This is a genomic window from Rhodococcus sp. YH1 (assembly GCF_009939605.1).
GTDB classification, from domain to species: domain Bacteria; phylum Actinomycetota; class Actinomycetes; order Mycobacteriales; family Mycobacteriaceae; genus Rhodococcus; species Rhodococcus aetherivorans.
Genome location: NZ_WVTE01000235.1, coordinates 1 through 41,068 on the forward strand (window position 1 = coordinate 1; position 41,068 = coordinate 41,068).

Below are 41,068 nucleotides of genomic sequence, written 5' to 3' on the forward strand. Positions count from 1 at the left end.
GTGCTCTTTCGTCGAGTCGAGTTGGTAGCTCTCTCGAAGAATCACGCGGTGACCGTCTTTCGTCCGGTTACGACACGCCGGTCATCGGATCCGATCCGGCTCGTACACCATCCTGATGGACGCAACCCGTGTCGACGACCTTCTCCAGTCCGATCAGCCTGCCAGTGCCTCGCGCCGCCGCCACAGCCGGGCAACCGTCCATGGCCCGAACACGAGCGAGATGATGTTGATCCCGGTCTCGACCGCCATGTCCGCAGTCATGTGCCGGTAGCTGCCGTGCTCGAGGTTCCACAGCGTGTCCATGGCCCCGAGGAATGTCATCGCGCCGCCGGCCGCGATCCCAAGCGGGATGGCGACCGCTCGTCCCCTTGTCAGGTGCCAGGCACTCGTTGCGAAGCTCGCGGCCATCAGTCCATCGGCGGCCGGAAAGGCGTTCTCGAACGCGATATAGGCGGCATCGTCGGACGACCTGACATGTCCGGCAGTGAAGTAGTCGAGCCAGTACACCGCGACGCCGCCGGCGACGCTGCCCATCGCAACCGCGTGCAGCCGATCGCCCCACGTCGGCGGTGGATTCATCACGCTCCCTCCAGTGCATCCGAGTATGGCGGCTGCTCTTCGTAGTTGAGGGTGTAGGGCTGGTCGGCGCGTCGGTGGCCGGGTCGGCCGGCGAGGTGCCGCCGGTCGGGGTCACCCGCCCTGTGCGCTGCTGCACGCCCTTCATTATGGGCGCGCGACGCACGACCGGCTCCGGCTGGGGTTGCCCTCGTCAGCGGGCCGGGTCGTCCTGGAACTGCCGGACCTCTTGCGAGCAGCGGCAGGCGACGGCGATCTTCGCGGCCCACTCGAGTGCCGCCTCCCGCGAGGGCAGCTCGAGAACGGTGTAACCGCCGTTGGGCACCTTGTGGCCGGGGTACGTGCCCTCGGTGACGGTGCCGTCACCGGCCACGAGCACCGGGTCTACGTCCTCATCGATCCCTCCGGCGAAGACGTACACGCCCGCCGCCTTGGCCTCGTCGATGACGGCATGGGAGGCTTCGACCACCGCCTCGAAGTCCTCCTCGGGGAAGACCATGGCCTCGCCAGGGAACGAGATCAGGTACTTCGCCATTCGAGGACTCCTCTGCTCCTGCCGCGTCATCCGCCGGCTCTTCTCTACGGCACCGCTCGAATGCCCAGCCCGATTGCGGCTCCGGCGCCCGACATGTGCTCGAGGTAGGGCGTCGCGACGGACCCGTAGAACCTCCTCGACGCTCTCCCCACGACCGCTTTCTCCTGTTGCGATGGACGGGTTCACCGGATTCGAGGCCGCCGCCGCGAAGAGCTCCCCGAGGCGGTCGCGGTCATGGCTCCCTTCCACCTTGCCCTCCCGGGCAAGCCGGCAGGGCCGCGTGGTGCCCTGCCGTCGGCCTACGGTATAAATACATCTTGTGTCTATGTCGTATTCAGCCGCCGAGGCGGCCTACCGCGAGGTCAAGGAGCAGATCCTCTCGGGTGAGCTGCCCGGCGGGGATCTGATCAGCGAAGGGGAGATCGCCGCACGGATGTCGTGCAGCCGCACCCCGGTGCGCGAGGCCTTCCTCCGGCTCGAGGCGGAGGGCTGGATGCGCCTGTACCCCAAGCGGGGCGCGCTCGTCGTCCCGGTGGCGGACGGGGAGGCCGAGCACGTCGTCGATGCGCGACGGCTGCTGGAAACGCACGCCGTGCGCGCCGTCGCGTCGGCTCCGCAGGCGCGGGAACGGCTCGAGCGCACGTTGCGCGAATGCCTGGACACCCAGCGGGAGCTGGCCGAGCGCGGGGACGTCGGCGCCTTCAGCGGCGCCGACGCGGACTTCCACCGCAGCATCGTCGCGGCGGGCGGCAATCCGCTCCTCGACAACTTCTACGCAAGCCTGCGTGAACGCCAGCGACGGATGACGGCGCGTTCGGTCGCTCGTGATCCGGCGCAGCTGCAGAAGATCATCGCCGACCACACGCACCTGGCGGATCTCGTCGCCGCCGGGGATGCCGACGCGTTCGACGAGGCGCTTCAGGTGCACATGCGTGAGGTGCACGGACTCGGAGGGGGACGACTGTGACCGCTACTACCACCGACCCCGGTCGGCTGCCGACACTTACGGAAACGGTCCCGCGCGGGACGTGGCTGCTCGTGGCCGCCGCGATGTTCACCGTCGCCTGGGGCGGCAACGAGTTCACGCCGCTGCTCGTGATGTACCGGCTCGAACACGGTTTCGCGCCGGTCGTCGTCGACCTGTTCCTCTTCGCGTACGTCCTGGGCATCGTGCCGGCCCTGCTCGTCGGCGGCCCGCTCTCCGACCGGCTCGGGCGGCGACCGGTCATGGTGCCCGCGCCGTTCGTCGGCCTGGCCGGTTCCGCGGTGCTCGCCCTCGGGGCGGACTCCGCGCCGCTGCTCATCCTCGGTCGCATCCTCTGCGGGATCGCCCTCGGTCTCGGCATGGCCGTCGGCGGCAGCTGGCTGAAGGAACTGTCCGATCCGCGCTGGGATCCGCGCGCGACTCCCGGTGCCGGTGCGCGACGGGCCGCGATGAGCCTGACCGCCGGCTTCGGGGTCGGGGCCGGGGTCGCGGGGGCCCTCGCGCAGTGGGCGCCGATGCCGAGCGCCCTGACCTACCTCGTGCACATCGGGCTGAGCGTCGGCGCCGGTGCGGCGCTGCTCCGGACGCCGGAGACCCGCCCGGCGCAGCCGGAGGTGGAACGGACTCCGCTGCGGGAGGATCTGAAGATCCCGGCGGCCGGGCACGCCCGCTTCCTGTTCGTGATCGCCCCCGTCGCCCCCTGGGTGTTCGGTGCCGCGAGTTCGGCCTACGCGATCATTCCGGCGCTGATGACCGGACACAGCGGCGACGCGCCGGTCGCGTTCTCGGCACTGCTGTGCGTCGTGGCCCTCGGTGCCGGTTTCGCGATCCAGTCGCTGGGCCGCCGGATCGACACCCCGCGCAATGCCCGGGCCGTGGTGGTGGCGCTGACGCTGCTCGTGGTGGGGATGGTCACGGCGGCGGTCGCGGCCGCGGCACTGACCGTGCCGCTGGCGCTGCTGGCCGCGGTCGTCCTGGGGTGCGGCTACGGCATGGCGCTGGTGTCGGGTCTGCAGGAGGTGCAGCGCATCGCCGGCCCCGACGACCTCGCCGGGCTCACCGCGGTGTTCTATTCGCTGAGCTATCTCGGTTTCGCGGTGCCCGCCGCCATGGTGTACCTGTCGCAGACGTACCCGGTCCTGACCTACCCGGCGATGTTCGTCGTGGGCGCCGTCGCGGCGGCCGCGTGCCTGGTGCTCGTCCTGGTCAAGTGGCGGGCGCACCTGCCGGAGCGAGCACAGGCCTGACGCCTCACGGCTCGGGCATCGGCGGCAGTGCCTTCTCGGCGAGCCACGCGTCCCACAGCGGACGCAGCGGTGCATCCGCGAACCGCGCCGCCAGATCGGTGAACTGCTCGGTGGTGACGGTCCCGTGCCGGTGCTCGGCGGTCCACTGCCGCAGCAACGCGAAGAACTTCTCGTCGCCGAGGCGCAGGCGCAGCGCGTGTAGGGTCAGGGCGCCGCGCTTGTAGACGCGGTCGTCGAACATCAGCTCCGGGCCCGGGTCGCCGAGGAGGAGGTCCTGGGGTTTGCGGCCGAGCCCCCGGTGCGCGTCGGCCGCGATCGCGTGCGCCGACAGGCCGTCGGAATTCTCCGACCACAGCCACTCCGCGTAGCAGGCGAAGCCCTCGTTCAGCCAGATGTCGCGCCACCGCGACAGGGTGAGGCTGTTGCCGAACCACTGGTGGGCGAGCTCGTGCGCGACGAGCCGCTCCTCGCTGCGGCTGCCGTCGCAGTGGTTCGCGCCGAAGATCGACAGGGTCTGCGCCTCGATCGGGATCTCGAGCTCGTCCGCGGTGACGACGACGCTGTAGTGCGTGAACGGGTAGGGCCCGAAGAGCCGGGAGAAGACGTCCATCATCTGTGGTTGCCGGCCGAAGTCCCGGTCGAAGTTCGCCTTCAGGCGCGGGGGATGCACCGCGTAGAGGGGCACCGGCCCGTCGGACACCCTACGGGTCTCGTAGTTCCCGATCTGCACGGTGGCCAGGTAGGTCGCCATCGGTTCCGGCTGTTCGTACTCCCAGGTGGTCTGGCTGGCCCTCGTCGTCCTGCGCACCAGCGTGCCGTTCGCGATCACCTGGAAGGGCGAGTCGGCGGTGACCGTGATCCGGTAGCTGGCCTTGGCGCCGGGATGGTCGTCGCAGGGGAACCACGATGCGGCGCCGTTGGGCTGACTCGCGACGAGCGACCCCTCCTCGAGTTCCTCCCAGCCGACCTCGCCCCAGGGGCTGCGGATCGGTTTCGGTGTTCCGTGATAGTGAACGACGATCGTCAGGACCCCGCCCACGGGAATCTTCCGGGCCGGGGTGACGACGAGCTTGCCGTCGCGCTGGGCGTACTTGGCGGGCCGGGAGCCGTTGACCGACAGTTTCGTCACCCGCATCGTCGGTGCGAGGTCGAGCGCGAACTTGCCGCGTGCGTCGGTGGTGGTGGCGATGACGGTGGCCGTGCCGGTGAGCCGGTTGGCCACCACCCGGTAGGTCAGGTCGAGCTCGTACCGCGACACGCGGTACCCGCGGTTGCCGCTCCGCGGCAGGTACGGATCGATCGGGGCGTCCGGCTTCGCGGTCCTGCCGTTGTCGCGCGACTTCTTCGGGTCGTTTCCCGGCTTCACTGCGGGGACCAATCGCTCGGGTGTGACCACGGTGCGATCGGATTGCCTTGCCATCTGCTCGAATCCGGAACGACGTCGCCGCGCATCACCAGCGAGGCGGGACCGACGGTGGCGCCGGCTCCGATTCCGGCCGCGGGCAGTGCGACGCACTGGGGGCCGAGGGTGGCGCCGGCGCCGAGCGTGACGGTGTCCATGGACATGATCCGATCATGGAACAGGTGCGTTTGCACAACACATCCGCGTTCCACCGTCGCGCCGTCGCCGAGGGTCACCAGGTCGGCCTCCGGCAGCCAGTAGCTCTCGCACCACACCCCGCGGCCGATCTTCGCGCCCAGGCCCCGCAGCCACAGGTTCATCACGGCCGTTCCGGTGGCGGGCCGGGCGAACCACGGCGCCGCGACGGTTTCGACGAACGTGTCGGCCACCTCGTTGCGCCACACGAACCAACTCCACAGCGGGTGCTCCTCGCGGCCGATGCGCCCGACGGCCACCCACTTGGCGGTCACGGACACGATGCCGGCCACGGCGCCGGCAAGGATGAGCACGAGGCCGCTCAGCGCCGCGGCCGGGCCGTATCCCGCCGCGCCGGCCAGCGCCTGCAGGGCGAACAGGACGCCGAGGCCGATGCCGAACGTGACGATCATGGGGAGCAGGCGGAAGGTCTCGACGAAGCCGCGTGCCACCCGGAGCCGCAGCGGGGGCGCGAACGTGCGGCTCGAGTCGCCGTCGTTCGCGGCGCGGCGCAGCCGCACCGGTGGGCTGCCCAGCCACGAGGAACCCGACTTGGCCTTCGACGGGGCAGCGGAGAGCACGGCGACGAGCCCGTACTTGGGCACCCGGCGCCCGGGGGCGGCCATGCCCGAGTTGCCGAGGAACGCGCGCTTGCCGACCTTGGCCCGGGAGATGTACAGCCAGCCGCCACCGAGTTCGTAGCTGGCGACCATGGTGTCGTCGGCGAGGAAGGCGCCGTCGGCGACGCGGGTGAACTTGGGCACCATCAGCACGGTGGAGGCTTCGACGTCCTTGCCGATGTCGGCGCCGAGCAGCCGCAGCCAGCCGGGGGTGAGCATCGAGGCGTAGAGCGGGAACAGGAACGTGCGCGAGCTGTCCATCAGGCGCTCGGTCGCCCACACCTGCCAGCCGACGCGGCTGCGGACGGGGTGGTGGCCCTCGATCATGCCGAGGGACAGGGCGCGCACCGACAGCACCGTGAGCGCGGCGAACACGAACAGGGTCAACAGTGCGGCCACCGGCAGGATCGCTGCGCTGCGGAGCAACGCGTCGGTCAGGTCGGCGGTGCCGCGGATCCACCATCCGACCAGCGTGAGGCCGGCGGCGATCGAGACGATCGGCAGCGAGGCCAGCGCCACCGACGTGAGGCCGAAGACCGGCACCCACCACGCGGCGCGGCGCGGCGGCTCGTCGGGCCACGGATGTACGGCTTTGCCGACCTTCCGCGCAGGGGAGCCCGCCCAGTGCTGGCCGGCCTTGACCCGGCCGAAGACGGCGGAGCCGGCCTCGACCTCGGCGTTCTTGCCGATCTTGGCGCCCGGGGCGAGCGTCGAGCGGGCACCGACGGTGGCGCCGGCGCCGATCCGGATGGTGCCGATGTGGACCTCGTCGCCGTCGACCCAGTGGCCGGACAGGTCGACCTCGGGTTCGACGGAACAGCCGTCGCCGAGTTCGAGCATGCCGGTCACCGGCGGCAGGCTGTGCAGGTCGACGCCCTGACCGACCTTCGCGCCGAGGGCGCGGGCGTAGTACAGCATCCACGGCGCCCCGGACAGGTTCACCGCGCCGCTGGCCTCCGACAGCCGCAGCGCCGTCCACAGCCGCAGGTGTTCGCTGCCGCCCCTCGGATAGGTGCCGGGTTCCAGGTTGCGCAGCAGCAGCCGCGTCCCGGCGACGGCGACGGACATCCGGCCGAGCGGGGTCAGGAACAGCAGGATGCCGAGCGCCACCCACCACCACGACACCGGCGCGAGCCACGGCAGGTCGACGAACAGCGCGAAGACGTTGTTCGCCGTCGCCAGCCATGTCACCCATTGCAGTCCGGTCAGGGTGGTGAGCGGCACCGTGATGGCCAGCTGCAGCAGCTGCGTCCGGCGTGGGACGGGGGCCACCTGCCGCGGCGCGACCATCGCGGACGGTGCGAGGTCGTCGAGATACCCGGCCAGCGAGCCGAGCCGCGGATGGTCGTACAGTTCGGCGACGGTCATCGCGGGGTAGCGCTCGCGCAGGGCGGTCACCAGCTGGGCCGCGGAGAGGGAGCCGCCGCCCAGTTCGAAGAAGTCGTCGTCGATGCTCTCGATCGGGGTGCCGAGGATCGACACCCACAGTCCGGCGACCCACTCGGCGGTCGGGTCGAGACCCAGGGCCTCGGCGGAGTCGGCCTCGGCGCCGGGCAGCGGCCACGGCAGCGCGTTGCGGTCCACCTTGCCGGAGGTGCGGGTGGGCAGCTCGTCCACCAGCGCCAGCCGCGGCACCAGGGCCGCGGGCAACTGCTCGCCGAGCAGGTCGCGCGCGGAGGCGAGGTCGAACTCCGGGTCGGTGCTGGCGATGTACCCGACGAGGATCGAGTGCCCGGCCGTGGTCTTGCGCACGGCGGCCGCGCCGCCGGCGACGCCGGGCAGGTTCTGCAGAGCGTTGTCGACCTCGCCGAGCTCGATGCGCCGACCGCCGATCTTGACCTGATCGTCGGCGCGTCCCTGGAACAGCAGGCCCCTGCGGTCGAGGGTGACCAGGTCGCCGCTGCGGTACGCGCGGTCCCAGCCGAGGGTGGGCATGGGGGCGTATTTCTCGGCGTCCTTGGCCGGGTCGAGGTAGCGAGCCAGTCCGACGCCGCCGATGACGAGTTCGCCGGTACCGCCCTCGGGCACGGGCCGGCCGTCGGCGTCCACCACGGCGAGGTCCCAGCCGTCGAGCGGCAGGCCGATGCGGATCGGGCCCTTGCCGTCCATGGTTGCCGCGCATGCGACGACGGTGGCCTCGGTCGGCCCGTAGGTGTTCCACACCTCGCGACCGGGCACGGCCAGTCGCTCGGCGAGGTCCGGCGGGCAGGCCTCGCCACCGAAGATCAACAGCCGCACCGCTTCGAGCGCCTCGGCGGGCCACATCGCCGCGAGGGTGGGGACGGTGGAGACGACGCTGATGTCGCGGGAGACCAGCCACGGCCCGAGGTCCATCCCGGACCGCACGAGCGAGCGGGGCGCCGGCACGAGGCACGCGCCGTGCCGCCACGCCAGCCACATCTCCTCGCAGGAGGCGTCGAAGGCGACCGACAGTCCGGCCAGTACGCGGTCGCCGGGCCCGATCGGGTTCTCGCGCAGGAACAGCCGGGCCTCGGCGTCGACGAAGGCGGCGGCGCTGCGATGGCTGACCGCGACGCCCTTGGGGGTGCCGGTGGAGCCGGAGGTGAAGATGATCCAGGCGGCGTCGTCGAGGCGCGGGCCGCGCAGCTGTGGCGCGGGCGACGGCGGCGCGGTGCCCGGGCCGATGCCGTCGGCGGTGACGACGGCGGTGACCATCGCCTCCCCGAACACGAGTTCGGCGCGTTCGTCGGGGTCGTCCGCGTCCACCGGCACGTAGGCCGCGCCGGCCGCGAGGATGCCCAGGATCATCACGTACAGGTCCTTGGAGCCGGACGGCATGCGCACGCCGACGCGGTCACCGGCGCCGACTCCCGCGTCGGCGAGCCGGTACGAGCAGGCGATGACCTCCTCGACGAGTTCGGTGTAGCTGAGAGTGACGGTGCCGTCGTCGACGGCCGGGGCGTCCGGGTGGGTGTCGGCGGTGGCCCGCAGGATGTCGACGAGGGTGCGGGGGGCCGGGGCGTGGGAGGAGCGAACGAACTCCTCGGGGATGCGATACGACCGATCCGGATCCGTCGTGGGCTGGGCAGGCAATCGCATGTCCTTCTCTCGGCCTGGTGATGCGTTCGTCCGGTTATCTCACGGTCAGATGGACGGAGGGTGAACATCGGGTGTGTCGGTGCCCACTCCATCGGTGGAATCTCCCGCTCGACCCGGCGTCGCGCTCCGCGGCGCGGCGTCCGACTCTGCTCGAAAAACCTTATCTCCCTGAAACTTCCGTTTGCGGGACGACGGCCGCCGCGATTCCGGTTTGACATCCGTGCGCGCTCCTGCAATCCTCTTCGGCAGGTCACGAGAACCAGCGACAAGCCCCGGCTAGCTGGTCGGCAACCCTCCTCCGCGGTGGGGTGCTCCGGGTGACGACCAGGCCGTGTTTCCACACCGGGACACGGCAAGCGCGGATTCGGACCGTGATCGCACTCGGGCGACGAGGCGACCACCGGCGAATCCCTGAACGACGAGGGAACGTCATGACTGCTGCCGTACTGACCGCCGACACCTGCATCGCCCCGTTCGCCCGGGTCACCGGATGTGACCTGCAGGTACCCCTGGTCCAGGGTGGTACCTGCACCTACGCCAACTTCGACTACGCGGCGAGCGCGCCCGCCCTCGAAGCGGTCACCGAGCGGATCGCCGAGCTCCTGCCGTACTACGCCAGTGTGCACCGCGGTGCCGGTTACGCCTCCCGGATCTCCACCTCGAGCTACGAGCAGGCTCGTGAGTCGGTGGCCCGATTCGTGTGCGCCGCAGACGATCAGGTGGTGGTGTTCACCCGCAACACCACCGACTCCCTCAACCTCCTGGCCGGAGCCGTACCCGGCGACGTCGTGGTGCTCGACGTCGAGCACCACGCAAACCTGTTGCCCTGGAAGAACGCCCGCGTCGTCGAGGCCGCGGACACCGTCGCCGAGACGGTCCGCCGGCTCGTCGCCGAGCTGTGCAGCAAGCCCGCCGCGCTGCTCGCCGTCACCGGCGCCTCCAACGTGACCGGCGAGGTCCTCCCGATCGCCGAACTCGCCGACGTGGCGCACGCCTGCGGCGCCCGGATCCTCGTCGACGGAGCGCAATTGGTGCCGCACCGGCGGATCGACCTCACCGCTCTCGGCGTCGACTACCTCGCGTTCTCGGGTCACAAGCTCTACGCCCCGTTCGGTGCCGGCGCTCTGGTCGGACGCCGGGACTGGCTCGACGTCGCGGAACCGTATCTCGCAGGGGGCGGTGCGGTCCGCGAAGTGCGTCTCGGTCACACCGAATGGGCGTGCGCCCCGGCGCGGCACGAGGCCGGCACGCCGAACGTGCTCGGCGTCGCGGCCCTCGCCGCGGCGTGCGACGCGCTCGCCGGTTTCGACGCCGACGCCGTCGCCGAGCACGAGGAGGCGCTGTGCCGGCGCCTCCTCGGCGGGCTGCGCGACCTCGACGGCGTGGAGATCCTGCGGCTGTGGAGCGACTCGCCGGACTCGGTCGGCATCGTCACCTTCACGGTCTCCGGATTCGAACCCGGCGAGGTGGCGTCGTACCTGTCCGCCGAGCACGGAATCGGTGTGCGCGACGGCCGGTTCTGCGCACACCCGCTGCTCGCGCGGGTCGGCCTGCCCGGCGGTGCGGTGCGCGCCTCCCTGGGGCTCGGCAGCTCGTCCGCCGACGTGGACCGCCTGCTCGACGCGCTGCGCGGGCTCGTCGACGCCGGTCCCGGCTGGACCTACGCCAAGACCGACGGCCTGTGGGGACCGTCGCCCGAGACCCGTCCGGGCCTGGTGGAGTCCACCGCCGGCGCCGCGCAGTGCAGCTGACCGATTCCCGGGCGGACCGCCGGACAGGCACTGCCCGCCGGTCGAGCCGGCAGGTCTAGTCGACGTCGACGTCGACGGCCGCCGTGATGCGCATCAGCTCGCGGAACGTCGTGCGGAACAGCGTGCGCGGATGCCCGCCGGAGGCCCACAGCTCGGGGAAAGCGGCCAGGGCGGTGTCGACGTACGTGGTCAGGTTCGTCGGATGCCCGAGCGGTGCCACCCCGCCGACGGGCTGCCCGGTGACCTCGGTGACCACGTCCGGGGGCGCCGCAACGAGCGCACCACCGAGGCGTTTGCCCGTCCGTTCCAGGTTCACCCGATGCGCACCCGAGACCAGCAGCAGCACCGGTTCGTCGTCGAGCAGGAACACCAGCGACTTGACGATCGCACCCACGTCGACCCCGAGTGCGGCCGCCGCCTGCTCCGCGGTGTGCACCGACTCCGGCTGGGTTGTGATCAGCCCGTGATGACCGCGCGCGATGAGCGTGTCGGCCACCCGAGCGGCATTCGGATGCAGTGTCCCGGACATGGTTCCAGCCTAGGAGCCCACCGCCGTCCGTGGCCCCGATCGACAGGGCTGCCCGCAGTCGGCGGTCAATACAGGGGAAAGCCGTCCTCCGGTCCGAGCATGCGCTCGAGCCGGGTACGGGTGATCTTGGCCAGTTCCTCCGTGCACGCTTTGCGCTCCGCCTCGGGTTCGTGCGCGAGGCGGTGGTGAAGATCCGTCAGCAGTTCCCCCGGCCCGCGTCCCTGGGGGCACCACAGGTAGCGGTAGCCGAAGCGCTCCTCGTAGGCGGCCGCCGCGGCCGTGATCGCGGTCATCAACGCCTCGTCCTCGTCCCACAGCGAGCACTGCTCGAGCCGCGAGGCGGTGCTGCCGCGCCGGCGTCCCACCACCGGGTGGCAGTCGAGGGCCTCCGCGATCTCCGCGTCGCCCAGCGAGAACAGGGCGGCGTCGGCTCGGGCGAACAGTTCCGAGTAGCTCGCGTAGGGCCGCCCGGCCGCCACCGACTGGGCCCAGGTCAGCGACGCGCAACACTCGTACAGCGCATGGGTGGCGCCCCGCCGGGACAGGGCATTGAAGGCGCCCAGACCGATGCCCTGATGCATCAACATGGCAGTCGCTCCTTTGCGAGTCGGACCGTTCGTGTCCTCAGGATCCGTCCGGTTCGCGGCGGTCACCAGTGGGGTAGCAGGGAATTTTCGAGGCTGTAACGAGCGGCCCTCGTCGGCCGTCCGAAGCGCAGACATTACTGTTGAGTAATGACTGCAGTTTCCCACTGGAAAGCGTTCACCGTCGACGTCGCCGACCACGTCGCCCGCGTCACGCTGGTCGGGCCCGGCAAGGGCAACGCGATGGGTCCCGACTTCTGGACCGAGCTGCCCGTGCTGTTCGGCGAGCTCGACGCCGATCCGGACGTGCGCGCCGTCGTGCTCGCCGGCGCCGGCAAGCACTTCTCCTTCGGCCTCGACCTGCCCGCCATGAGCGGCGACCTGGGCAAGGTCCTCGCCGACAAGGCGCTGGCCGCCCCGCGCACCGAGTTCCACGAGATGGTCAAGCGGATGCAGGCGGCGATCACCGCGGTCGCGGACTGCCGCAAGCCGGTCGTCGCGGCCGTGCAGGGCTGGTGCATCGGCGGCGGCGTGGACCTGATCTCGGCGGCCGACATCCGCTACGCCAGTGCCGACGCGAAGTTCAGCGTCCGCGAGGTCAAGGTCGGGATGGTCGCCGACGTGGGTAGCCTCGCCCGCCTGCCGCTGATCATCGGCGACGGGCACCTGCGCGAACTCGCCCTCACCGGCAAGGACATCGACGCGGCACGTGCGGAGAAGATCGGTCTGGTCAACGACGTCTTCGCCGACGCCGACGCCGTTCTGGCGGCCGCGCAGGCCACCGCCGCCGAGATCGCGGCGAACCCGCCGCTGGTCGTGCACGGCATCAAGGACGTCCTCGACCACAGCCGCTCGGCGCGCGTCGACGACAGCCTGCGCTACGTGGCGGCCTGGAACGCGGCGTTCCTGCCGTCGGAGGACCTGACCGAGGCCATTACGGCAGTCTTCGAGAAGCGGCCCCCGGAGTTCCGGGGGCGGTAGAGGATGGACGGGTGCGACGGCATCCGGCCCTGACGTGGGGCGGCCGGCTGGTGCCGGTCGTCCCACTGTTGTATCCGGCGGTCTATCGGCCGTGGCAGCTGCGCTGGGGTGCGACCAGGACCGAAGTGGCTCAGCGGGTTCCGGGTGATGAGATCGTGCCCGGTCCGCACTGGTCGGCGACCCGTGCGGTGTCGATCGCGGCCGACCCCGAGGACGTGTGGCCCTGGCTGGTCCAGATGGGGGCGGGGGACCGTGCCGGCTGGTACAGCTACGACCTCGTCGACAACGGCGGGAAGCCGAGCGCCGGCGAGATCCGGCCCGAACTGCAGCGGCTCGAGGTCGGCGACCCCGTCCGGCTCGTCGCGGGTTCTCCGGCCGCCTTCCGGGTGGAGTCGATCGACCCCGGACGTTCGCTCGTGTATGCCCACTCGCACGACGGTGGCACGGTCACCGCCGTGCTGGTGCTGCGCCCGGACGGTCCCGGCCGTAGCCGGCTGGTGCATCGCGTGCGATTCCGCATCCCTCCGTCGCCGTTCGCTGTCGGCTGGGCCGCCCTCATGGACGCGGGGGACTTCGTGATGTCCCGGCGGATGCTGCTCGGCATCCGGGACCGGGCCGAGCGGCATGCCCGACGGCGCCGGGGCGGGCCGCCGCCTGTCGACGAAAGTCATGGGGCCACAATGGATTTCCGGCTCATGATCCCGGTGCGCCGACCGCCCGGTGCGGCGTTCGCGCTGCTCGCCGACGTTCAGGAACACGTGGGTGCACCGGCGCGCACGGGCGTCCGGATGAGCAAATCTCCACTCGGTCCGACCGCCGAGGGCACCCGGTGGCACGAGCGGGTGCGGCTCGCGCCGGGCTGGTGGATGTCCGTCGACAGCGTCGTGACCGCGATCGAGGAGCCGGAGCTGCTCGGGATGGACTTCCGGAGCGCCTGGTTCACCGGTCACCTCGACTACCGGATCGAGCCCACCCCGGGGGGATGTCTCCTGCGGCAGCACTTCGTCATGCGGTTGCCGCGCCCGCTGCAGTCGTGGTCGGCGCGGGTGGACGCCCGGCTCCGCCCGCGCCTGCTCGATCGGCTCGCCGAGGTCCGGGACGCGATCGAGCAGGGCGTGTGAGAACGCGTTCGGGCTCCGCAGCCGGCGGCCGCGGAGCCCGAACGATGCGTGGTGTCAGTGCCCGCCGTCGGCCTTCAGGCGCTCGATCGACGCGGAGACCTCGGCCTCGGCCTCGGCGCGGCCGACCCAGTCCGCGGCCTCGACGTGCTTGCCCGGCTCGAGGTCCTTGTAGTGCACGAAGAAGTGCTTGATGGCGTCCAGTTCGAACTGCGAGACGTCGCTGATGTCCTTGACGTGGTCCCAGCGCGGATCGCCCGCGGGCACGGCGAGGACCTTGTCGTCGCCCCCGGCCTCGTCGACCATCTTGAACATGCCCACCGGGCGGGCCTCGACGATGACGCCGGGGAACACCGACTCGGGCAGCAGCACCATGCAGTCCAGCGGGTCGCCGTCCTCGCCGAGGGTGTTCTCGATGTAGCCGTAGTCGGCGGGGTAGCCGAACGAGGTGTAGAGGTAGCGGTCCAGCTTCACACGGCCGGTTTCGTGATCGACCTCGTACTTGTTGCGCTGTCCCTTGGGGATCTCGATGGTGACCTCGAACTCCACGCCGTGTCCTCACTTGTAAGTCGATACGACTGCCGTATCTGCGGTGATGGTCCGCACAGAGGATAACGGGTCGGCGCTAGGCTGGTGGCGCAGGTGCCGGACCAGCGGGGCGGCCACCAGGGCGCGCGTTTCGCCGGAGCGGACGCCGCGGGATTCGACACAGCGGAGGCGTGTTGGCGGGGCAGGGCAAGAAGAAGCTGGGCACACTGGCGGGACGGCGCCGCCGGAACCTCCGGATCCTGTTCACCATCTGGGGAGCGGGAACCGTCGCGCTGCTCGTGGGGGGAGCCTTCGCGCTCTCCGACGTCCGCAGCGGGGAGGCCGCCGCCGCGATAGCGCCCGCGCCGGCGCCCGTCACCGCAACCCCGCAGGTGGCGCCGGTACCCGCCGACGCGCTCGCCCCCACCGCTCCCGCGCTGGCGGCCGCGCTCGCACCGGCGCTGGGGAACGCGGGACTCGGCAACTTCACCGGCTCGATCACCGACGCCGCCACGGGCACCGTGCTGTGGTCGAAGGATCCCGCCCGGCCGATGATCCCGGCGTCGACGACGAAGGTCCTCACCGCCGCTGCGGCGCTGCTCGCCCTGCCCGCCGAACACCGCGTCACCACCAAGGTCGTCGAGGGTGGCCGGCCGGGGGAGATCGTGCTCGTCGCCGGCGGCGATCCCACCCTCACCGCCCGGCCCGTCGGCGAATCCGGCTTCTACGCCGGCGCCCCGCGCATCGCCGACCTGGTGCAGCAGATTCAGCGGAGCGGCACCGTCGTCGACACGGTGCTCGTCGACGCCGGTGCCTACGCCGGCGACCCTCTTGCCCCCGGCTGGTTCCCGGCCGACATCGCCGGCGGTTCCGTGGCCCCGATCGAACCGGTGATGCTCGACGGCGGCCGCCTGAACCCGCTCGAGGACGAGTCGCCGCGCACGCCCACCCCCGCCCTCGACGCCGGTCGGGCCCTCGCCGCAGCACTCGGCGCCGACCCCGCCCGGGTCGCCGCCGGCACCGCCCGGCCCGGAGCAGCCCCGCTGGCCGCGGTCCAGTCGGCGCCGCTGCGCGACCGGCTCGGGCAGATGATGGGCTACTCCGACAATGTCCTCGCCGAGGCCGTCGGCCGCGAGATCGCCGCGGCCGAGGGCGCCGAGCCGTCGTTCCGCGGCGCGGTCGACAGCGTCTCCGCGGTCCTGCGCGAGGCCGGATTCGACCTGACCGGGCTCACCCTCCACGACGTGAGCGGGCTGTCCGTCGACAACCGGATTCCCGCGCAACTGCTCGACGGGGTGATGGCCGCCGCCGCCGGAACCGAACAGGCGTCGCTGCGCCCGATGCTGGACTACCTGCCCGTCGCCGGCGCCACCGGCACCCTCTCCGAGCGCTACGCCTCGACCAATCGCGACGGGGCGGGTTGGGTCCGCGCGAAGACGGGCACTCTGTCACAGGCGAGCGGCCTGACCGGATTCGTCGTCGACACCGACGGACGGGTGCTGACGTTCGCCCTGTTGTCCAACGACCGTCCGCCGGGCGAGAGCCGGCCGGCCCTCGACGCGGTGGCGGCGACCCTCCGAGGATGCGGATGCCGATGACCGACCAGGACCGGACGCTGGGTGACGCGATCGACTGGAAGCTCGCGGCCGGGATCGGGGCGCGCCTGACCCGACCGGGCCCGGCGATGTCGCGCTACACCGCCGAGACCGTCTCCGCCGAGCTGGCGTCGGCCGCCGACCGCGCCGAGCCGCCGGTGCGGGAGCTGACCGGACTCGGTGACGGGCGGGACGTGCCGCCCGCCGCGGTCGTCGACCGGTCCGGCTGGGTGCACGCCGCCGCCAGGTCGATGGCAGACCTCACCGGTTCCGGGCCCGCCGACGGCCGCTGGGTCGGCAAGCCCGCCGGCGTGCAGGCCGGTGCGATGCTCGCGTACCTTTCCTCCGCCGTGCTCGGTCAGTACGACCCGTTCTCACGGTCTCTGCTGCTCGTCGCGCCGAACGTCGTCGCGGTCGAGCGGGCGCTGCGGGTGCCCACCGCCGACTTCCGGCTGTGGGTGTGCCTGCACGAGGTCACCCACCGCGTGCAGTTCGCCGAGGCGCCGTGGATGGCAGATCTGATGCGCGAGGCCGCGGCGGAGCTGGGCCGGACCGCGGAAGAGTCGTTCACCGACCTGGCCGGCCGGATCACCGGGGTCCTGCGCGATCGCCGGCCGGGCGAGGAGAAACCCATGGCCGAGCGCGGCGTGCTCGGTCTCGTCCGAGCGGTGCAGTCCGAACCCCAGCGCGCCGCACTCGACCGCATGCTGGCCCTCGGCACCGTGCTCGAAGGCCACGCCGACCATGTGATGGACGCGGTCGGGCCCACCGTGGTGCCCGCCGTCGCGCAGATCCGCCGGGCGTTCGACAACCGCCGGCGCCGGGCCGTGAACCCCGTCCACCGCATCATCCGCGCACTGCTCGGGATGGACGCCAAGATGGCCCAGTACGTGCAGGGCAAGAAGTTCGTCGACACCGTCGTCGAGCGGGCGGGCATGGCCCGGTTCAACGTCGTCTGGAGCGGTCCGGACGCGATGCCGACCCTCGCCGAGATCGACGACCCCCACGCGTGGATCGCGCGGGTGCTGGGCTGACGGTGTCGTCCGAGCGGCCGCTCCTGCCCGAGACCCCTGCCCTCCACGAGGTGCGCCTGGCCGTGCGGCGGTGGGTCGCGGCCCACGGCCGGTCCGTCGCGGTCGGCCTGTCCGGCGGCGCCGACTCGTCGGCCCTGACCGCCGCCGCCGTCGCCGAGGCGGATTCGGTGCGGGCCGTCGTCGTCGACCACGGCCTGCAGCCCGGCTCCGGCGACGTGGCCGCCCTGGCCGCGGAGTTCGCGCGATCCGCCGGGTGCGGATCGGTGCAGGTCGTCCGCGTCGCGGTGACCGGCTCCGGCGGACTCGAGGCGGCAGCGCGCGCGGCCCGCTACCGGGCGCTCGGCGAGGCCCGGGCGGGGTTGCCCGTGCTGCTCGGGCACACGCTCGACGATCAGGCCGAGACGGTGCTGCTCGGGCTGGGCCGCGGTTCCGGTGCCCGGTCCCTCCGCGGCATGTGCGAGTTCGACGATCCGTGGGGCCGCCCCCTGCTCGGGGTGCGCCGCGAGGTCACCCGCCGGGCATGCGCGGAACTGGGGTACGCGCCCTACGAGGACGCGCACAACAGCGACCGGCGCTTCACCCGGGTGCGGCTGCGTGAGGAGGTGCTGCCGCTGCTCGAGGAGGTGCTCGGGGGTGGGGTCGCGTCGGCCCTGGCGCGCACGGCCCGGCAGTTGCGCGAGGACGAGGACGCATTGGAGGAACTGGCCCTGCAACTGCTCGCGGAGGCCCGGGCCGGGACCGGCCTGGCCGTGGACGCCCTCGCCGGCACTCCCGTGGCGGTGCGACGGCGGGTCCTGCGGCGATGGCTGCTCGACTCGGGGGCGTCGGCGCCGACGGACCGCACCCTGCGGGCCGCCGACGAGCTGATCGGCCGGTGGCGCGGGCAGGGCGCGGTGGCCGTGGGCGGCGGGCCGGAGCCCGGCGTCAGGTTGGTGGTCACGCGTCGGCGTGGCAGGCTGATCGTCGAGTTCGTCGGCCGGCGACAGGGCGCGGACGACTGAGGGAAGGCAGGAAGAACCCGGTGTACGAGAACGACATCGCGTCGGTACTGATCTCCGAGGACCAGATCAAGCAGCGCACGAAGGAGCTGGCCGAGACCATCGCCACGCGCTACCCGGTGGGCGCACCCGAGGGTGACCTGCTGCTCATCGGCGTGCTCAAGGGCGCGATCTTCTTCATGACCGACTTCGCGCGGGCACTGCCGATCCCCACCCAGATGGAGTTCATGGCGGTCAGCTCGTACGGGTCGTCCACGTCCTCGTCCGGTGTGGTGCGCATCCTCAAGGACCTCGACAAGGACATCGCCGGCCGGAACGTGCTGATCGTCGAGGACATCATCGACTCCGGCCTGACGCTGTCCTGGCTCATGCGCAACCTCTCCTCGCGCAACCCGGCGTCCCTCGAGGTGGTGACGTTGCTGCGCAAGCCGGAGGCCGTGAAGGTCGACGTCCACGTCGCCGACGTGGGATTCGACATCCCGGACGAGTTCGTCGTCGGCTACGGCCTCGACTACGACGAGCGCTACCGCGATCTGCCGTACATCGGCACCCTCGACCCGAAGGTCTACACCGGCTGATCCGAGGTCGGCCCCACCGGATCGCGCGTCGACCGCGTCGGGGCCATGCCGCGCTGCAGTGCCCGCAGGTCGTCCTCCATGATGCGGAACAACCAGTACACGAGCACGAACGCGGCGATGCTGCCCACCGCCAGCACCCGGACCGCGACGAGAACCTGCTGGATCTCCTCGGGCGAGAGATACGTCACGCCGGCGACCCCGACGAGCGGCACGGCCGCCGCGAGCGCCAGGTAACGCACACTGCGCCGGTGCAGCCCCTCGAGTTCGCGGGCGTCCGTGGCGTCGGTCGCCCCGTGCGGCAGGAACGCCGGATACAACGATCGCACCATGTAGAAGGCGACCAGGAAGAACGGGTAGGCGACGGCGATCGCGCCGCACACCAGGATCGACGTGAGGAAGTGCGCGGCCGAGGGGCCGTCGATGTTGCCGCCGACGAAGTGCAGCGCGACGGGGAACGCGATGCCCGCGACCGTCCACAGGGTCATCACCACCGCGGCGACGCGGTCGCTGATCAGCAGCGCGTCGTGCCGGGCCCGGGCGAGTTCCACCGCGTTGTAGCTGCGGCCGCGGTGGAGGCCGCGCGGCACGGTGATCAGCCGTCGGCACAGGTACACGATGATCACCGTGCCGAGGGGGAAGGTGATCCCGTTGATGATCAGCGCGAGCTGTTCGAACTCGCGCTGGGTGTCCGGTGGGAGCCGGTCGACGATCAGGTTCGCATTGTGCTGGTAGTTGTACAGGGCGGCCAGCACGTTCGGGATCGCGATCGCGGCCGTGAGGATCGGCACCACGGGGCGGCGCAGCCGGGCCCGCCAGCTGTGCGGCGGCGGGTCGACGAGGTCCCGGGCCCGCGGATCGAGGCACAGGTCGAACTGCTGGGCCAGCTCCGCGCCCGACGCCCACCGGTCCGCCGGATCCGGCTCGAGGCACTTCGCGAGCACCCGGAGCAGGGTCTGGGGGCAGTCGGCCGGTACCCGCTCGCGTGCAGCCGCGGTCAGTCCCGCGCGGCGCCGCGCGAGCATGGTCTCGAGCGCGGGCAGGGTCTCGGCGCCCAGATCGTCCTCGCTGTTGGGCCGGCCGCCGGTGAGCAGTTCCCACAGCATCACCCCGAGCGCGTAGATGTCGCTGCGGGTGTCCATGTCCGCGGCGGTGCCGGGCAGCCCGGGATGGCACGCCTCGAGTTGTTCGGGCGACATGTAGGCCAGGGACCCGCCGAGGTACGCCACGGCGGACGTGCCGCCGACGGACTCGGCGAAGCTGATGTTGAAGTCGGCGAGCTTGGGCACGCCCTCCGCGGTGAGCAGGACGTTGGCCGGCTTGACGTCGCGGTGCAGCACGCCGCGCCGGTCGGCGTAGTCCAGCGCGGAGGCGAGCCGGCGGCCGAGCCACGCGACGGTCTCGGGCCAGGTCAGGCTCTCGAGCCGGCTGCGCACGGTCGACTCGGCGGGCCGGATCTCACCCTTCTCGGCGAGGGTCTCGTCGACGACGTCGAGCAGGAGCCGGCCGCTGCGCTGCTCCGGCGGGGTGGTGCGCACCCGGTGCAGCACCCGCAGCAGCGTCCCGCCCGGCAGATACTGCATGTACAGCAGCCGCAGGCCGTGTTCCGGCAGGATCCGCTGGTCGAAGACGCGGACGATGTAGTCGTGGTCGAGCTGGGCGAGGGTCTGCGCCTCGGTGCCGCGGTCGGGGGAGATCTTCACCGCGACGAGCCGCTGCATCGAGTGCTGCCGGGCGAGGAACACGCGGCCGAAGGCGCCGCGGCCGAGGTTGGTGAGCAGGTCGAAGTCGTCGATCCGGTTCCCGGCCTCGACGTCGTCGATGCCGGCGGGGACGCGGACCGGGAAGGGCTCGGTCGTCGCCTCGCCAGGAAGGACGGCCGCAGCCGTGCGGGTCGGCTCGGTGGTCGCATCGGCCGTGCGCGTGAGGTCAACAGGTGCGGTACGGGTGGGATCGGCCTCAACCGTGCGGGTCGGCTCGGCCGCAGCCGTGCGGGTCGGGTCGGCCGCAACCGTGCGGGTCGGGTCGGCCGCAGCCGTGCGGGTCGGCTCGGCCGCAGCCGTTCGGGTCGGCTCGGCCTCGGTGATCCGGGTCGGGTCGGCCTCGGTTGCAGCGTCCGGCTCCTGCATGGCCATGCGAAATGATAACCACGTCGTGGCCCGTGACCGCAGGCACCTGACGCGACCGGGAACCCCCGGGTGGTCCCGGACGTTGATCCTTCGGACCGTGCGGCCGCGCGAGGGCAACGCTGCGCGTCCACGCGGTAACCTTGCGGTGTCCGGTTCGTCGCCGGACTCCTCGGGACGACCACGATGATGACCGCACTATCGAAAGGACCGGCCGGCCGGGCCGAACCTGTATGAACCGCAAGACAGTGTTCCGTAATCTGGCGATCGTCGCCGGCATCCTGTTGGTCATCTACGCCTTCAGCTACTTCGGCGACGACACCCGCGGTTTCGCCAAGGTGGACACGTCTGTCGCGATCGCCCAGCTCGACGCGAACAACGTCAGCCGGGCGCAGATCGACGACCGCGAGCAGCAGGTCCGCCTGTGGCTGAAGAGCGGCAACGAGGCGACCGGGGACAACACCGAGATCCTCGCGAAGTACCCGGAGTCGGCGTCCGAGCAGATCTTCGACAAGGTCGCCGGCGCGGGCCTCGAGAAGTTCGACACCACCGTCACCCAGGAGAGCTGGCTGACGTCGATCCTGCTGTTCGTGCTCCCGATGATCATCCTGCTCGGGGTGTTCTTCTTCGTGATGAGCCGCATGCAGGGCGGTGGCCGCGGCGGCATGATGGGCTTCGGCAAGTCCAAGGCCAAGCAGCTGTCCAAGGACATGCCCAAGACCACGTTCGCCGACGTCGCCGGTGCGGACGAGGCGGTCGAAGAGCTGTACGAGATCAAGGACTTCCTCCAGAACCCGGCGCGCTACCAGGCCCTCGGCGCGAAGATCCCGAAGGGCGTGCTGCTGTACGGACCTCCCGGTACGGGCAAGACGCTGCTCGCCCGCGCGGTCGCCGGCGAGGCCGGTGTTCCGTTCTTCACCATCTCCGGTTCGGACTTCGTGGAGATGTTCGTCGGTGTCGGCGCGTCCCGCGTGCGCGACCTGTTCGAGCAGGCCAAGCAGAACAGCCCGTGCATCATCTTCGTCGACGAGATCGACGCGGTCGGCCGCCAGCGTGGCGCCGGCCTCGGCGGTGGCCACGACGAACGTGAGCAGACGCTCAACCAGCTGCTCGTCGAGATGGACGGCTTCGGGGACCGGCAGGGCATCATCCTCATCGCCGCCACCAACCGTCCCGACATCCTGGATCCGGCCCTGCTGCGTCCGGGCCGGTTCGACCGGCAGATCCCGGTCAGCAATCCCGATCTCGCCGGGCGCCGGGCGATCCTGCAGGTGCATTCCAAGGGCAAGCCGCTCGACCAGAACGCCGACCTCGAGGGGCTGGCCAAGCGCACGGTCGGCATGTCCGGTGCCGACCTGGCCAACGTCGTGAACGAGGCCGCGCTGCTCACTGCGCGCGAGAACGGCACCGTCATCACCGAGGCCTCGCTCGAGGAGTCGGTGGACCGCGTGATCGGCGGCCCGCGGCGCAAGAGCCGCATCATCAGCGAGCACGAGAAGAAGATCACCGCCTACCACGAGGGCGGGCACACGCTCGCCGCCTGGGCGATGCCGGACATCGAGCCGGTCTACAAGGTGACGATCCTCGCCCGTGGCCGCACCGGTGGTCACGCGATGACCGTCCCCGAGGACGACAAGGGCCTGATGACCCGCTCGGAGATGATCGCCCGCCTGGTGATGGCCATGGGTGGCCGCGCCGCCGAGGAACTCGTGTTCCACGAGCCGACGACGGGTGCCTCCTCCGACATCGACCAGGCCACCAAGATCGCCCGGGCGATGGTCACCGAGTACGGCATGAGCGCCCGCCTCGGCGCCGTCCGCTACGGGCAGGAACACGGCGATCCGTTCCTCGGCCGCTCGATGGGCGTGCAGTCCGACTACTCGCACGAGGTGGCCCGCGAGATCGACGAGGAGGTACGCAACCTCATCGAGGCCGCGCACACCGAGGCGTGGGCGATCCTCAACGACTACCGCGACGCGCTGGACCTGCTCGCCGGTGAGCTGCTCGAGCACGAGACCCTCACCCGCAAGGACCTCGAGCGGATCCTCGCCTCCGTCGAGAAGCGGCCACGGATCACCGAATTCAACGACTTCGGTGGACGCACGCCGTCGGACAAGCCCCCGATCAAGACGCCGGCCGAGCTGGCGAAGGAACGCGGCGAGCCGTGGCCGCCGGAAGCGGTGCGCCCGTCCTTCACCAAGCCCGCCCAGCCGCAGCCGCAGCCCGCGGCGCCGACGAACGGGCATCCGGCGCCGGTGCCGGCGCCCGCCTCGGAGCCCCTGCCGGGCTTCGGGCAGCCGCCGCACCCGGGTGGGCCGCGTCATGCGACCCGGCCCGACTACGGCGCGCCGGCCGGCTGGTCGGCACCCGGTTGGCCGCCGGCCGAGTCCGAGCAGCCGCCGCAGAGCACCTATCCTGGGTATCCGCAATGGACCCAGCCCGCGCGCCCGGCCGACGACGACGAGCGGCAGACCGGTAGGAACGTGGCTCCCGATCCACCGCCGACACAGCCGTGGGAGGGGCCGACCGGTCCGCGCTGAGCCCGAGTCAACGAGAGTGGAGGTACGGTCTGGTGTCGGTGAATCACCTGGATTCCGAGACGGATTCCGCGTCGATCGGCGGTGACGGCGAGGTCCTGCGCAGCCTGGAATCGGGCCGGGTCTTCGATCAGGCCCGCGCGGAGGCGGCCGTCCGGGAACTGTTGATCGCGGTGGGGGAGGACCCCGAGCGCGAAGGTCTGCTCGACACCCCGGCCCGCGTCGCGCGGGCGTACCGGGAGATGTTCGCCGGCCTGTACACCGATCCGGACTCGGTCCTCGACAAGACCTTCGACGAGGGCCATCAGGAACTCGTCCTGGTGCGTGACATCCCGATGTACTCCACGTGCGAGCACCACCTGGTCTCGTTCCACGGGGTCGCGCACGTGGGCTACATTCCCGGCCGCACCGGCCGGGTGACCGGGTTGTCGAAGCTGGCGCGGGTGGTGGACCTGTACGCCAAGCGCCCGCAGGTGCAGGAGCGGCTGACCAGTCAGATCGCGGATGCGCTCGTGCGCAAGCTCGATCCGGTCGGGGTGATCGTCGTCGTCGAGGCCGAGCATCTGTGCATGGCCATGCGGGGCATCCGCAAGCCCGGGGCGAGCACCACCACCTCGGCGGTGCGGGGGCTGCTGCAGTCCAACTCGGCGTCGCGCGCCGAGGCTCTGGATCTGATCCTCCGCCGGTGAGCGCGCTCCCGAACCCCGGGCGCCCGGTGGTGATGGGCGTGCTGAACGTGACCCGGGATTCGTTCTCGGACGGCGGCCGGTACCTCGACCGCGACGCGGCGATCGCGCACGGTCTGGAACTGCGCGACCTCGGCGTGGATATCGTCGACGTCGGCGGCGAATCCACCCGTCCCGGAGCGGCCCGGGTCGACCCGGAGGTCGAGGCCGGGCGCGTCGCGCCGGTCATCGCCGCCCTGAGCGCCGCCGGCATCCCCACGAGCGTCGACACCATGCGCGCGTCTGTGGCCGAGGCCGCGATCGAGGCCGGCGTCACCATCGTCAACGACGTCTCGGGTGGGCGCGCCGACTCCCGCATGGCCGCGGTCGTGGCGTCGGCAGGCGTGCCGTGGATCCTCATGCACTGGCGGCCCGCGGGCGGCTTCGTGCACGCCGGCGGGTCCACCCACTACGACGACGTGGTCCGTGAGGTCCGCGATGAGCTGATGGTGCAGGTGGATGCCGCGCTCACGGCAGGCGTGGAGCCGGCGAACATCATCCTCGATCCCGGACTCGGATTCGTGAAGGACGCCGACCACAACTGGGAACTGCTGCACCGGCTGCCCGAGCTGACCGAGCTCGGCTACCCGGTGCTGATCGGCGCGTCGCGCAAGCGGTTCCTCGGGTCCCTGCTCGCCGCCCCCGACGGCACGATCCGGCCACCCGGCGGCCGCGAGGTGGCCACCGCGGTCGTGTCGGCGCTCGCGGCCGAGCACGGGGCCTGGGGGGTGCGCGTACACGACGTGCGGGCGTCGCTCGATGCCGTCGCCGTCGTCGGCGCGTGGCAGCGCGGCAGTGCGGCGGGAGGACCGGCGTGAGCGACCGGATCGAACTGCGCGGACTGCGCGTACGCGGCCACCACGGCGTGTTCGACCACGAGAAGCGCGACGGTCAGGACTTCCTGATCGACATCGTCGCGTGGCTCGATCTCGCGCCGGCCGCGGCGAGCGACGCCCTCGACGACACCCTGCACTACGGCATCCTCGCCGAGCGGGCCGCCGCGATCGTCGCGGGCCCGTCGCGGGACCTCATCGAGACCGTCGCCGGCGAGATCGCCGCCGACGTCCTCACCGATCCGCGGGTTACCCGGGTCGAGGTCACCGTCCACAAGCCGTCGGCGCCGATCCCGCTCACCTTCGCGGACGTAGCGGTGGTGGTCGATCGCACCCGGAGCGGCTCGTGAGCCGGGTGGTGCTGTCCATCGGGTCGAACATCGGGGACCGGCCGGCGCACCTGCGCTCGGTCACCGAGGCCCTCGCCGACCGGATCGTGGGTGTGTCACCGGTGTACTCGACCGCGCCGTGGGGCGGGGTCGAGCAGCAGGACTTCCTCAACGCGGTCGTCGTCGCGGAGGACCCGTCGCTGGACTGCCGCGGCTGGCTCGAGCTGGGCCGGCAGCTCGAGGCCGCCGCCGACCGGGTCCGGGAGCAGCGGTGGGGCCCGCGCAGCCTCGACGTCGACGTGGTCACCTGCCACGACTCGGACGGTAACGAGGTTCTCAGCGACGATGCCGAACTGACCCTGCCGCATCCGCGTGCCCACCTGCGCGCCTTCGTGCTCGTCCCGTGGTGGGACGTCGAACCCCAGGCGACGCTGACGGTCGACGGCACGCGACGACCGTTGACGGAGTGGCTCGCCGCTCTCGACGTCGACGAACGCGAAGGGGTGCGCCGCACCGAATACCGGCTGGAACCGCCGCGGTGATGAAGGCGACGCGTATCCGGGACCTGCTGGCGCTGGCGGTGCTCGCCGCCGTCGCGGCGTGGTTGCTGGCGCGCGGCCTGTACGGCACGTTGCCGCCGATCCCCGTCTACGCGGGGGCGTCGCTGTACCCGGTGGCGATCGTCGAGGTGGTGCTGGCGTTCATGATCCGTTCCCGGGTGGGCAAGCACGAGATCGGCGACGGGCCGCACCAGTTGCATCCCATCACGGCGGCCCGCGCGGTGGCGCTGGCGAAGGCGTCGGCTCTGGTCGGGGCGGCCAGCGCGGGCATCTGGGCAGGATTCCTGCTGTACCTGGTTCCGCAGCGGCCGGTGCTGCAGGCCGCAGTCGAGGACAGCGCCGGGGTGATCGTCGGGCTGCTCGCCGGCGTGGCGCTCGCGGCTGCCGCGCTGTGGCTCGAACACTGTTGCCGGACACCGGAAGACCCGGACGAGCCCGCGACCTGACCGGGGCGGCGAATCCTGTGCGCTCGACTCTCGGGACCCGGCGGCCGCGCCCAGTAGTCTGGAACGCATGGGGACTCCGGTGCGAACGAGGAAGGGCCGTCGGTCACGGCGCAGCGCGAGTTCTGTGATCGTGGCGGCGCTGCTCGCCCTGGCGTTGATCGCGTCGCTGTTCCTGGTCTTCAGCGACAGCGTCCAGCTGCTGCGCGTCGGTCTGGTCGTCGCGTTGTGGGCCGCCACCGTCGGCGCGATCGCGATGACGAAGTACCGTCGCGAGTCCGCGCTGGACCGTGCCAAGGTCCGGGATCTGCAGACCGTGTACGAGTTGCAGCTCGAACGGGAGATCGCGGCGCGGCGCGAGTACGAGCTGACCGTCGAGGAGAAGGTCAGGTCGGAGCTGCGGATCGATGCCGACCAGATGGCGGCCCTGCGCGCCGAGCTCGGTGCCCTGCGCCGCAACCTCGAGGTGCTCTTCGAGGGCCGGCTGCCCGAGGACCGCGCGGCGTTGTGGGCGGGCCGGGGACAACTGCAGGAGCTCGGCGGCGGGAACTTCCGGGTGACGGCCGCGCCCCGTCCGGCAGGCCCGTTCTTCGCCTCGCCCGACGACGAGCCGGTGACCGCCGAGACCACGGTGGTCACCGACGGCGACACGACGACGGCCGTGCCCCGCCGGCCGGCGGGCGCGACGGCCGCTCCCGGCGGATCCGAGGACACGGAACGGCGGGACCGGACCGAGCCGGAGGAACCGGCCGAACCGGAGGGCCGGGCCGAGTCCGGGTCGCAGCCGGAGGAACCCGAGGAGCAGGCCGAGGCCCCCGAGGCGGACGACGACGCCGAGCCCACGGGCCGACGCGCCCGGCGACGGCGGCCGGACGGTGCCGGCGGCGAGGGGGCACACAGCCAGGGCCGCACGGTCGCGGAGATCCTCGCCGCCCTGTCCGCCGAGCGCTGAGCGTTCGCCGCGCCGGGTGAGGCGCAGATCACGTTCCCCGGCCATGGCCGGGGTTGCTCGGGCCGCGCTATTGTCGGTCGGAACGTCTGGTACCCGCCGAGCGGGACTGGAACGAACGAGAGGACTCCCGTGACCTCCTTCGGGATCACAAACGAGCCTGCGCCTGCACGACTGACGGTCGGAATCGTTTCCGCCGGGCGGGTGGGCACAGCGATCGGCGCGGCACTCGAACGCGTCGGCCACCTGGTCGTGGCCTGTTCCGCGGTATCCGAACTGTCCAAGCACCGCGCCCGCACCCGGCTTCCGGACACCGAGGTTCTCCCCGTCGACGAGGTCGCCGCCCGCTGCGACCTGCTGCTCCTCGCCGTTCCGGACTCGGAACTCGGCTCGCTCGTCCGCGGGCTCGCCGCCACCGGCTCCGTCTCGCGCGGCACGATCGTCGCCCACACGTCCGGCGCGAACGGCGTCGGCATCCTCGCTCCGCTCACCGAGCAGGGCATCGTGCCGCTCGCCATCCACCCGGCGATGACCTTCACCGGCCACGACGAGGACACTGCCCGGCTCGCCTCGGCGTGCTTCGGCATCACGGCCGCCGACGACATCGGCTACGCGATCGCCCAGTCCCTCGTGCTCGAGATCGGTGGCGAACCGGTGCGCGTCCGCGAGGAGCGGCGCGCGCTGTACCACGCCGCGCTCGCGCACGGCAGCAACCACCTCGTCACCCTCGTGGTGGATGCGGTGGAGGCGCTGCGGGTGGCGCTCGAGGGCGACGAACTGCTCGGCCAGCAACTCGTCGACGACGCGCCCGGCGGTGTCGCCGAGCGGGTGCTGCAGCCGCTGTTGTCGGCGGCCCTCGACAACGCGTTGCGCCGCGGGCCGTCCGCGCTGACCGGACCAGTCGCCCGCGGCGACGCACAGGCCGTGGCCACGCACCTGCGGGTGCTCGGGGAGGTCGATCCCCGGATCGCTGCCGGATACCGCGCGATGTCCCTGCGATCCGCGCAGCGCGCCGGAGCGAAACCCGAACTGATGGAGATCCTCGAAGGGGCTGATCACGGTGAGTGAATCGCAACAGGGCGGCTACGTGCGCGGCGAACTGACCGTGCACCACGACCCCGCCGCCCTGACCAAGGTCACCAAGGCGCTGCGTGGTGTCGGCCGCACGGTCGCCCTCGTGCCGACGATGGGCGCCCTGCACGCCGGTCACCTGGAGCTCGTGCGGCAGGCGAAGCTCACCGGTGCCGTGGTGGTGGTGTCCGTCTTCGTCAATCCGTTGCAGTTCGGGGCCGGTGAGGATCTCGACGCCTACCCGCGCACCCTCGACGCCGACCTGGAGCTGCTGCGGGAGGCCGGCGTCGAGCTGGCGTTCGTGCCGTCGGTGTCCGCGATGTACCCGAAGGGCCGGCGGACCGTGATCCACCCGGGGCCGCTGGGGGCGGAGCTCGAGGGTGGCAGCCGCCCGACGCATTTCGCGGGGATGCTCACGGTGGTGGCGAAGCTGCTGCAGATCGTCGCCCCCAATGTCGCCTTCTTCGGCGAGAAGGACTACCAGCAGCTCGCCCTGATCCGGCAGATGGTGGAGGACCTCAACTTCGACGTCCGCATCGTGGGCGTGCCCACGGTGCGTGAGCAGGACGGGCTGGCGCTGTCCTCACGCAACCGCTACCTGGATCCGGAACAGCGCCGGGTCGCCACCGTGCTGTCCGCGGCGCTGGTCGCCGGGGCGCACGCCGCCGCCGGCGGTCCCGAGGCGGTGCTCACCACCGCGCGCGAGGTGCTCGCCGCCGCGCCCGAGGTGGAGCTGGACTACCTCGAGCTGCGCGGCGTGGACCTCGGGCCCGCGCCGGACCGCGGCGACGGCCGACTGCTGATCGCCGCGCGGATCGGCAGCACCCGGCTCATCGACAACGTCGGTGTCGCGATCGGCACCGGATTCCTCGAACGCGAGACCGGCCCGGTCGACGCGTCCACCCCCGACGACCTGCTCACTCGCCGATAGCGCGACCGGCCCGAAAAAGCTGAGGAGACACCATGTTCCGCACGATGATGAAGTCGAAGATCCACCGCGCCACGGTGACCCACGCCGATCTGCACTACGTGGGTTCGGTAACCGTCGACCAGGACCTGATGGACGCCGCCGACCTGCTCGAGGGCGAGCAGGTCGCCATCGTCGACATCGACAACGGCAACCGTCTCGAAACCTATGTCATCGCGGGCGAGCGCGGCTCCGGCATCATCGGGATCAACGGTGCGGCAGCGCGTCTCGTGAGTCCCGGTGATCTCGTCATCCTCATCGCCTACGGCGTGATGAACGAGCAGGAGTGCCGCGACTACGACCCGCGCGTGGTGTTCGTCGACGCGGACAACCGGCAGGTCGAGCTCGGCAACGATCCGGCGCACGCGCCGGAGGGTTCCGGCCTGATCACCCCGCGCATGCTCGCCACTCTCGACTCCGGTTCGTTGGTGTAGCAGTGCTCCTCGCTGTCGACGTCCGGAACACGAACGTCGTCCTGGGTTTGTTCACCGGCAGCGGCTCGCACGCGAAGCTGTTGCGGGACTGGCGGATGCGCACCGATCCGCGCATGACCGCCGACGAGCTCGCGCTCATCTTCCGTGGTCTGCTCGGCGGGTACGCCGACCAGATCACCGGCGTGACCGCGTTGTCCACGGTGCCGTCGGTGCTGCGCGAGATCCGGGTGATGCTGAGCCGCTACTGGGAACACGTGCCGCACGTGGTCGTCGAGCCGGGTGTGCGCACCGGGGTGCCGCTGCTCGTCGACAACCCCAAGGAGGTCGGCGCCGATCGCATCGTCAACAGCCTTGCGGCACATCACTTCTACGACCGGCCGTGCATCGTGGTCGACTTCGGGACGTCCACGTGCGTGGACGTGGTCTCGGCGAAGGGCGAGTTCCTCGGCGGCATCATCGCCCCCGGCATCGAGGTGTCGATGGACGCGCTGGCCTCCCAGTCCGCGGCGCTGCGGAAGGTGGAACTGCTGCGCCCGCGCGCCGTGGTCGGCAAGAACACCGTCGAATGCATGCAGTCCGGTGCGGTTTTCGGATTCGCCGGGATGGTCGACGGGCTGGTGCGCCTGGTGCGTGCCGAGCAGCGCGGATTCGAGGGTGACGACGTCGCGGTCATCGGGACCGGCGACCGTGCGCCGTTGATCATGCCGGAGTCCGAGACGCTCGAGCACCACGAACCGGACCTGACGCTGGAGGGCCTGCGCCTGGTGTACGAGCGCAATCTCGCACGGCGCGGCGCCCGATCTGCCGCCGTGGGTTCCGCCCGCCGCGATCCTGTGCAAGAATAGTCGCCGTGATCCGCTGCATGAGCGCCCAGGAGTGTTGTCGAGGCTGACGTCCGCCTCGATCGTTCACCCATACCTGGAGTCACCCTCATGCGCACTGCGCTTGCTGCATCCTTCGTCGCCGCACCCGTTCACACTCTCCCGCTCACCACCGAGCGCACCTATCCGGCCGGGTTGGCCGCGACCGTCGCGCGCGGCGCGGTGGTCGTCGACATCCGCACCCACGCCGAACGCGCCGTCCAGGGCACCCTGCCCGGGGCGCTGGCCATCTCCGCCGAGCTGCTGCCCCGGCGCCTGCATCCCACCAGCGACGAGCGTCTGGCGGTGGCCGTCGACCGCGACGTCGAGTGGGTCGTGGTCTCGGCCTCCGGCGCGGAGACCGACGCCGTCGTCGCCGCGCTGCAGGCGCTCGGGCTGCGCCGCGTCACCGGCCTCGTCGGCGGGTACGCGGCTCTCGCGGCGGCCGGGGCGACCGATGCGATCGCCGCGGCCCCGCACGTCGAGGACGACGTGGCGCGCGTGACCGCGCACTGACCCGGCGGGCGCCGGCGCCCCGGGCACCTCGGCCCTGCGCAGGCGCTGGTCCTGCGCAGGCGCTCGAGGCGGTCCGATAGTCTGGTCACCCGTGAGTGATGCACCCGTTCAGCAGTCCGACGACACCCCCGAGCAGATCCGCATCCGCCGCGAGAAGCGCGAACGGATCCTGGCGCAGGGCAAGGACGCGTACCCCGTCGTCGTGCCCCGCACTCACACCCTCGCGGAGATCCGGGAGAAGTATCCGGACCTCGAGCCCGACACGACGACCGGGGAACAGGTCGGCGTCGCGGGCCGGGTCATCTTCTTCCGCAACACGGGCAAGCTGTGCTTCGCCACGCTGCAGGAGGGCGACGGCACCCAGTTGCAGGCGATGATCAGCCTCAACGGCGTCGGCGAGGAGTCCCTTGCGGCGTGGAAGCACGACGTGGACCTGGGCGACTTCGTGTTCGTGCACGGCGAGGTGATCAGCTCTCGGCGCGGCGAGCTCAGCGTCATGGCGGACTCGTGGCAGATGGCCGCCAAGGCCCTGCGGCCGCTGCCGGTGGCGCACAAGGAGATGAACGAGGAGACCCGGGTCCGGCAGCGCTACGCCGACCTGATCGTGCGTCCCGAGGCCCGCGCCAACGCCCGCATGCGTGTCGCGGTGGTGCGCGAGTTGCGCAACGCGCTCGAGCGGCGCGGCTTCCTCGAGGTCGAGACCCCGATGCTGCAGACCCTGCACGGCGGCGCGACGGCCCGTCCGTTCGTCACCCATTCGAACGCCCTCGACATGGATCTGTATCTGCGCATCGCGCCGGAGCTGTTCCTCAAGCGCTGCGTGGTGGGCGGCATCGAGAAGGTCTTCGAGATCAACCGAAACTTCCGCAACGAGGGTGCCGACTCCACGCACTCGCCCGAATTCGCGATGCTCGAGACGTACGAGGCGTACGGCACGTACGACGATTCGGCGACGATGACCCGGGAACTCATCCAGGAGGTGGCGATGGCGGTGTTCGGCACCCACGTCGTCACCCTCGCCGACGGCACCGAATACGACCTCGGCGGCGAGTGGAAGACGATGGAGATGTACCCGTCGCTGTCGGCGGCCATCGGAACCGAGGTCACGCCCGACACGTCGCTGGAGGAGCTGCACGCCCTCGCCGATCGGGTGGGTCTCGAGGTCCCGGAAGGCAAGGGCTGGGGCCACGGAAAGCTCGTCGAGGAGTTGTGGGAGCACCAGTGCGGCGACCAGTTGCACGAGCCGACGTTCGTGCGGGACTACCCCGTCGAGACCTCGCCCCTCACGCGGCAGCACCGCAGCAAGAACGGCGTGACCGAGAAGTGGGATCTGTACGTGCGTGGTTTCGAACTCGCCACCGGTTACTCGGAACTCGTCGACCCCGTGATCCAGCGGGAGCGGTTCGTCGACCAGGCGCGGCTCGCCTCGGCCGGTGACGACGAGGCGATGGTTCTCGACGAGGACTTCCTCGCGGCGATGGAACAGGGTATGCCTCCGACGACCGGAACCGGCATGGGAATCGACCGTTTGCTGATGGCGCTGACGGGCCTCGGAATCCGGGAAACAATCCTGTTCCCAATTGTTCGCCCGGCGAGGTAATTGATCGCATTCGTTTTCCGTATTGCCATGAATTGATTCCCGGGTATTGTTGTCTCGTACCGCGGGGGGCCGCGCTTCTTCATTCGAGAGGATTTGCAGCACATGGCAAAGAAGGTCACCGTTACCCTGATCGACGACGTGGACGGGGAGACGGCGGCGGACGAGTCCGTGGAATTCGGGCTCGACGGAGTCACCTACGAGATCGATCTGTCGGAAGACAACGCGGCCAAGCTCCGGGAGGAATTGGAGTTCTGGGTCACTCATGCCCGCAAGGTGGGTGGCCGTAAGCGCGCGAAGGTCGTGCCCACCGCGCCCGCTCCCCGCAAGTCTTCTCGCGGCGGCACGGACCGGGAACGTACCGCGGAAATTCGGGAATGGGCCCGCAACAACGACATGCCCGTCTCGGCCCGAGGCCGTATCTCCGCCGAAATCATCGAGGCTTACAACAAGGCGCACTGAGCCGGAAGCGTCGCCTTCCGTCCGACCGAGGCGATATCCGCGACAACTGTCGCGGATATCGCCTCGTCGTCGTGCCTCGCGGAATTCTTTGTTATTCGTTCGAAAAAAGAAACGGTCGGTCGGAACGGGACGCCGCCGGAAGTGGAGACAGTCGGGAAGCGGAGACAGTGGGGAATCGGAGACAGTCGGGAATCGGAGACAGTCGGGAATCGGAGACAAGGGTCACACCCGCTCGGTATCCTGTCCGTCGCGGCGGAAACGGCGGTATCCCCGGGTAGCGTGTCGGCCATGGGAGAGCGGATTGCCGTCCCGGGTGAGACGTGCTGGCGGGTCGATCGTGCCGATCGCCTCGCCTGCATTGTCGACGCCGCCGACTATTTCCGATACGCCAAGTCGGCGATGCTGCAGGCACGGCGGCGGATCCTCCTGATCGGGTGGGACTTCGACACGAGGATCAAGCTCGAACCCGACCGGAAGACCCTCGAGGGCCCGAACCGGCTGGGCGCATTCCTCAAGTGGCTGCCGCACCGGCACCCGGATCTCGAGGTGTTCCTGCTGAAGTGGAACATCGGCGCATTCGCAGCCATCGGGCGCGGGATGACACCGGTCTTCGTGCTCAACTGGATGAGCGACCCGCGGCTCCGGCTCGAAATCGACGGCGCCCATCCCGTGGGAGCGGCACACCACCAGAAGATCATCGTGATCGACGACGCCGTCGCGTTCTGCGGGGGCATCGACATGACCGTCGATCGCTGGGACACCAGCGCGCATCCCGACCACAGCCGCTACCGGCGGGAGCCGAACGGCCGTCGGTACGGACCGTGGCACGACGTGACGACCGCGGTGGACGGCGCGGCCGCCCGCGCGATCGGCGAACAGGCTCGCGCCCGGTGGAAGGCGGCAACGGGGGAGGACCTCGAGCCGGTCGACACCGGGCACACCATCTGGCCCGACGGGCTGCGCCCGGCCCTGCGCGACGTCGATGTCGCCGTCGCACGGACCCTCCCCGAACTCGGCGACCGGGCGGAGGTGCGGGAGATCGAGGCCCTCTACCTGGCGGTGATCGCCGGCGCCCGCCGCACGCTCTACCTGGAGAGCCAGTACCTGGCGTCCCGGACCCTCGCCGAGGCCCTCGCGAAGCGGCTGCGGGAACCGGACGGCCCGCAGATCGTGCTGGTGCTGCCGCGCAACGCCGAGGGCTGGCTCGAGCAGAAGGCGATGGACGGCGCCCGCCGCAAGCTGCTGCACCTGCTGTGGAACGCCGACGTCCACGGCCGGTTCGCCGCCTACTACCCCGTCACCGCGGGCGGGGCGCCGATCTATGTGCACGCCAAGGTCGTCGTCATGGACGACGTGCTGCTGCGCATCGGCTCGTCGAACCTGAACAACCGGTCCCTGGGCTTCGACACCGAGTGCGATCTCTTCGTCGAAGCGGACCACGAGGGCGACCACATCAGCCGCGCGGTGGTCGAGATGCGAGAGCGCCTGCTGTCCGAGCACCTCGGGGTGTCCCCGGCCGACGTCGCGTCCGCCGTCCGGTCCGAAGGTTCGCTCGTCGCCGCGGTGGAGCGGTTGCGCGGACCCGGTCGGACCCTCGCGCTCTTCGAGCCGGGCACCGTCGCCGACGAGGACAGCCCCCTCGCGGAGAACGAACTCGTCGACCCGGAACGCGCCCCGCAGCGCATCGGACGGCGCATTCGCCAGCTGATGCCCCGCTGAGCAGCGTGTTCGCTGCTGGCGTACACGGAGGCGGGAACGCCGTGCCGACGTGCAGCGTTACCCCTCGTGACCGGAGTTGCCGCCGGCGCCGATCGGGTGGAGGGGCAGCGCCTCGAAACGGCGGCAACTAGAGTGTCAAGTGGGGTCGTGGAACCTGGTTCCACTCGACGACTCGAGTGCCGGAGCGAAACGCGGCAGCCGGGTCCGGAACGATCCGCGTACCGGACCTGTCGGCCGGAGAGTGTGAGGGAGTGCGATGTTCGAAAGGTTCACCGATCGCGCGCGGCGCGTCGTCGTCCTGGCTCAGGAAGAGGCCAGGATGCTCAACCACAACTACATCGGCACGGAGCACATTCTCCTGGGCCTCATTCACGAAGGCGAGGGCGTAGCGGCCAAGTCGCTCGAATCTTTGGGGATCTCCCTCGAAGGCGTCCGCAGCCAGGTCGAGGAGATCATCGGCCAGGGACAGCAGGCCCCGTCGGGCCACATCCCGTTCACGCCCCGTGCCAAGAAGGTGCTCGAGCTCAGCCTGCGTGAGGCGCTGCAGCTCGGACACAACTACATCGGTACCGAGCACATCCTCCTCGGCCTCATCCGCGAGGGCGAGGGCGTCGCGGCACAGGTGCTCGTCAAGCTCGGTGCGGACCTGAACCGGGTGCGCCAGCAGGTCATCCAGCTGCTCTCCGGGTACCAGGGCAAGGAGCCCCAGGAATCCGGCACCAGCCGTGGCGAGGCCGGCACTCCGTCGACGTCGCTGGTGCTCGACCAGTTCGGCCGCAACCTCACGCAGGCCGCGCTCGAGGGCAAGCTCGACCCCGTCATCGGTCGCGCCAAGGAAATCGAGCGCGTCATGCAGGTCCTGAGCCGCCGCACCAAGAACAACCCGGTGCTCATCGGCGAGCCGGGCGTCGGCAAGACCGCCGTCGTCGAGGGCCTGGCGCAGGCCATCGTCAACGGCGAGGTCCCCGAGACGCTCAAGGACAAGCAGCTGTACACCCTCGACCTCGGTTCGCTGGTCGCGGGCAGCCGCTACCGCGGTGACTTCGAGGAACGCCTGAAGAAGGTGCTCAAGGAGATCAACAGCCGCGGCGACATCATCCTGTTCATCGACGAGCTGCACACGCTCGTCGGGGCGGGTGCCGCCGAGGGCGCCATCGACGCGGCGTCGATCCTGAAGCCGAAGCTGGCGCGCGGCGAGCTGCAGACCATCGGTGCCACCACCCTCGACGAGTACCGCAAGTACATCGAGAAGGACGCCGCGCTCGAGCGCCGGTTCCAGCCGGTGCAGGTGGGCGAGCCGACGGTCGAGCACACCATCGAGATCCTCAAGGGCCTGCGCGACCGGTACGAGGCGCACCACCGCGTGTCCATCACCGACAAGGCGCTGGTCGCCGCGGCGAGCCTGGCCGACCGCTACATCAACGACCGCTTCCTGCCGGACAAGGCGATCGACCTCATCGACGAGGCCGGTGCGCGCATGCGCATCCGCCGGATGACCGCGCCGCCGGACCTGCGCGAGTTCGACGACAAGATCGCCGACGCGCGCCGGGAGAAGGAGTCCGCGATCGACGCGCAGGACTTCGAGAAGGCCGCGAACCTGCGCGACAAGGAGAAGCAGCTCGTCGCGCAGCGCGCCGAGCGCGAGAAGCAGTGGCGCGCCGGTGATCTCGACGTCATCGCCGAGGTCGACGAGGAGCAGATCGCCGAGGTCCTCGCCAACTGGACCGGTATCCCGGTGTTCAAGCTCACCGAGGAGGAGACCACCCGTCTGCTCCGCATGGAGGACGAGCTGCACAAGCGGATCATCGGCCAGGAGGACGCCGTCAGGGCCGTCGCCAAGGCGATCCGGCGTACCCGCGCCGGCCTGAAGGACCCGAAGCGTCCCGCCGGTTCGTTCATCTTCGCCGGCCCGTCCGGCGTCGGTAAGACCGAGCTGTCGAAGGCGCTCGCGAACTTCCTGTTCGGCGAGGACGACGCGCTCATCCAGATCGACATGGGCGAGTTCCACGACCGGTTCACCGCGTCGCGGCTCTTCGGTGCCCCTCCGGGCTACGTCGGCTACGAAGAGGGCGGCCAGCTCACCGAGAAGGTGCGCCGCAAGCCGTTCTCCGTGGTCCTGTTCGACGAGATCGAGAAGGCCCACCAGGAGATCTACAACACCCTCCTGCAGGTCCTCGAGGACGGCCGCCTCACCGACGGCCAGGGACGCACGGTCGACTTCAAGAACACCGTGCTGATCTTCACCTCGAACCTCGGTACCGCCGACATCTCGAAGGCGGTCGGCCTGGGCTTCACCAAGGGCTCCGGCGCCGAGTCGAACTACGAGCGGATGAAGCTCAAGGTCAACGACGAGCTGAAGAAGCACTTCCGGCCCGAGTTCCTCAACCGCATCGACGACATCATCGTCTTCCACCAGCTCACGCAGGATCAGATCATCCAGATGGTGGACCTGATGATCGGCCGCGTCGAGGTGCAGCTGAAGAACAAGGACATGGGCATCGAGCTCACCGAGAAGGCGAAGTCGCTGCTCGCGAAGCGGGGCTTCGATCCGGTCCTCGGCGCCCGGCCGCTGCGCCGCACGATCCAGCGCGAGATCGAGGACCAGCTCTCGGAGAAGATCCTCTTCAACGAGATCGGCCCCGGCCAGATCGTCCTGGTCGACGTCGAAGGCTGGGACGGCGAGGGTGCCGGAGAGAACGCGAAGTTCACCTTCACCCCGAGCGAGAAGCCGGCCGCGGTGCCCGACACCCCGGCGGTGGCCCTGGCCAAGGACGCCGAGTAGTCCTGCTCCGACGAACGCCGACGGGCGGCACCCACTGCGGGTGCCGCCCGTCGGCGTTGGTGTGTCGGGATCAGCGCCGCCAGGCCGCGGTGTCCCGCCCGGACCAGTTCGCGAGCCGCTCGACGGGGCTCGCGTCCGGCGCCGGCTCGACGGCCGCGCCGAAGGGAACCCGTCCGCCGCGCACGGAGGCGGGGATCTTGCTGCGCGCGACGACGAACGCGGCCTCCACGAGCACCGGATCCGGCTCGGCCGGCAGTCCCGTGGCGACGGCGAGATCCCAGCCGTGCACGAGGGCCTCGTTGAGACTGCTCAGCACCGCGGCGCGGCCGGGCACCGTTCCCCACGGCGCGACGACGGGCCGGTCGAGCAGGTCGTCGTCGCTCCACACCTTCCGGTAGTGGGCCTGCGCCCGCTCGAGTTCGGCGCGCCACGCGTCGTCGGGCACGCCGGTCAGGAACTCCGGAACGCTCAGCGGGTCGCCGTCGCTGCCGATCACGCGGCCGCGATCGACGGTGGCGACGAGGTGGCCGAGCAGCGCGCGCACGTCGTAGTCCGGGCAGGGCGTCGGGTCGGTCATCTGCTCGGGGCGGACCTCGTCGATCAGCGTGGCCACCCACGCCAGGGCGTCGCGGTAGAGGGGACGGGGGTCGGACGCGGTGCTCATGTCGGGCCTTTCGGTCGTGTGGTTGCTGCCGGACACGATCCTGCACGCGAAACACGACACCTTCTGTCATGTATTTCTGGGAGAGTTCGGCAGGTGCGAGCCGATCGGTTGCTGTCCCTGGTCCTGCTGCTGCGACACCGGGGCCGGATGACCGCGCCCGCGATCGCCAGGGAACTCGAGGTCTCGGTGCGCACCGTGCTGCGCGACGTCGAGGCCCTGTCGGCGGCCGGGATCCCCGTCTACGCCGAACGCGGACGCGACGGCGGTTTCGCGCTGCTCCCCGGCTTCACCACCGACCTGACCGGCCTGACCGTCGACGAGGCGACCGCCCTGCTCGCGGCGAGCGCGTCGGCCACCCCCGACTCGCTCGGCATGGCCTCCGCGTTCGCCTCGGCGATGCGGAAGGTGACCGTCGCGCTGCCCGAGGCGCAGCGCACCGCCGCCGCGCGGGTCGGGGAGCGGATCGTCGTCAGCTCGTCGGGGTGGGTGGTCGATCACCGGCGGGACGAGCACCTCGGCGTCGTCCAGCAGGCCGTGTTCACCGATCGCCGCCTGCGCATCCGCTACCGCTCCCGTGGCGCCGAGGCGCGGTGGCGGACGGTCGACCCGCTCGGGCTGGTCAGCGCGGCGGGCCGCTGGTATCTGGTGGCGCTGCATCGCGGCGCCGAACGCACCTACCGCCTCTCCCGCATGGAACGGGTGCAACCGCTCGACACCGCGGCTCACCGCCCACCCGACGTCGACCTCGCCCGGATCTGGCAGCGGCGCCGCACCGAGTTCCGGGCCGGTCTGGGCACGGTCACCGCCGCGGTGCGGATCCGGGACCGGCGCCGGGAAGACCTCGCGGCGATCGCGATCCGCGTCGTCGCGCAGCGGCCCACCGGCGACGGCTGGTGGGAGGCCGAGGCGGAGTTCGGCGGGGCCACCCACGCCGGCGCCGCGATGTGGCAACTCGGCGACGACGCCGAGCTGCTCGGGCCGCCCGAACTCCGGGAGCAGGTCCGGTCGTCGGCCGAGCGCCTCGCCGAGCGGCACCGGTAGCCCGGCCCGTCACCGCGCCACTGCGGTTCTCGTCGCCGCATCGCCGCGGTCCGGGACGCGAGGGGCGGCGACGAACGCCTCCTCCGCGATCTGGGCCGCGTAGACCGCCGGGTCGATCCGCGCGACGAGGTCGGCGGTCTGGGTCGCCATGGCCCGCAGCGCGGTGAGTTTGCGGTCGAGCGCGAGCCCGTGCAGCCGGACGTGGACCGCGAGCCGCTCTTCGCGCACGCCCGTGGGGCGCTCGTCGCTCATGTACATGCCCCATTCCTCGTAGAGGTCCCGGAACCGGTCGAGATGCTCCACGGTGGGGGTGGCGTACAGCAGCCGGGAACGGCAACCGCGGTCACGCCAGGCCCGGGTGACCCAGCGGTGCACGGCGGTGTGGTCGGGGTGGTAGGTCATCCCGTCGGCACCGAAGGTCAGGATCGTGCCGGGGCGGACGTCGTCGAGGAGCCGTCCGGCCCACGCGAGACCGGTGTCCTCGTGCTCGGCGAGGGCACCGTCCGGCAGGCCGAGGACGTGGTGCTCTTCGACACCGAGGACGGCCATGGCGGCGGCCGCTTCCCAGCGGCGGACCCGGCCCAGCCGCTCCGGAGGCCACGAGCGGGGGTCGGCGGTTCCGTGCTCGCCGGCGGTGGCCGAGGCGCACACGACGCGCCGGCCGTCGTCGCGGGCGGCGGCCATGACGCCGGCGGCGAGGTAGGTCTCGTCGTCGGGGTGGGCCCAGATCGACAGGATCGTCCCGGACAGGGGCAGGGATGTCGTCGCGTTCATGCCTCTCACGGTCCGTGCGGGCCCTGCCCCGGCGCTCCCGCGCGCTCTCGGCGCGCTGGGATCCGGTGGGAGCGCGGTGAGAGCAGGCGGGCGCATCGTCGTGGCCATGGACACCACACTCACCATGAACCCCACCCGGAACCGGACCGCGGCCGAGTTGCCGACCGAGATGCTGGAGCGGTTCCGATCCCGTGCCGGCGAACTCGACCGGTCCAACTCCTACTTCGACGAGGACCTCGTCGAGCTGCGGGGCGCCGGCTATCTCGCCGCCGCCGTACCCACCCGCTACGGGGGATGGGGCCTCGATCTGGCCCGGCTGGCCGCGAGCCAGCGGCGCCTCGCCCGCTACGCCCCGGCGACCGCGCTGGCGATGACGATGCACTCCTACTGGATCGGGATCGCCACCGAACTGGAACGCACGGGCGACACGTCGCTCCGCTGGATCCTGGAGGCCGCGGTGGCCGGCGACGTGTTCGCCGCCGGACACGCCGAGACGGGCAACGACATCCCGGTGCTGCTGTCGACGTGCCGGGCGCAGCGCGTGGCGGGCGGCTACCGGCTCACCGGCCGCAAACAGTTCGGCTCCAACGGTCCGGCGTGGCGGTGGCTCGGCGCGCACGCCGTCGACGCGGACGCGGCGGGCGGGCCGCACATCGTGCACGCCTTCGTCGAACGAGGCAGCGCGGGGGTGAAGGTCGTGGAGACGTGGGACACCCTCGGCATGCGGCCGACGCAGAGCCACGACACGGTTCTCGACGACGTCTTCGTGCCCGACGACCGCATCGGGCGGGTCGTACCCGCGGGCGACGGCAGCGACCCGTTCCTCGTGGCGATGACGATGTGGCCGCTCTCGCTCATGGCGGCGGTGTACCTGGGGATCGCCGACCGCGCCCTGGAACTCGCCGTCCGCAGCGCCCGGCGCAAGACCTCGGTGGCGATCGAGCGGGGCGCGTACGCGTACAACCCGTTCGTGCAGCACCAGGTCGCGGAGATGTATCTCGAGCTGGACGCCGCCTCGGCGACGCTCGACCGGTTCGTCGCGGACTGGGTGGCCGGCACGGACCACGGCGACGAGTGGGTGCCCAAGGTGTATGCGATGAAGTGGCGGGCGGTGGAAGCGGCCAAACGGGTCGTCGACATCGCCCTCGACGTGGCCGGTGGCGCCGGCATGTTCACCGGGAACGAGCTCGAACGCCTCTACCGCGACGTGCGGTGCGGGGGATTCCACCCCGGCAACGACGCGCTCACCCACGAACTCGTCGAAGTAGGAGTTGGACCGGTCGAGTTCGCCGGCACGGGATCGGAACCGCTCCAGCATCTCGGTCGGCAACTCGGCCGCGGTCCGGTTCCGGGTGGGGTTCATGGT

Annotated in this window: 37 protein-coding genes and 1 riboswitch; of the genes, 27 read left to right on the top strand and 10 right to left on the bottom strand. The window is 71.1% G+C overall.

What is annotated here, in order from left to right; translation table 11 throughout:
* Positions 1-153: 153 nt before the first annotated feature.
* Both AIIKEEIJ_RS21320 and AIIKEEIJ_RS21325 read right to left on the bottom strand, forming a co-directional pair.
* Positions 154-579, bottom strand: a complete 426-nt coding sequence (locus AIIKEEIJ_RS21320; RefSeq protein ID WP_238406511.1) for a hypothetical protein — start codon at positions 577-579, stop codon at positions 154-156.
* Positions 580-769: 190 nt separating this feature from the next.
* Positions 770-1,111 carry a YciI family protein gene (locus AIIKEEIJ_RS21325; protein ID WP_006930444.1) on the bottom strand — a complete coding sequence of 114 codons (342 nt, stop codon included), beginning with the start codon at positions 1,109-1,111 and terminating at the stop codon, positions 770-772.
* A 325-nt stretch (positions 1,112-1,436) separates the two neighbouring features.
* Here AIIKEEIJ_RS21325 and AIIKEEIJ_RS21330 point away from each other — a divergent pair, with 325 nt between their 5' ends.
* Together AIIKEEIJ_RS21330 and AIIKEEIJ_RS21335 are read left to right on the top strand one after the other, a co-directional pair.
* Positions 1,437-2,078 carry an FCD domain-containing protein gene (locus AIIKEEIJ_RS21330; protein ID WP_161996510.1) on the top strand — a complete coding sequence of 214 codons (642 nt, stop codon included), beginning with the start codon at positions 1,437-1,439 and terminating at the stop codon, positions 2,076-2,078.
* An 83-nt stretch (positions 2,079-2,161) separates the two neighbouring features.
* A complete protein-coding gene (locus tag AIIKEEIJ_RS21335; protein WP_230304602.1) occupies positions 2,162-3,343 on the top strand; it encodes an MFS transporter in 1,182 nt (393 codons plus the stop codon).
* Between the two features lie 4 nt (positions 3,344-3,347).
* Here AIIKEEIJ_RS21335 and AIIKEEIJ_RS21340 read toward each other — a convergent pair whose 3' ends face one another.
* Both AIIKEEIJ_RS21340 and AIIKEEIJ_RS21345 read right to left on the bottom strand, forming a co-directional pair.
* Positions 3,348-4,709: a M1 family aminopeptidase gene (locus AIIKEEIJ_RS21340; protein WP_161996523.1), complete on the bottom strand. Its 1,362-nt coding sequence runs from the start codon at positions 4,707-4,709 to the stop codon at positions 3,348-3,350.
* Complete coding sequence (locus AIIKEEIJ_RS21345; RefSeq protein ID WP_161996511.1) at positions 4,706-8,620, bottom strand: Pls/PosA family non-ribosomal peptide synthetase; 3,915 nt, start codon at positions 8,618-8,620, stop codon at positions 4,706-4,708. Before AIIKEEIJ_RS21345 ends, AIIKEEIJ_RS21340 begins: the two co-directional genes overlap by 4 nt.
* A 248-nt stretch (positions 8,621-8,868) precedes the next feature.
* A riboswitch (SAM riboswitch) is annotated at positions 8,869-8,985 on the top strand.
* A 66-nt stretch (positions 8,986-9,051) separates the two neighbouring features.
* Here AIIKEEIJ_RS21345 and AIIKEEIJ_RS21350 point away from each other — a divergent pair.
* Entirely contained in the window at positions 9,052-10,371 is a 1,320-nt protein-coding gene (locus AIIKEEIJ_RS21350) for an aminotransferase class V-fold PLP-dependent enzyme (RefSeq protein WP_029540699.1), read from the top strand.
* Positions 10,372-10,426: 55 nt separating this feature from the next.
* Here AIIKEEIJ_RS21350 and AIIKEEIJ_RS21355 read toward each other — a convergent pair whose 3' ends face one another.
* Together AIIKEEIJ_RS21355 and AIIKEEIJ_RS21360 are read right to left on the bottom strand one after the other, a co-directional pair.
* The gene (locus AIIKEEIJ_RS21355; RefSeq protein WP_161996512.1) at positions 10,427-10,900 is read right to left on the bottom strand and encodes a YbaK/EbsC family protein; all 474 of its coding nucleotides are present in this window, start codon (positions 10,898-10,900) and stop codon (positions 10,427-10,429) included.
* 65 nt (positions 10,901-10,965) lie between these two features.
* Positions 10,966-11,487 carry a 2-oxo-4-hydroxy-4-carboxy-5-ureidoimidazoline decarboxylase gene (locus tag AIIKEEIJ_RS21360; RefSeq protein WP_006930435.1) on the bottom strand — a complete coding sequence of 174 codons (522 nt, stop codon included), beginning with the start codon at positions 11,485-11,487 and terminating at the stop codon, positions 10,966-10,968.
* A 147-nt stretch (positions 11,488-11,634) separates the two neighbouring features.
* On the opposite strand from AIIKEEIJ_RS21360, the gene AIIKEEIJ_RS21365 reads away from it, so the two are divergent.
* Positions 11,635-12,465 (top strand): crotonase/enoyl-CoA hydratase family protein, encoded by an 831-nt coding sequence (locus tag AIIKEEIJ_RS21365; RefSeq protein WP_161996513.1) that lies wholly within the window; start codon positions 11,635-11,637, stop codon positions 12,463-12,465.
* An 11-nt stretch (positions 12,466-12,476) separates the two neighbouring features.
* On the top strand, positions 12,477-13,586 hold the full coding sequence (locus AIIKEEIJ_RS21370) for an SRPBCC family protein (protein ID WP_161996514.1): 1,110 nt from the start codon (positions 12,477-12,479) through the stop codon (positions 13,584-13,586).
* Positions 13,587-13,640: 54 nt separating this feature from the next.
* Here the strand turns inward: AIIKEEIJ_RS21370 and AIIKEEIJ_RS21375 are convergent, their stop codons facing one another.
* Entirely contained in the window at positions 13,641-14,132 is a 492-nt protein-coding gene (locus AIIKEEIJ_RS21375) for an inorganic diphosphatase (RefSeq protein ID WP_006930432.1), read from the bottom strand.
* A 170-nt stretch (positions 14,133-14,302) separates the two neighbouring features.
* On the opposite strand from AIIKEEIJ_RS21375, the gene dacB reads away from it, so the two are divergent.
* The 4 genes from dacB to hpt are packed head-to-tail and all read left to right on the top strand — an operon-like array spanning position 14,303 to position 18,316.
* Complete coding sequence (dacB, locus tag AIIKEEIJ_RS21380; RefSeq protein ID WP_161996515.1) at positions 14,303-15,709, top strand: D-alanyl-D-alanine carboxypeptidase/D-alanyl-D-alanine endopeptidase; 1,407 nt, start codon at positions 14,303-14,305, stop codon at positions 15,707-15,709.
* Positions 15,700-16,740, top strand: a complete 1,041-nt coding sequence (locus AIIKEEIJ_RS21385; RefSeq protein ID WP_006930430.1) for a zinc-dependent metalloprotease — start codon at positions 15,700-15,702, stop codon at positions 16,738-16,740. Before dacB ends, AIIKEEIJ_RS21385 begins: the two co-directional genes overlap by 10 nt.
* 2 nt (positions 16,741-16,742) lie before the next feature.
* On the top strand, positions 16,743-17,741 hold the full coding sequence (gene tilS / locus AIIKEEIJ_RS21390; RefSeq protein WP_161996524.1) for a tRNA lysidine(34) synthetase TilS: 999 nt from the start codon (positions 16,743-16,745) through the stop codon (positions 17,739-17,741).
* Positions 17,742-17,761: 20 nt separating this feature from the next.
* Positions 17,762-18,316 (top strand): hypoxanthine phosphoribosyltransferase, encoded by a 555-nt coding sequence (hpt, locus tag AIIKEEIJ_RS21395; RefSeq protein ID WP_006930428.1) that lies wholly within the window; start codon positions 17,762-17,764, stop codon positions 18,314-18,316.
* Here the strand turns inward: hpt and AIIKEEIJ_RS21400 are convergent.
* Positions 18,304-20,448: a protein kinase domain-containing protein gene (locus AIIKEEIJ_RS21400; protein WP_161996516.1), complete on the bottom strand. Its 2,145-nt coding sequence runs from the start codon at positions 20,446-20,448 to the stop codon at positions 18,304-18,306. The two genes, hpt and AIIKEEIJ_RS21400, sit on opposite strands and share 13 nt — an antisense overlap.
* Before the next feature lie 224 nt (positions 20,449-20,672).
* Between AIIKEEIJ_RS21400 and ftsH the strand changes: the two genes are divergently transcribed.
* The 16 genes from ftsH (at position 20,673) to AIIKEEIJ_RS21480 (ending at position 37,223) form a co-directional block, all read left to right on the top strand.
* Positions 20,673-22,979, top strand: coding sequence for an ATP-dependent zinc metalloprotease FtsH (gene ftsH / locus AIIKEEIJ_RS21405; protein ID WP_161996517.1), 2,307 nt, complete (start codon positions 20,673-20,675; stop codon positions 22,977-22,979).
* Positions 22,980-23,011: 32 nt separating this feature from the next.
* Positions 23,012-23,665, top strand: coding sequence for a GTP cyclohydrolase I FolE (folE, locus tag AIIKEEIJ_RS21410; protein ID WP_006930424.1), 654 nt, complete (start codon positions 23,012-23,014; stop codon positions 23,663-23,665).
* Between the two features lie 32 nt (positions 23,666-23,697).
* Complete coding sequence (gene folP / locus AIIKEEIJ_RS21415; protein WP_202917392.1) at positions 23,698-24,519, top strand: dihydropteroate synthase; 822 nt, start codon at positions 23,698-23,700, stop codon at positions 24,517-24,519.
* Positions 24,516-24,884, top strand: a complete 369-nt coding sequence (folB, locus tag AIIKEEIJ_RS21420) for a dihydroneopterin aldolase (RefSeq protein ID WP_072634222.1) — start codon at positions 24,516-24,518, stop codon at positions 24,882-24,884. The genes folP and folB overlap by 4 nt, the downstream gene beginning before the upstream one ends.
* A complete protein-coding gene (gene folK, locus AIIKEEIJ_RS21425) occupies positions 24,881-25,405 on the top strand; it encodes a 2-amino-4-hydroxy-6-hydroxymethyldihydropteridine diphosphokinase (protein WP_161996519.1) in 525 nt (174 codons plus the stop codon). The genes folB and folK overlap by 4 nt, the downstream gene beginning before the upstream one ends.
* Positions 25,405-25,869, top strand: coding sequence for a DUF3180 domain-containing protein (locus AIIKEEIJ_RS21430; RefSeq protein WP_037200442.1), 465 nt, complete (start codon positions 25,405-25,407; stop codon positions 25,867-25,869). The genes folK and AIIKEEIJ_RS21430 overlap by 1 nt, the downstream gene beginning before the upstream one ends.
* 124 nt (positions 25,870-25,993) lie before the next feature.
* Positions 25,994-26,818, top strand: coding sequence for a DUF6779 domain-containing protein (locus AIIKEEIJ_RS21435; protein WP_161996525.1), 825 nt, complete (start codon positions 25,994-25,996; stop codon positions 26,816-26,818).
* Between the two features lie 129 nt (positions 26,819-26,947).
* The gene (locus tag AIIKEEIJ_RS21440) at positions 26,948-27,883 is read left to right on the top strand and encodes a Rossmann-like and DUF2520 domain-containing protein (protein WP_006930399.1); all 936 of its coding nucleotides are present in this window, start codon (positions 26,948-26,950) and stop codon (positions 27,881-27,883) included.
* On the top strand, positions 27,876-28,817 hold the full coding sequence (gene panC / locus AIIKEEIJ_RS21445; protein WP_161996520.1) for a pantoate--beta-alanine ligase: 942 nt from the start codon (positions 27,876-27,878) through the stop codon (positions 28,815-28,817). Before AIIKEEIJ_RS21440 ends, panC begins: the two co-directional genes overlap by 8 nt.
* A gap of 32 nt (positions 28,818-28,849) precedes the next feature.
* Positions 28,850-29,287: an aspartate 1-decarboxylase gene (gene panD / locus AIIKEEIJ_RS21450; protein ID WP_029540720.1), complete on the top strand. Its 438-nt coding sequence runs from the start codon at positions 28,850-28,852 to the stop codon at positions 29,285-29,287.
* A gap of 2 nt (positions 29,288-29,289) precedes the next feature.
* Positions 29,290-30,132, top strand: a complete 843-nt coding sequence (locus tag AIIKEEIJ_RS21455) for a type III pantothenate kinase (protein WP_029540725.1) — start codon at positions 29,290-29,292, stop codon at positions 30,130-30,132.
* 87 nt (positions 30,133-30,219) lie between these two features.
* Positions 30,220-30,663, top strand: coding sequence for a rhodanese-like domain-containing protein (locus tag AIIKEEIJ_RS21460; protein WP_006930391.1), 444 nt, complete (start codon positions 30,220-30,222; stop codon positions 30,661-30,663).
* A 91-nt stretch (positions 30,664-30,754) separates the two neighbouring features.
* Positions 30,755-32,263: a lysine--tRNA ligase gene (gene lysS / locus AIIKEEIJ_RS21465; RefSeq protein WP_006930389.1), complete on the top strand. Its 1,509-nt coding sequence runs from the start codon at positions 30,755-30,757 to the stop codon at positions 32,261-32,263.
* A 102-nt stretch (positions 32,264-32,365) separates the two neighbouring features.
* Positions 32,366-32,722, top strand: a complete 357-nt coding sequence (locus tag AIIKEEIJ_RS21470; RefSeq protein ID WP_006930387.1) for a histone-like nucleoid-structuring protein Lsr2 — start codon at positions 32,366-32,368, stop codon at positions 32,720-32,722.
* Positions 32,723-33,010: 288 nt separating this feature from the next.
* On the top strand, positions 33,011-34,441 hold the full coding sequence (locus AIIKEEIJ_RS21475) for a phospholipase D-like domain-containing protein (protein WP_161996521.1): 1,431 nt from the start codon (positions 33,011-33,013) through the stop codon (positions 34,439-34,441).
* A 256-nt stretch (positions 34,442-34,697) separates the two neighbouring features.
* Positions 34,698-37,223, top strand: a complete 2,526-nt coding sequence (locus tag AIIKEEIJ_RS21480) for an ATP-dependent Clp protease ATP-binding subunit (RefSeq protein WP_029540728.1) — start codon at positions 34,698-34,700, stop codon at positions 37,221-37,223.
* Between the two features lie 70 nt (positions 37,224-37,293).
* On the opposite strand, the gene AIIKEEIJ_RS21485 is transcribed toward AIIKEEIJ_RS21480, so the two are convergent.
* On the bottom strand, positions 37,294-37,887 hold the full coding sequence (locus AIIKEEIJ_RS21485; RefSeq protein ID WP_050034530.1) for a TIGR03086 family metal-binding protein: 594 nt from the start codon (positions 37,885-37,887) through the stop codon (positions 37,294-37,296).
* A 93-nt stretch (positions 37,888-37,980) separates the two neighbouring features.
* Between AIIKEEIJ_RS21485 and AIIKEEIJ_RS21490 the strand changes: the two genes are divergently transcribed.
* The gene (locus tag AIIKEEIJ_RS21490; protein WP_006930367.1) at positions 37,981-38,928 is read left to right on the top strand and encodes a helix-turn-helix transcriptional regulator; all 948 of its coding nucleotides are present in this window, start codon (positions 37,981-37,983) and stop codon (positions 38,926-38,928) included.
* Between the two features lie 9 nt (positions 38,929-38,937).
* Here the strand turns inward: AIIKEEIJ_RS21490 and AIIKEEIJ_RS21495 are convergent, their stop codons facing one another.
* The gene (locus AIIKEEIJ_RS21495; protein ID WP_029540736.1) at positions 38,938-39,702 is read right to left on the bottom strand and encodes a PIG-L deacetylase family protein; all 765 of its coding nucleotides are present in this window, start codon (positions 39,700-39,702) and stop codon (positions 38,938-38,940) included.
* Positions 39,703-39,808: 106 nt separating this feature from the next.
* On the opposite strand from AIIKEEIJ_RS21495, the gene AIIKEEIJ_RS21500 reads away from it, so the two are divergent.
* Positions 39,809-41,068, top strand: a 1,260-nt coding sequence (locus AIIKEEIJ_RS21500; RefSeq protein ID WP_238406512.1) for an acyl-CoA dehydrogenase family protein, incomplete at its 3' end; no start/stop codon positions are given.

Bases quoted from the DNA above. Each gene is read 5' to 3' on its own strand.
- folP (WP_202917392.1), top strand. From the start codon at position 23,698: ATGGGCGTGCTGAACGTGACCCGGGATTCGTTCTCGGACGGCGGCCGG.
- AIIKEEIJ_RS21430 (WP_037200442.1), top strand. From the start codon at position 25,405: ATGAAGGCGACGCGTATCCGGGACCTGCTGGCGCTGGCGGTGCTCGCC.
- AIIKEEIJ_RS21330 (WP_161996510.1), top strand. From the start codon at position 1,437: ATGTCGTATTCAGCCGCCGAGGCGGCCTACCGCGAGGTCAAGGAGCAG.
- AIIKEEIJ_RS21485 (WP_050034530.1), bottom strand. From the start codon at position 37,887: ATGAGCACCGCGTCCGACCCCCGTCCCCTCTACCGCGACGCCCTGGCG.
- AIIKEEIJ_RS21360 (WP_006930435.1), bottom strand. From the start codon at position 11,487: ATGTTGATGCATCAGGGCATCGGTCTGGGCGCCTTCAATGCCCTGTCC.
- AIIKEEIJ_RS21335 (WP_230304602.1), top strand. From the start codon at position 2,162: ATGTTCACCGTCGCCTGGGGCGGCAACGAGTTCACGCCGCTGCTCGTG.
- AIIKEEIJ_RS21475 (WP_161996521.1), top strand. From the start codon at position 33,011: ATGGGAGAGCGGATTGCCGTCCCGGGTGAGACGTGCTGGCGGGTCGAT.
- AIIKEEIJ_RS21345 (WP_161996511.1), bottom strand. From the start codon at position 8,620: ATGCGATTGCCTGCCCAGCCCACGACGGATCCGGATCGGTCGTATCGC.
- AIIKEEIJ_RS21470 (WP_006930387.1), top strand. From the start codon at position 32,366: ATGGCAAAGAAGGTCACCGTTACCCTGATCGACGACGTGGACGGGGAG.
- AIIKEEIJ_RS21355 (WP_161996512.1), bottom strand. From the start codon at position 10,900: ATGTCCGGGACACTGCATCCGAATGCCGCTCGGGTGGCCGACACGCTC.
- AIIKEEIJ_RS21350 (WP_029540699.1), top strand. From the start codon at position 9,052: ATGACTGCTGCCGTACTGACCGCCGACACCTGCATCGCCCCGTTCGCC.
- AIIKEEIJ_RS21480 (WP_029540728.1), top strand. From the start codon at position 34,698: ATGTTCGAAAGGTTCACCGATCGCGCGCGGCGCGTCGTCGTCCTGGCT.
- AIIKEEIJ_RS21365 (WP_161996513.1), top strand. From the start codon at position 11,635: ATGACTGCAGTTTCCCACTGGAAAGCGTTCACCGTCGACGTCGCCGAC.
- AIIKEEIJ_RS21385 (WP_006930430.1), top strand. From the start codon at position 15,700: ATGCCGATGACCGACCAGGACCGGACGCTGGGTGACGCGATCGACTGG.
- panD (WP_029540720.1), top strand. From the start codon at position 28,850: ATGTTCCGCACGATGATGAAGTCGAAGATCCACCGCGCCACGGTGACC.
- AIIKEEIJ_RS21460 (WP_006930391.1), top strand. From the start codon at position 30,220: ATGCGCACTGCGCTTGCTGCATCCTTCGTCGCCGCACCCGTTCACACT.
- ftsH (WP_161996517.1), top strand. From the start codon at position 20,673: ATGAACCGCAAGACAGTGTTCCGTAATCTGGCGATCGTCGCCGGCATC.
- AIIKEEIJ_RS21495 (WP_029540736.1), bottom strand. From the start codon at position 39,702: ATGAACGCGACGACATCCCTGCCCCTGTCCGGGACGATCCTGTCGATC.
- AIIKEEIJ_RS21320 (WP_238406511.1), bottom strand. From the start codon at position 579: ATGAATCCACCGCCGACGTGGGGCGATCGGCTGCACGCGGTTGCGATG.
- AIIKEEIJ_RS21400 (WP_161996516.1), bottom strand. From the start codon at position 20,448: ATGGCCATGCAGGAGCCGGACGCTGCAACCGAGGCCGACCCGACCCGG.
- AIIKEEIJ_RS21325 (WP_006930444.1), bottom strand. From the start codon at position 1,111: ATGGCGAAGTACCTGATCTCGTTCCCTGGCGAGGCCATGGTCTTCCCC.